Source organism: Kitasatospora sp. NPDC001527 (assembly GCF_040298605.1).
In the GTDB taxonomy this organism is placed as follows: Bacteria; Actinomycetota; Actinomycetes; order Streptomycetales; family Streptomycetaceae; genus Kitasatospora.
In genome coordinates this window covers 1-41,773 of the sequence record NZ_JBEPAM010000062.1, presented here as the reverse complement: position 1 = coordinate 41,773, position 41,773 = coordinate 1, and the positions used below count along the sequence as shown (strand labels likewise).

At 74.3% G+C, this 41,773-nt stretch carries 35 protein-coding genes; 23 read left to right on the top strand and 12 right to left on the bottom strand.

Annotated features, from left to right (window positions below):
* Positions 1–358 precede the first annotated feature (358 nt).
* Positions 359–1,675: an alpha/beta fold hydrolase gene (locus ABT238_RS34695; RefSeq protein ID WP_350804249.1), complete on the bottom strand. Its 1,317-nt coding sequence runs from the start codon at positions 1,673–1,675 to the stop codon at positions 359–361.
* A 545-nt stretch (positions 1,676–2,220) separates the two neighbouring features.
* Here ABT238_RS34695 and ABT238_RS34690 point away from each other — a divergent pair.
* From ABT238_RS34690 to ABT238_RS34660, 7 genes are all read left to right on the top strand, one after another.
* Positions 2,221–4,341, top strand: coding sequence for an amylo-alpha-1,6-glucosidase (locus ABT238_RS34690; protein ID WP_350804251.1), 2,121 nt, complete (start codon positions 2,221–2,223; stop codon positions 4,339–4,341).
* 138 nt (positions 4,342–4,479) lie between these two features.
* A complete protein-coding gene (locus ABT238_RS34685; RefSeq protein ID WP_350804242.1) occupies positions 4,480–5,238 on the top strand; it encodes an NUDIX hydrolase in 759 nt (252 codons plus the stop codon).
* A gap of 252 nt (positions 5,239–5,490) precedes the next feature.
* Entirely contained in the window at positions 5,491–7,050 is a 1,560-nt protein-coding gene (locus tag ABT238_RS34680; RefSeq protein ID WP_350804239.1) for an ATP-binding cassette domain-containing protein, read from the top strand.
* Positions 7,047–7,958 (top strand): hypothetical protein, encoded by a 912-nt coding sequence (locus tag ABT238_RS34675; protein ID WP_350804236.1) that lies wholly within the window; start codon positions 7,047–7,049, stop codon positions 7,956–7,958. Before ABT238_RS34680 ends, ABT238_RS34675 begins: the two co-directional genes overlap by 4 nt.
* 109 nt (positions 7,959–8,067) lie before the next feature.
* Positions 8,068–8,997, top strand: a complete 930-nt coding sequence (locus ABT238_RS34670; RefSeq protein WP_350804233.1) for a FadR/GntR family transcriptional regulator — start codon at positions 8,068–8,070, stop codon at positions 8,995–8,997.
* Between the two features lie 576 nt (positions 8,998–9,573).
* Positions 9,574–11,226, top strand: a complete 1,653-nt coding sequence (locus ABT238_RS34665; RefSeq protein WP_350565313.1) for an RNA polymerase sigma factor — start codon at positions 9,574–9,576, stop codon at positions 11,224–11,226.
* Between the two features lie 220 nt (positions 11,227–11,446).
* Positions 11,447–12,373 (top strand): S1 family peptidase, encoded by a 927-nt coding sequence (locus tag ABT238_RS34660; RefSeq protein ID WP_350565311.1) that lies wholly within the window; start codon positions 11,447–11,449, stop codon positions 12,371–12,373.
* Between the two features lie 191 nt (positions 12,374–12,564).
* Here ABT238_RS34660 and ABT238_RS34655 read toward each other — a convergent pair whose 3' ends face one another.
* On the bottom strand, positions 12,565–12,795 hold the full coding sequence (locus tag ABT238_RS34655) for a DUF7455 domain-containing protein (RefSeq protein ID WP_350565309.1): 231 nt from the start codon (positions 12,793–12,795) through the stop codon (positions 12,565–12,567).
* 538 nt (positions 12,796–13,333) lie between these two features.
* Between ABT238_RS34655 and ABT238_RS34650 the strand changes: the two genes are divergently transcribed.
* From ABT238_RS34650 to ABT238_RS34625, 6 genes are all read left to right on the top strand, one after another.
* Complete coding sequence (locus ABT238_RS34650; protein WP_350565308.1) at positions 13,334–15,445, top strand: DNA gyrase/topoisomerase IV subunit B; 2,112 nt, start codon at positions 13,334–13,336, stop codon at positions 15,443–15,445.
* A gap of 154 nt (positions 15,446–15,599) precedes the next feature.
* Positions 15,600–16,085: a DUF1453 domain-containing protein gene (locus ABT238_RS34645; RefSeq protein WP_350565306.1), complete on the top strand. Its 486-nt coding sequence runs from the start codon at positions 15,600–15,602 to the stop codon at positions 16,083–16,085.
* 26 nt (positions 16,086–16,111) lie between these two features.
* Entirely contained in the window at positions 16,112–17,272 is a 1,161-nt protein-coding gene (locus ABT238_RS34640; protein ID WP_350565304.1) for a histidine kinase, read from the top strand.
* Positions 17,269–17,934 carry a response regulator gene (locus ABT238_RS34635; protein WP_350804213.1) on the top strand — a complete coding sequence of 222 codons (666 nt, stop codon included), beginning with the start codon at positions 17,269–17,271 and terminating at the stop codon, positions 17,932–17,934. The genes ABT238_RS34640 and ABT238_RS34635 overlap by 4 nt, the downstream gene beginning before the upstream one ends.
* A gap of 124 nt (positions 17,935–18,058) precedes the next feature.
* Positions 18,059–18,727: a DUF485 domain-containing protein gene (locus ABT238_RS34630; RefSeq protein WP_350804210.1), complete on the top strand. Its 669-nt coding sequence runs from the start codon at positions 18,059–18,061 to the stop codon at positions 18,725–18,727.
* A complete protein-coding gene (locus ABT238_RS34625) occupies positions 18,724–20,496 on the top strand; it encodes a solute symporter family protein (protein ID WP_350804205.1) in 1,773 nt (590 codons plus the stop codon). The genes ABT238_RS34630 and ABT238_RS34625 overlap by 4 nt, the downstream gene beginning before the upstream one ends.
* A gap of 91 nt (positions 20,497–20,587) precedes the next feature.
* Here ABT238_RS34625 and ABT238_RS34620 read toward each other — a convergent pair whose 3' ends face one another.
* From ABT238_RS34620 to ABT238_RS34595, 6 genes are all read right to left on the bottom strand, one after another.
* Positions 20,588–21,496 (bottom strand): ferredoxin family protein, encoded by a 909-nt coding sequence (locus tag ABT238_RS34620; protein ID WP_350804201.1) that lies wholly within the window; start codon positions 21,494–21,496, stop codon positions 20,588–20,590.
* A 23-nt stretch (positions 21,497–21,519) separates the two neighbouring features.
* Positions 21,520–22,200, bottom strand: a complete 681-nt coding sequence (locus ABT238_RS34615) for a hypothetical protein (protein ID WP_350804195.1) — start codon at positions 22,198–22,200, stop codon at positions 21,520–21,522.
* Positions 22,197–23,162, bottom strand: a complete 966-nt coding sequence (locus tag ABT238_RS34610; protein WP_350565293.1) for a hypothetical protein — start codon at positions 23,160–23,162, stop codon at positions 22,197–22,199. Before ABT238_RS34610 ends, ABT238_RS34615 begins: the two co-directional genes overlap by 4 nt.
* A gap of 10 nt (positions 23,163–23,172) precedes the next feature.
* On the bottom strand, positions 23,173–24,453 hold the full coding sequence (locus tag ABT238_RS34605) for a hypothetical protein (RefSeq protein WP_350565291.1): 1,281 nt from the start codon (positions 24,451–24,453) through the stop codon (positions 23,173–23,175).
* A 30-nt stretch (positions 24,454–24,483) separates the two neighbouring features.
* Positions 24,484–24,777 (bottom strand): DUF6317 family protein, encoded by a 294-nt coding sequence (locus tag ABT238_RS34600; RefSeq protein WP_350565289.1) that lies wholly within the window; start codon positions 24,775–24,777, stop codon positions 24,484–24,486.
* A gap of 185 nt (positions 24,778–24,962) precedes the next feature.
* Entirely contained in the window at positions 24,963–27,413 is a 2,451-nt protein-coding gene (locus ABT238_RS34595) for a DNA gyrase/topoisomerase IV subunit A (RefSeq protein WP_350565288.1), read from the bottom strand.
* 259 nt (positions 27,414–27,672) lie between these two features.
* Between ABT238_RS34595 and ABT238_RS34590 the strand changes: the two genes are divergently transcribed.
* From ABT238_RS34590 to ABT238_RS34580, 3 genes are all read left to right on the top strand, one after another.
* A complete protein-coding gene (locus ABT238_RS34590; protein ID WP_350565286.1) occupies positions 27,673–29,028 on the top strand; it encodes a M16 family metallopeptidase in 1,356 nt (451 codons plus the stop codon).
* A 20-nt stretch (positions 29,029–29,048) separates the two neighbouring features.
* Entirely contained in the window at positions 29,049–30,416 is a 1,368-nt protein-coding gene (locus ABT238_RS34585; protein ID WP_502884253.1) for a M16 family metallopeptidase, read from the top strand.
* A gap of 347 nt (positions 30,417–30,763) precedes the next feature.
* Entirely contained in the window at positions 30,764–31,957 is a 1,194-nt protein-coding gene (locus ABT238_RS34580; protein ID WP_350565282.1) for an RtcB family protein, read from the top strand.
* 115 nt (positions 31,958–32,072) lie between these two features.
* Here the strand turns inward: ABT238_RS34580 and ABT238_RS34575 are convergent, their stop codons facing one another.
* The gene (locus tag ABT238_RS34575) at positions 32,073–32,588 is read right to left on the bottom strand and encodes a MarR family winged helix-turn-helix transcriptional regulator (protein WP_350565280.1); all 516 of its coding nucleotides are present in this window, start codon (positions 32,586–32,588) and stop codon (positions 32,073–32,075) included.
* A 138-nt stretch (positions 32,589–32,726) separates the two neighbouring features.
* Between ABT238_RS34575 and ABT238_RS34570 the strand changes: the two genes are divergently transcribed.
* Entirely contained in the window at positions 32,727–33,440 is a 714-nt protein-coding gene (locus ABT238_RS34570) for a DUF4386 domain-containing protein (protein WP_350804173.1), read from the top strand.
* 317 nt (positions 33,441–33,757) lie between these two features.
* Here the strand turns inward: ABT238_RS34570 and ABT238_RS34565 are convergent, their stop codons facing one another.
* A complete protein-coding gene (locus ABT238_RS34565; protein ID WP_350565276.1) occupies positions 33,758–34,387 on the bottom strand; it encodes a TetR/AcrR family transcriptional regulator in 630 nt (209 codons plus the stop codon).
* A gap of 183 nt (positions 34,388–34,570) precedes the next feature.
* Here ABT238_RS34565 and ABT238_RS34560 point away from each other — a divergent pair, with 183 nt between their 5' ends.
* Positions 34,571–35,578: a medium chain dehydrogenase/reductase family protein gene (locus ABT238_RS34560; RefSeq protein WP_350804163.1), complete on the top strand. Its 1,008-nt coding sequence runs from the start codon at positions 34,571–34,573 to the stop codon at positions 35,576–35,578.
* A 205-nt stretch (positions 35,579–35,783) separates the two neighbouring features.
* Positions 35,784–36,053: a hypothetical protein gene (locus ABT238_RS34555; protein WP_350572463.1), complete on the top strand. Its 270-nt coding sequence runs from the start codon at positions 35,784–35,786 to the stop codon at positions 36,051–36,053.
* A 21-nt stretch (positions 36,054–36,074) separates the two neighbouring features.
* Here the strand turns inward: ABT238_RS34555 and ABT238_RS34550 are convergent, their stop codons facing one another.
* Together ABT238_RS34550 and ABT238_RS34545 are read right to left on the bottom strand one after the other, a co-directional pair.
* A complete protein-coding gene (locus ABT238_RS34550; protein ID WP_350572464.1) occupies positions 36,075–36,731 on the bottom strand; it encodes a response regulator in 657 nt (218 codons plus the stop codon).
* A gap of 125 nt (positions 36,732–36,856) precedes the next feature.
* Entirely contained in the window at positions 36,857–37,759 is a 903-nt protein-coding gene (locus ABT238_RS34545) for a sensor histidine kinase (RefSeq protein WP_350804154.1), read from the bottom strand.
* Between the two features lie 361 nt (positions 37,760–38,120).
* Here ABT238_RS34545 and ABT238_RS34540 point away from each other — a divergent pair, with 361 nt between their 5' ends.
* The 4 genes from ABT238_RS34540 (at position 38,121) to ABT238_RS34525 (ending at position 41,519) form a co-directional block, all read left to right on the top strand.
* Positions 38,121–39,107, top strand: a complete 987-nt coding sequence (locus ABT238_RS34540) for a thiamine pyrophosphate-dependent dehydrogenase E1 component subunit alpha (protein WP_350572466.1) — start codon at positions 38,121–38,123, stop codon at positions 39,105–39,107.
* A gap of 23 nt (positions 39,108–39,130) precedes the next feature.
* Positions 39,131–40,108 (top strand): alpha-ketoacid dehydrogenase subunit beta, encoded by a 978-nt coding sequence (locus ABT238_RS34535; RefSeq protein WP_350804146.1) that lies wholly within the window; start codon positions 39,131–39,133, stop codon positions 40,106–40,108.
* 80 nt (positions 40,109–40,188) lie between these two features.
* Positions 40,189–40,695, top strand: a complete 507-nt coding sequence (locus ABT238_RS34530; RefSeq protein ID WP_350572468.1) for a quercetin 2,3-dioxygenase — start codon at positions 40,189–40,191, stop codon at positions 40,693–40,695.
* A gap of 188 nt (positions 40,696–40,883) precedes the next feature.
* Positions 40,884–41,519, top strand: coding sequence for a TetR/AcrR family transcriptional regulator (locus ABT238_RS34525; protein ID WP_350572469.1), 636 nt, complete (start codon positions 40,884–40,886; stop codon positions 41,517–41,519).
* Positions 41,520–41,773 lie beyond the last annotated feature (254 nt).

The following is a 41,773-nucleotide window of genomic DNA, read 5'->3' as shown; positions in this document are numbered from 1 at the left end:
CTACGTCCGGCCGGACGCCCGCGCCGAACCGCTGGCCGCCGCGCAGGCCCTGGTGCCCCCGGGAGCGGCGCGGGCGCCGTGGCCCGCGCCGCGCGGGTGCGCTGCGGGACGGCCGGGGCCCGCTGCGGCACCGCTCCCGGGGAACGGTGCCGGCCGCCGGGGTGGCGGCGCGCCCCGCGTACGGCAGGCACCGCCCGCCCGGTGCCCGGGCCGGCGCCCTCCCCGGCGGCCGGCCGCCGGCGGGGCCGGTTCCGCGGCGCGCGCGGCGCGGCGGCGGGGCACCATGGGCGCTGACCTCCTGGCGGTCGCGGCGGGCCGGGCGGGCCCGGCCCGCCCGGCGGCCGGTGCCGGTGGCGGGCTACGCCTCGCCGCGCGCCATCGCGATCAGGCGGTCGAGCACCTTGCCGCCGCTGACCCGCAGTCCGTCGTGCTCCCACTCGTTGGTGATCCAGGTCCGCAGCCCCCGCACGGCCCGCGCGGTCTCCAGCGAGTGGGCGGTGTCGACGTACATGTCGTCGTGGTACACCGCCGCGACCACCGGCACCTCGTTGGCGGCCAGCCGGGCCGGGTCGTAGAGGTCGGGCCAGTCCGTGCGCGCGGCCAGCAGCTCCGCGGTCTCCTTCAGCGGGCGCAGCGCCGGATCGGTGTCGAACATCCAGGGGTAGATCATCTCCCCGGTGAACAGCACCGGTGCGCCGGACTCCAGCGCGGCGCGGGCGTCGAACCGCGGGAACTGCGCGCGGACGCGCTCGGCGGACCAGCCGGTGCCGGCCGGGTCCACCGAGCGCTGGCCGTAGATCGACTCGTGCAGGACGGCGTAGAGCGGGCCCTGGGCGAAGGAGAGCTGCGCCTGGGCGCCGGCGAGGAAGGTGTCGGAGAGCTCGGGTCCGGCCGGGCCCTCCACCCAGGCCTCCTCCAGCAGGTAGTGGAGCGTCCCGGAGCCGCTGCCGCCGCCGAGCAGCATCCCGAGCGCCTGGAACGCCTCCACGGTGAGCCGCCCGCCGTCGGGCAGGACGGCGGGGGCGTCGGCGAGGTGCGCGGCGATCCGCCGCACCGCCTCGACGTCCTGCGGGAAGCGCGCGAAGTGGTCCTCGTTCTTGCGGACGACGCGCGGGTAGGCGGCCCGGTAGACGTCGTCGGCGGAGGAGCGCAGGCCGGCCAGGCCACCGGTGACGAAGGCCTGCTCCAGTCCCTCGGGAGCGATCGAGAGGTAGGTGAGGGTGCAGAAGCCGCCGAAGCTCTGGCCGAGCACGCTCCACCGGCGGTCGTCGCCGATCAGCCGGCGGCGGATCAGTTCGGCGTCGCGCACGATCGAGTCGGCCCGGAAGTGCGCCAGGTAGTCCGCCTGTTCCTTGGCGCCGCCCCGCCGCGCCAGCGTCTGCCGGGTGGCGGGCGTGGACCGCCCGGTGCCGCGCTGGTCGAGCAGCAGCACCCGGTAGTCGTCGAGCGCGCGCTCCAGCCAGCCGTCGCGGCCGAGCGGCCGGCCGGCCTTGCCGCCCGGGCCGCCCTGGAGGAAGAGCAGCCACGGCAGCCCGGTGTCCCCGGAACGGCCCGAGGCGACCACCTCGCGGGCGTAGACCTCGATCTGCTCGCCCTCGGGGGCGGCGTGGTCGAGCGGCGCCCGGAAGACGTGGTCGGTGAAGGCAATCCCGGGCAGCCGGCTGGCGGTGGACATACAACTCCTCGGTTTCTGCTGGTCACAGCGGTCGCGTCGGCCCCGGCCGGGGTTGCCGGTGGCGGGGCCGCGACCCCCGCACCGTATCCTGGCCGCGGCCCGGGGCCGCCCCCGCGGCCACCGCCCACGACCGCCCACCCGGCGGCCCGGGAGGCGGGCACGACGGACCGGCGGCGACCGCGGCGACGGTGCGGCGCCCGGGCGGGAAGCGGACCCCGCTCGATCCGGCGGGCGTGACCTGTCACCGGTCTCCGGCGTTGACCCCGGGGGCCCTGTGTCCGGGTGCCGCCCGGCGGGGACGGGGCGCCGGCGCCCGGCCCGGGCGGGCCGCGGCGACGCCAGGGAACGAACGGCGCGGGGCCGGTACCGACTCGGTGCCGGGCACCGCTTGGCACGGCCCGGCACCGGGTACGGCCAGACACGGCACAGCGGCCGGCGGGGCGTCCGCCGACCCGCACCAGCACGCACGCGATCGAGCATGCTCGCGGCCCATCGGCCCTGACCGGCCACCGGACCGCCGAGGGGAGGAGAATCCGGTGACCGCGATGAGGCCACCACAGGCCACACCCGCCGAGAGTGTGGTCGGTGCGCCGAGACCGGCCGGCCGGCCGGACCAGGCCCAGCCGGCCGGCCCCGGCGGCGCGGCCCGGCCCGCGCCGCCGCGCCCGCAGCCGGCCGCCACGCACCACGCGGTGCTCTGTGTGAACGCGCCCGCGATGGCCGCCTCGGGCCCCGACGGCCAGCTGCGCGGACACGGCCTGCACGGCTTCTACCGCTCCGGCGTCCGGGTGGTGGCCCGGATGGAGCTGCGCCTCGGCGGGGTCGAGCCGCTTCCGCTCCAGGGCACCCTGACCTCGGCGGCCCAGGCCCGCTTCCTGGGCGCCGTGCGCCTGCCCGGCGACCTCGACCCGGATCCGGCGCTCACCGTCGAGCGGCTGCGCCACGCCGACGGCGTGGAGACCGTCACGGTGCGCAACGCCGGCAGTCGCCCGGCCCGCCTGCCGCTGGAGATAGCGCTCGCCACCGACCTCGGCCCGGTCGGCGAGATCGCCGCCGGACAGCGGCCCCCGGACCTGCCCGGCCAGGTGCAGTCCGCCGGGCTGCGCTGGGCCGGGCCCGCGCACAGCGCCACGGTCAGCGCCCAGCCCTCGCCGCACGCGGTGCTGGCCGGCGCGGGCGTGCTGCGCTGGGACCTGGACCTCCAGCCGGGTGCGCGCTGGTCGGTCGAACTGCGGGCCGGGCTGGAGAGCACGGTGGCCGGCCCGCGTCCGCCGGGCGGCCGCGGGACCGGCGTCCCGCTCCCGTGGGCCGAGCCCGAGGTGCGCTGCGACGACCCGCGCGCCGCGCTGGTGGTGTCCCGCTCCCTGGACTCCCTCGGCGGGCTGCTGTTCGCCGACCCCGACCGGCCCACCGACCTCTACCTGGCCTCCGGCGCGCCCTGGCGGTTCGGCCTCGCCCCGGCCGACGCGCTATGGGCGGCCCGGCTGACCCTGCCGCTCGGCACCCGGCTCGCCGCCGGGACCCTGCGCGCCCTGGCCCGCCGTCAGCAGCCGGCCGCCGCACCCGGCCAGGGCCCCCGCCGCCCCGAGGGACTGCTCCCCGGCACGCTGCGGCACGGCGGTCCCGAGCTGCCGCCGACCTGTACGGCCACCGAGGCGACCCTGCTGTTCGTCACCGTGCTGGCCGAGGCCTGGCGCTGGGGCCTGCCCCGGGCGGAGGCGGCCGAGCTGCTCCCCGCCGCCGAGCGGGCGCTCGGCGCGCTGCGCGAGGGCCTGGTGGACGGTTTCGTCACCGACCTGAGCCGCCCCGTCGAGGAGCGCTCGGCCCACCCGGTGCCCGCCCGGGCCGAGGTGCAGGCCCAGGCGCACCGGGCCGCCCTGCACGGCGCCGAACTCCTGGAGGCCTTCGAGCGGCCCGGGGCAAAGGAGTGGCGCGACTGGGCGGCCGCCCTGCGCGGCCGGTTCCGCGAGCGGTTCTGGGTGGACGACCTCTCCGGTGGCCGTCCCGCCGCCGGGCTCGCCCCGGGCGGCCAGCCGCTGCCCGCCGTGGCCGCCTCCCTGGTCCACCTCCTCGACCCGGGCCTGTCCGCCGGGGGCGGTCGGCACGAGAGCCTGCTGGACCGCGAGCAGACCAGGCTGCTCGCCCAGCGGCTGGCCGCGCCCGAGCTGGACAGCGGCTGGGGGCTGCGCACGCTCAGCGCCAAGTCGCCCCGGTTCAACCCGCTGGGCCACCGCAGCGGGGCGGTGCGCGTCCACGAGACCGCGCTCGCCGTCGCCGGGCTCGCGGAGGCCGGCTACGAGAACGAGGCCGGGGCCCTGCTGGAGGGGCTGCTCGGCGCCGCCGCCCACTTCGAGGGCCGGCTGCCCGAGATGTACGCCGGGGAGCAGTGGACGCCCGGCTGCCCGCCGGTGCCCCACCCGGGGGCCTGCCGACCGGCGGCGGTCTCGGCCGCCGGGGCCGCGCACGCGGTGTTCGCGCTCGCCGGGGTGCGCCCGGACGTCCCCGGCGGGCGGGTGCTGGTCCGCCCGGCCAGCACGGCGCCGCTCGGGGAGCTGGAACTGACGGGGCTGCGGGTGGCCGGCGAACCGTTCTCGGTCCGGGTCAGCCGGATCGGTGTGGCGATGGTCGAGGAGGCGTCCGCCGAGCTCCAGCTGGTGGCCCGCTGACGCCGCCTCCGCTGCCGCCGCCCGGGCGCGGGCCGGGTTCCACCGGCCCGCGCGGGGCGGAGGGCGGCCGGGGCCGCCGCGGCACGGCCCCTCCGCGGGCCTGTGCTTATCGTCAGAGAGACGACTATGATCGTCGCCATGTCGCGTTATGACCCGTCGGCCTTCCCCCCGTTCGCAGTCACGGTCGACCTGGTCGTGCTGACGGTGCGCGAGCACGCGCTCTGTGCCCTGCTGGTCCGCCGGGGCGAGCCGCCCTACCAGGGCTACTGGGCGCTCCCCGGTGGATTCGTGCGCCCCGACGAGGGCCTGGCCGAGGCCGCCTCGCGGGAGCTGGCCGAGGAGACCGGCCTGCGCGCCCACTCCGCCCCCGGCCACGACGCGGCCGGGCCCGGCACCGCCGGCGCCCACCTGGAACAGCTCGCCACCTACGGCCACCCCCAGCGCGACCCCCGGATGCGGGTGGTCAGCGTCGCCTACCTGGTGCTCGCGCCCGACCTGCCGACCCCGCGCGCCGGCGGCGACGCCAGCGGCGCCCGCTGGGCCCCGGTCACCGAACTCCTCGGCCCGAACCAGGTCGACGGCGTCCCGCTCGCCTTCGACCACGGACTGATCCTGGCGGACGGGGTGGAGCGGGCCCGCTCCAAGATCGAGTACTCCTCGCTCGCGACCGCCTTCTGCTCGCCCGAGTTCACCGTCGGCGAGCTGCGCCGGGTCTACGAGGCGGTCTGGGGCGTGGTGCTGGACCCGCGGAACTTCCACCGCAAGGTGACCGGCACCCCGGGCTTCCTGCTGCCCTCGGGCGGAACGACGACCCGTCAGGGCGGGCGCCCGGCCCAGCTGTTCACCGCCGGCGGGGCCAATGTGCTCAACCCGCCGATGCTGCGCCCGGAGTCCTGAACCGCCTCGGCCGAAGTCCTGAACGGTCCCGCCCGGAGTGCTGGAACCGTCCGGGCCGGTGGCGCCCGGATGTCTCGGTCGCAGGATCGGATTGTCCCCTGATCGGGTGAGGTGTGCGGGCGGCGGGCCCGCGCCGCTCCCGCAATGCCCGGAATCGCCGGTGCGGACCCCTAATGTGCTGGCGCGGAACCGTGCGGGTGCGACCCTGCGCCGCGCGGACCAGGTCGGCCGAGGGCATGGGAGCAGCCAGCGATGATCCAGATCACCGGACTGACCAAGGTCTACCGCCGGGGTGTTCCGCCGGCGGTCCTGGATCTGACCTTCGAGGCCCGCCCGGGCACGGTGACGGCGCTGCTCGGCCCCGAGGGGGCGGGCAAGACCACCGCGCTGCGGCTGATGCTGGAGCTCGAACGGGGCCGGGGCGTCACGCTCTTCGCCGGCCGTACCTACCGACGGCTGCGCCGGCCCGAGCGCGAGGTCGGCGTGGTCCTCGCCGGAGCGGGCGGCGCGCCGGGGGCGGCGGAGGCCGTCGGGCACCCCGACCGGAAGGCCCGGGGGCACCTCAGGATGCTGGCCGCGGCCGTCGGCGTGCCGGCCTCCCGGGCCGACGAACTCCTGGAGCAGATCCGGCTCGCGGCCGTCGCCGACCAGCGCCTGCGCACCTTCTCGCCGGGCATGCACCGGCGGCTGGCCCTCGCCGCCGCGCTGCTCGGCGAGCCCGGCACGCTGCTGCTGGACGCGCCCACCGAGGGCCTCTCCCCGCGCAACGTGGAGTGGTTCCACTCCTTCCTGCGCTCCTTCGGCGCCGCCGGGAGCACGGTGCTGGTCACCACCCGCACGCCGCAGGAGGCCGCCCGGCTCGCCGACCGGGTGATCACCCTGGACGAGGGCCGGATGGCGGCCGACCAGCCGGTGGCGGAGTTCCGGCGCACCCGGCTCAGCCCCGAGGTCGCCGTCCGGGGGCCGCAGATGGCCCGGCTCGCCGACCTGCTGGCGGGCTGCGGCGCGCAGGTCCGCAGGGACGGCGGGGCGGGGCTCGCGGTGGCCGGGATCGGACGGACCGAGATCGGCGAGCTCGCCTACCGGCACGGCATCCTGCTGCACGAACTCGCCGACCGGGTGGCCGAGCAGCCCGCTCCCCGGGCCGCCCTGCCGGTCGGCTCCGGCCGCTCGGGGCACCTGCAGGTGCAGGCCGGGCCCGAACCGGCCCGCCCGCCGAAGACCCGGGCGGCGGGCGCCGGCGCGAAGGAGCGGGCGAAGGAGCGGGAGCCGGCGCTGCCGGTGGCCGCGGCGGCCCGGACGGCCGAGCAGGGGAAGACGGAGCCCGGCAGCGCCGCGGCGGCCCCGTCGGCCGCCGCCGAGCGGGAGCGGGACCCCGGGCCCACCCTCGCCCTTCCGGTCGCGGCCACGGCCGGGTTCTCCGCCGCGACCGCGCTGTCCGCGCTCACCGCCCGCAGCGGGATCCGGGCCGTCCCCCGGCGCCCGGCCGCGGGGCGGCGCGGGGCCGGGGACGGCCGGCGGCGCGAGGAGGAGGCCTCACCGACCGTCGCCGTGGACCGGCTCTTCCGGGAGGGGCTGACCGGCCTCGCCCGCTCGGCGGACGGCCACCCGGGCCAGAGCCGCCAGAGCGGCCAGACCAGCCAGACCGGTCGGAGCGGCCGGGCCGCGGACCTGAGAACGGACGACACCGTCCGCCTGGGCCGGGTCGCACCCCCCTCCGCCGCGCACCCGCCCACCGAGCCCGCCGGTCCGGCGGGGCCGGACCGGGGCGGCGTGGTTGTTCCCGTGACCTCCGACCTTGGGAGCGAGTGACCGTGCGAGTTCTGGCCTACGAGCTGCGCCGGGTGCGCGGCCTGCGTTCGACCTGGCTGCTGCTCGGCCTGGTGCTGCTCTGCGACGCCGCGGTCGCCGGCGTGCTGGCGGGGCAGACGGCCGACGGCGACCTCGGCGGCGCCGCGGCGGTGCGGCTGCTGACCGCGGCGGTGCCGCTGGTGCCGCTGCCGTTCGCGGCGCTGGGGGCCGGGGTGCTGGGCGCGCTGTCGTACGGGCACGAGGTGCGGCACCCGGGGCTGGCGGCCTCGCAGGTGGGCTATCCGCGCCGGGTGGGGCTGCTGGCGGCCAAGCTGCTGGTGACCGGCGCGCTCGCGGCGCCGCTGGCCGTCGCGACGCTGCTGGTCGACGCGGTGGCCGTGCACCTGGCGCTGCCGGCCGGGGTGGCGGTCACGGCCTGGTCGGACCCGGCCGCGCTGTCCGGGCGGGTCGCGCAGGCGCTGGACGCGGCCGGTCTCGGCGGCCCCGGCGAACTGCCGGGGGCGCTGGCGCCGCTGGCCCTGGGGGCCGGGCACGGGGCGCCGGCCGCGCTGGCGGCGTTCGTCCTGCTGGTGGTCGTGGCGGGCTGGACCGGGGTGCTGACCGCCGCGCTGACCCGCAGCGCGGTCGCCGGGGTCCTGCTGCTCTGCGCCCTGCCGCCGCTGCTGGAGTCCGGGGTGGCGCTGCTGCTGCGGCAGACCGGGACGGCCTGGCCCGCCCGGGCGGCGGAGCTGCTGCCGTTCCAGTCCGGGATCGAGTGGGCGTACGGATGGGTGTACGGCGGGGACCGCCGGGTTGCGGCCGGCGGTCCGGCGCTGACCGATCCGGTGCTGCTGGCCGCGGTGGCGGCTCCGGCGTTCGCGTTGCTGCTGGTCACCCTGCTGGTGCAGGTCAGGCGCCGGTCGCTGTGAGCCGCCGCCCGGCGGGGGCGGTTCGTCAAGATCGACCAAGGGTGACCGGAATGCGCCCTTCGCCCTGATAAGAAGTCAATTATCCAGTCACGGTCGATCACCCTTTCGTGTGCTTTTCACGAGAATTCTCAAGCTGTGCCCGCCGATCGCCGACAAAGGACCTGTGAACACCCTTGCGCACCCCACCATGACCCCCGCCCGTTCCGCCGACGGGGCCATCCCCGGCCCCGCCGACCTGGACCGCTTCTCCTACGACCGGCCCACCCCGCCGGCGCCCCGCTGGGAGGGTGCCGAGTCGGACCTCGCCCGGGTCGGCCGCAAGACCACCAGCAGCCGTGGCCGCGGCCTGCACGGCCAGCTCGTCCAGCAGCTCGGCCAGATGATCGTCTCCGGCGACCTCGGCGCCGACCGGCCGCTCGTCCCCGAGGAGATCGGCCAGCGGTTCGAGGTCTCCCGCACCGTCGTCCGCGAGTCGCTGCGGGTGCTGGAGGCCAAGGGCCTGGTCAGCGCCCGCCCCAACGTCGGCACCCGGGTCCGCCCGGTCAGCGACTGGAACCTGCTCGACCCGGACATCATCGAGTGGCGCGCCTTCGGTCCGCAGCGCGACGAACAGCGCCGGGAGCTGTTCGAACTCCGCTGGGCGATCGAGCCGCTGGCCTCCCGGCTCGCCGCCGGCCACGGCCGCGAGGACGTCCAGCAGCGGCTGGCCGAGCTGGTCGAGATCATGGGGCACGCCTGCGCCCAGGCGGACCTCGCCACCTACGCCCGGGCCGACGCCGAGCTGCACGGCCTCGTCCTGCAGCTGGCGGGCAACCGGATGCTGGAGCACCTCTCCGGGATCGTCGCCTGCGCGCTCCAGGTGTCCGGCGGTCCGGCCACCTCCTGCGAGCGGCCCTCGGAGTCCTCGGTCGGCCTGCACGCCCGGCTGGTCGACGCGCTCGGCGCCGGCGACGGCACCGCCGCCGAGAGCACGATGCGCTCGCTGCTCACCGTCCACCCCGAGATGGAGCCCTCCGTCCCGGCGCCCCGGGAGCACTGAGCGGACCGTTCGGCGACCGGGTGCCGCCACTGCGCCCCGCGACCCGTCCACGGACCGCCCCCGCCATGATCCGTCCGACCGCGACCGTCCCGCGGCCTTCCGCCGCCCCCTCCGCGACCCTGGCCCTCCGGCTGCCGCCACGGTGCAGCCGGGGGGCCTCCGCGCGTCCGCCCGGCGGACCGGGGCGGGCGGAACCGGAGCCGGATACGGACCGGAGTCCGACCGGAGCCGGACCGGAGCCGGACTCTGATGGCGTGTCCATGATGAGTGGCTTCGGCGCGCGTGGGGGATGATGGAAGTCGGCCCCGGGCCGCGGCCGCCGTCCGGTGTGACCCGCGACACGAAGGCCATGCGTAACACTTGACGAGTAGCAGCGATGTGTCCTGAGCGGAAGCAGCTCCGGAATACCCCAACATGTCAGAATGCTGTGTTGGTCCGCGGCGCTGCTGCCGTCCTGCAAACCCAGTCCTCAAGCCCGAGTCGGTCGGAATCGACACCGCGTGCCCGACGCGCGATCTCCTTCCCCGCCCGCTCGGGCGGCCGGTACGGGTTCGAGTCCACTCATCGTCCGAGAGGTTGTTCGTGTCGGCCAGCACATCCCGTTCGCTTCCCCCCGAGATCGCCGAGTCCGCGGCTCTGCTGGCGCTCATCGAGCGGGGCAAGGCCCAGGGGCAGATCGCCGGTGACGACGTGCGCCAGGCGTTCGAGGCGGACCAGATCCCGGTCACCAAGTGGAAGAACGTCATGCGCAGCCTCAACCAGGTGCTGATTGAGGAGGGGGTGGACCTCATGGTCAGCGCGGCCGAACCGGCCGGCGCCAAGCGCAAGAGCGTTGCTGCCAAGAGCCCCGCCAAGCGCACGGCGACCAAGGCGGTCACCACCCGGACCCCGGCCGCCCCGTCGGCCCCGACCAAGCCGCCCGTGCGCATCGCGCCCGGTGCGACCATCTCCACCCCGGCGGTCGCGGCCGCCGCCGCGCCGGTCAGCACGGTGTCCGCCGAGATCACCGCGGAGGCGACGGCCGCGTCCGGCGCCGAGGTGAAGGCGGCCCCGGCGAAGAAGGCCGCGCCGGCCAAGAAGGCCGCCGCCAAGAAGACCACGGCGCCGGCCAAGAAGACCGCCGCCAAGAAGACCACCGCCGCCAAGACGGGCAAGGGCGACGAGGAGCTGCTCGGCGAGGAGGAGCTGCTGGAGGAGGTGGCCCTGCCGGGCGACAAGCCCGGTACCGAGGGCGACGCCCCGGAGGAGGAGTCGGAGGGCTTCGTCCTCTCCGACGACGACGAGGACGACGCGCCGGCCCAGCAGGTGGCCGTCGCCGGTGCCACCGCCGACCCGGTCAAGGACTACCTGAAGCAGATCGGCAAGGTCCCGCTGCTCAACGCCGAGCAGGAGGTCGAGCTCGCCAAGCGGATCGAGGCCGGCCTGTTCGCCGAGGACAAGCTCTCGGCCGCCGACAAGCTCGCCCCCAAGCTCAAGCGCGAGCTGGAGATCATCGCGGAGGACGGCCGCCGCGCCAAGAACCACCTGCTGGAGGCCAACCTCCGCCTGGTCGTCTCGCTGGCCAAGCGCTACACCGGCCGCGGCATGCTCTTCCTGGACCTCATCCAGGAGGGCAACCTCGGTCTGATCCGTGCGGTCGAGAAGTTCGACTACACCAAGGGCTACAAGTTCTCCACCTACGCGACCTGGTGGATCCGCCAGGCGATCACCCGCGCGATGGCCGACCAGGCCCGCACCATCCGTATCCCGGTGCACATGGTCGAGGTCATCAACAAGCTGGCCCGCGTCCAGCGCCAGATGCTCCAGGACCTGGGCCGCGAGCCCACCCCGGAGGAGCTGGCCAAGGAGCTCGACATGACCCCCGAGAAGGTCATCGAGGTCCAGAAGTACGGCCGCGAGCCCATCTCGCTGCACACCCCGCTGGGCGAGGACGGCGACAGCGAGTTCGGTGACCTCATCGAGGACTCCGAGGCGGTCGTCCCGGCCGACGCGGTCTCCTTCACCCTGCTCCAGGAGCAGCTGCACTCGGTGCTGGACACCCTGTCCGAGCGCGAGGCGGGCGTGGTCTCGATGCGCTTCGGCCTGACCGACGGTCAGCCGAAGACGCTGGACGAGATCGGCAAGGTGTACGGGGTCACCCGTGAGCGCATCCGCCAGATCGAGTCGAAGACCATGTCCAAGCTGCGGCACCCGTCGCGCTCCCAGGTGCTGCGCGACTACCTGGACTGATCCACCGGATCACCGGATCACCGGTACCGCTCCTCGGTACCGACCGGAAGGCCCGGAGCCCCGTGCTCCGGGCCTTCCGGCCGTTCGGGGCCGGTGGGCGTCAGCGTCCGGGTGGCCGTTGTCCCTCGTCCGGGTGGCGGCGCGGCGGTGAGCGGTCGCGGACCGTAGCCGGTCACCTACGCTGTGCCGGTTGCCTGCTGCCGAGCCACCTGGAGACACGGTGTCGCCCACCCCGGACCGTCCGGACCGCGCCGACCTGCCGACCGCCGCGCCCGCCGTCGCCGCATCCGCCGCACCGGGCGCCGCGCGGGTGTCCCGGCGGCGCCGGACCGCCGCGCTGGCGCTGCTGGCCGCGCTGCCCGCGCCGCTGCTCGCCCTCGGCCCGGCGGCCCCGGCCGCCCAGGCCCGGCCGCAGGGCCGGATCGTCGGCGGGGGGACGGTGAGCACCGGCGACCACCCCTGGATGGTCGCGCTCGGCAGCCGCCAGCAGTTCGGCTCCGCCCGCTCGGGCCAGTTCTGCGGGGGAGCGCTGGTCACCCCGACCAAGGTGGTCACCGCGGCGCACTGCTTCTACGACGAGTCCACCGGGCACCAGGTGGACCGGCCGGGCCTGCGGGTGGTGGTCGGCCGGGACGACCTGCGCGGCTCGGCCGGCCGTGAGGTGACGGTGCGCGACGTCTGGGTCCACCCCGACTACTCCTTCGCCACCAACATGAACGACGTGGCGGTGGTCACCCTCACCGAGTCCCAGGGGAGCCGGCCGGTGATCGGCCTGGTCGGCCAGGGTGAGACGGAGCCCTACCGGCCGGGGAACCGGGCGCAGGTGTACGGCTGGGGGGACACCAGCGGCCGTGGCGACTACTCGCCCGAGCTGCGCAGCGTGAACGTGCCGATCATCCCCGACCAGGCCTGCGCCCAGGCCTACCCGGGCGGGCCGGACGGGCGCTTCGACGCCAGGGGCATGGTGTGCGCGGGCGAGCAGCAGGGCGGCAAGGACGCCTGCCAGGGGGACAGCGGCGGTCCGCTGGTGGTCGCCGGCCGGCTCGCCGGGCTGGTCTCCTGGGGGACGGGCTGCGCCGAGGCCGACCACCCGGGCGTCTACACCCGGATCGCCTCGGTCACCGACGCGGTGCGCGCCGTTCTGTAACCGCGCGGGCACCCGGTGTTGACCGTTCGGGCCGCGCCCCCGGGGCTGCGGCCGGAGGGGCGGGCGGAGCCGGCCCGGGAACGACGAAGCCGGGCGACCGGCCCCCGCAGGGGCGGTCACCCGGCTCACCCGGTCACGCGCGGTGCGTGGCCGGACACGCAGCTCGACGCTGGTTGCCGGTGGGCGCTGGATCAGCGCTCGTCGTCGGAGGCCGTGGCGGTCGTGGTACCCAGGCGGCCGCTCTCGTCCTGTATCTCCACGGCGATCTTCTTGAGCTCGGGCTCGAACTTCCGGCCGTGGTGGGCGCAGAAGAGCAGCTCTCCGCCGCTGGCGAGTACGACGCGCAGGTAGGCCTGGGCGCCGCAGCGGTCGCAGCGGTCAGCCGCGGTGAGCGGGCTCGCAGGTGTCAGAACAGTAGTCACGTCGCCTCTTCTCTAGCTCGACGAGCTGTCGTACCAGGGTCAACATCCAACCAGGCCGAAAACGTTCCCGCTCGTGGCTTTTCTTCTCTGAGGATTCTGCTGTGTTGATGAGGACGTGCCCCGGGGGCCGGTGGTTCATGCGTACCGAATCCCAGGATCCGCCCGTCGCTCGAACGCCCGATCGGAACCGGATGCTGGAGTCCGCGTAGCATAATCCTCTGCTGGGTTGGAGCATAAGCCCCGTCCCGGGCCCCGGTAGCCTGCATAACGGCAGTTCCGGAGCCCGCACCCGGTCCCACGGTCCGCCAGGAGCGGTGGTACCGGGAGGAGATGGAGCCCCGGCGTCCCGAATCCGGCACGGCCCTTGTTCGCGCAGCGCGTACAAGCTGCGCGGGACCGGTCCGCCGTGCTGTGCACCCAGCGGAGGGGTGCGCACACGCAGGGGAACGGCTGTCGGTGCGGTGTGCTGCACTGGCGGGCGGTCCGGGCACGCCCGGATGTGACCGATGAGACAGAACTTGACCGAGGAGAGTGCCGCGTGAGTGCCGAAACGACCGTGCCGTCCGCTCTGCTGGCCGGCGACGACGGTTCCAACTACACCGCTCGGCACCTGCTCGTCCTGGAGGGCCTGGAGGCGGTCCGCAAGCGCCCCGGCATGTACATCGGCTCGACCGACAGCCGGGGTCTCATGCACTGCCTCTGGGAGATCATCGACAACTCCGTCGACGAGGCGCTGGGCGGCTACTGCGACCGGATCGAGGTCGTGCTGCACGACGACGCCTCGGTCGAGGTCCGCGACAACGGGCGCGGCATCCCGGTGGACGTCGAGCCGAAGACCGGGCTGTCGGGCGTCGAGGTCGTGATGACCAAGCTGCACGCCGGCGGCAAGTTCGGCGGCGGTTCCTACGCGGCCTCCGGCGGCCTGCACGGCGTCGGCGCCTCCGTGGTCAACGCGCTCTCCGCCCGCCTGGACGTCGAGGTCGACCGCGGCGGCCACACCCACGCGATCAGCTTCCGCCGCGGCACCCCCGGCATCTTCACCGAGACCAGCCCGGACGCCCCCTTCGAGCCGGCCAACGGCCTGACGAAGGCCCGCAAGGTGCCCAAGACCCGCACCGGAACCCGGATCCGCTACTGGGCCGACCGGCAGATCTTCCTCAAGGACGCCCGGCTCTCCCTGGAGAACCTGCACAGCCGGGCCCGGCAGACCGCCTTCCTGGTGCCCGGCCTGACCATCGTCGTGCGCGACGAGCGGCTCACCGAGAGCGACCAGGTCGAGGAGAGCACCTTCCACTACGACGGCGGCATCGCCGAGTTCTGCGAGTTCCTGGCGCCCGACAAGCCGATCTGCGACGTGCTGCGGCTGCACGGTGAGGGCACCTTCAAGGAGACCGTGCCCGTCCTGGACGACCTCGGGCACATGACGCCCACCGAGGTCACCCGGCAGCTCGGGGTGGACATCGCGCTGCGCTGGGGCACCGGCTACGACACCACGCTGCGCTCCTTCGTCAACATCATCGCCACCCCCAAGGGCGGCACCCACGTCACCGGCTTCGAGCGCTCGCTGGCCAAGACGGTCAACGAGGTGCTGCGCGCGAGCAAGCTGCTGCGCGTCGCCGAGGACGACATCACCAAGGACGACGCCACCGAGGGCCTCACCGCCGTGGTCACCGTCCGGCTCGCCGAGCCGCAGTTCGAGGGCCAGACCAAGGAGGTGCTCGGCACCTCGGCGGCCAACCGGATCGTCGCGGCCGTCGTCGCCAAGGAGCTCAAGGCCTTCCTCACCTCCGCCAAGAAGGACGAGAAGCTCCAGGCCCGGTCGGTGCTGGAGAAGGTCGTGGCCGCCGCCCGCACCCGGGTCGCCGCCCGCCAGCACAAGGAGGCCCAGCGCCGGAAGACCGCGCTGGAGACCAGCTCGCTGCCGGCCAAGCTGGCCGACTGCCGCAGCGACGACGTCGACCGCAGCGAACTGTTCATCGTCGAGGGCGACTCCGCGCTCGGCACCGCCAAGCTGGCCCGCAACTCCGAGTTCCAGGCGCTGCTCCCGATCCGCGGCAAGATCCTCAACGTGCAGAAGGCGTCCGTGAGCGACATGCTCAAGAACGCCGAGTGCGCGGCGATCATCCAGGTGATAGGGGCCGGTTCGGGCCGCACCTTCGACATCGACCAGGCCCGCTACGGCCGGGTCATCTTCATGGCCGACGCCGACGTCGACGGCTCGCACATCCGCTGCCTGCTGCTGACGCTGTTTCAGCGCTACATGCGGCCCATGGTCGAGCAGGGCCGGGTCTTCGCGGCGGTGCCGCCGCTGCACCGGATCGAGCTCACCAACCCCAAGCGCGGGCAGGAGAAGTACCACTACACCTACTCGGACGCCGAGCTGCGCTCCACCCTGCTGGAGTTCCAGCGCAAGGGCCTGCGCTGGAAGGACCCGATCCAGCGGTACAAGGGCCTGGGCGAGATGGACGCCGACCAGCTGGCGGAGACCACCATGGACCCGCGCCACCGCACGCTGCGCCGGATCAACCTGGGCGACCTGGAGCAGGCCGAGAAGGTCTTCGACCTGCTGATGGGCAACGACGTGGCGCCGCGCAAGGAGTTCATCGTGGACTCGGCGGCCACCCTGGACCGCTCGCGCATCGACGCCTGAGCCGGCCGGGCGGCACGGGGCCCTCCACCCACGGGTGGAGGGCCCCGTGCCGCAGGTTCCACCGGCGGTCCACCCCGGAGCCGATCAGCCCGGGGCGGTGGATCCGTAGCGTCGAAGAGGTCGGCCCGAACCTCTTCCCGGACGGAGAAGCCCCATGTCTGCCCAGGTCAACGCCGCCCTGGTGGTCGCGGTGACGGTGCTGGTGCTCCAGCGCCAGCTGCGCCCCCGGCGCCTGGACACCGAACGCCGCTTCTGGGTGCTGCCGCTGGTCCTCGGCGCGGTCGCGCTGCGCGACCCGCAGCTGCTCGACCGCCGGGACACCGCCTGGTCCGTGGTCCTGGTCGGCGGCGGGCTGCTGACGGTGCTCGCGGCGGGCTCCGTCTGGGGCTGGACCGTGCGGATCTGGCGGGAGGCGGACGGGACGCTCTGGGTCCGGGGCACCAGGGCGACGCTGGCCGCCTGGGGCGGGCTGGTCGCGATCCGGTTCGGCCTGTTCGGGCTCGGCGCCGCCCTGCACGTGCGCCAGTCGGGCAGCGCGCTGCTGCTCGGCCTGGCGGTCCTGCTGCTGGTCCGCACCCTCGTGGTGAACCGGAGGGCGCGCACGCTGGAACCACCGGTGCGGGCCGCCGTACCGTGCTGACCGCCGGAGCTCACCAGGAGGAACGCTTGGCCGGGTGGTACTGGACCCGCTGGCCGTCCCGCGAGGGGCTGCGGTACGACGCCGAGAGCCGGCCCCGGCGGATCCTCACCGTCCTCGGCCGGCTCGTCGTGCTGGTCAGCGTCTGCTGGGGGACGCTCACCGGCGGCAGGTACGCCGGCTGGGCGGTCCTGGTCGTGGTGGCCGGGCTGGGCGCGGCGGTCGCCCTCGCCGCCGGCTACCTGCACGCCAGCTGGGAGCAGTGGGCGGCTCCCGCGTACGCGCTGGCCGCCGGGGTGTTCGCGGCCGCCTGGCTGGCCAACTGGGGGCAGGCCCTCCTGCTGGCCGACGTGCTCTGGTACGGGCTCGCGGTGACCGCGGTGATCCGGTTGCCGCCCGGGCCCGCGCTGCTCGCGGCCGGTGCCTCGCTCGGCTCGTACGCCGCGGTGAGCACGGCGAGCCGGCTGAGCGTCATGGCGACCGTCGGCGGTCTGCTGCTGCTCGGCTACCTGTTGCGGCTGGACATCGAGGCGCGCGGAACCGCGCGCCGGCTGCTCGACCAGGAGCGGGCCGCCCGGGCCGCCGAGGCGGAGAGCGCCGCGCTCGCCGAACGGGCCAGGATCGCCCGGGAGATCCACGACGTGCTGGCGCACAGCCTCTCCGCCCAGCTGGTCCACCTGGAGGCGGCCCGGCTGATGCTGGACTCCGGCACCGAGCGGGAGCGGATCCGCGAGCGGGTGGTGGCCGCCCGCCGGATGGCGCAGGACGGGCTGGCCGAGACCCGGCAGGCGCTCTCCGCGCTGCGCGGCGAGTTCACCCCGGTCGGCGAGTACCTGGTGGAGCTGACCGGGCGGGAGCGCGCGGCGTTCGGCGTGGTCGGGACGCCGCGTCCGCTGGCCGCCGAGGCGGGGCTCGCCGTCCGGCGCACGGCGCAGGAAGCGCTGACCAACGTGCGTAAACACGCCCCCGGCGCGCGATGCACGGTGGAGCTGCGCTATCGGGCGGACGACGTGGAGCTGGAGGTGCGGGACCGGCGCGCGGGACGGGCCGAGGCGCCCGGCGGTCTGGCGGCCAGCGGTGGCGGGTACGGTCTGCTCGGGATGCGCGAACGCGCGGAACTGCTCGGCGGCACCCTGCTGGCGGGCCCCCACGAGGGAGGATGGCGCGTGCTGCTGCGGGTGCCGGCATGACGGGGCCGGCGGTCACCAGGGTGCTGGTCGCGGACGACCAGACGGTGGTCCGCGAGGGCATCGTGATGCTGCTCGGGCTGCTGCCCGGGATCGAGGTGGTCGGCTCGGCGGCGGACGGCGAGGAGGCCGTGGCACTGGTCGCCCGGCACCGGCCGGACGTGGTGCTGATGGACCTGCGGATGCCGCGCTGCGACGGGGTGGAGGCGACCCGGCGGATCCGCGCCGGGCACCCGGGCACCGAGGTCGTGGTGCTCACCACCTACGCCGACGACGACTCGCTGTTCCCGGCGCTGCGGGCCGGGGCGCGCGGCTACCTCACCAAGGACGCGGGCGCCGAGGAGATCGCCCGGGCGGTCGCGGACGTCCGGTCGGGGGCGGCCGGGCTCTCGCCGCAGGTGCAGCTGAGGCTGCTGGAGCGGCTGGCGGGGGACGCCCCGGCCGGGGCCGCCGAGCTTCCGCCCGGGCTGACCGCGCGGGAGGCGGAGGTGCTGGGGCTGATCGCGCAGGGGCTGTCCAACACCGAGATCGCCCGGCGGCTGTACGTCAGCCCGGCCACCGTGAAGACCCACATCAACAACCTGTTCGCCAAGACCGGCGCGCGGGACCGGGCGCAAGCGGTCGCGTACGCCTTCCGACACGGAATCACCGGGTCCGCGCAGTAGTCGGATGAGTGTCTGTCGGATCATCGATCACCTCATCGAGTGAACGTATCTGCGTTGGGAGTTTGGGGAGTTCGGGCGCCCCCATGATGGGTCGCATCACAGACCCCCCGGCCCAGGAGCAGCCGTGCCACAACAGCAGACGAGAAACCCCGAGCCGGGAGGGCGACTGGACTGGTGGGCGCCGGAACCGGTGCCCGCGCAGGCCTTCGGGACGGCGCCGGACTTCGGGCCGGCGGCGGGGGCCGGGACCGCACCGGCGTCCGGGTACGCGTCGGCCTCCGAGCGCGTGCCGGAGGCCGGGTACGTGCCGGTGTCCGGGTACGTGCCGGTGTCCGAGTACGCGCCGGTGTCCGAGTACCTGCCGGAGGCCGGGTTCGCCCCGGCGTCCGAGTACCTTCCGTCCGGCCACCTGCCGTCCGGTTACCTTCCCTCCGACTACCTGCCGTCGGACTACCAGCCGGAGGCCGCTCCCGCGGTCGACAGCACCGAGGTGTACCGGGCCGTGCAGCGCAGCGCGGCCTTCCAGCGGATCCGCCACAGCTACCGGACCTTCGTCTTCCCGGTCAGCGGCGTCTTCCTCGGCTGGTACCTGCTCTACGTCGCCGCCCAGGCGGCGGCCCCCGAGCTGATGCGCCGACCGGTCGCCGGCCCGGTCAACGTCGCCTGGCTGCTCGGCCTGCTGCAGTTCGCCAGCACCTTCCTGCTGGCCTGGCTGTACGCCCGCAACGCCCGCACCAAGCGCGACCGGGCCGCCCTGTCGCTGCGCTGGGACACCCAGGACCAGCTGCGATGAGGGCCGCCACCCCGCCCCCCGTCGCCCCCACCGGGGACCATCACGGCCTGGCCGTGGTGCTCTTCGCCGTCGTCGTCCTGGTCACCCTGGCGATCACCTTCTGGGCCGGCCGCCGCGGCGGCGCCGCCGAGGACTTCTACGCCGGAGGCCGCGACTTCACTCCGCTGCAGAACGGGTTCGCGCTCTCCGGCGACTACCTCTCCGCCGCCTCCTTCCTCGGCGTCGCCGGGCTGATCGCGCTGTACGGGTACGACGGCGTGCTCTACAGCATCGGCTTCCTGGTCGCCTGGCTGGTGGTGCTGATGCTGGTGGCCGAGCTGGTCCGCAACGCCGGCCGGTACACCCTGGCCGACGTGCTGGCGCTGCGGTTGCGCCGGCGCAAGGTCCGGGCGGCGGCCGGCGGCGCCAGCGTGGTCGTCACGCTCTTCTACCTGGTCGCCCAGATGGTCGGCGCGGGCAGCCTGGTCGCCCTGCTGCTCGGCACCAACAGCGCCCAGGCCCGGACCTGGAGCATCGTGGCGGTGGGCGGTCTGATGATCGTCTACGTGACGATCGGCGGGATGCGGGCCACCACCTGGATCCAGATCGTCAAGGCGTTCCTGCTGGTCGCCGGTTCGGTGGTGCTGACCGTGCTGCTGGCGGTCCGCTTCCACGGGGACGTCGGCGAGCTGATGCGGCAGGCGGCCCAGCACAGCGGCGCCGGGCAGCGCTACCTGGAGCCCGGCCTGAAGTACGGCAAGAGCTTCACCAGCCGACTGGACTTCTTCAGCCTGGGCCTGGCCCTGGTGCTGGGTACCGCCGGTCTGCCGCACATCCTGTCCCGCTTCTACACCGTGCCCACCGCGCGGGCCGCCCGCCGTTCGACGATGTGGGCGATCGGACTGGTCGGCGGCTTCTACCTGATGGCCATCGCGCTGGGCCTCGGGGCCACCGCGCTGATCGGTTCGGCCGAGGTCCGGCAGGCCAACTCGGCGGGCAACACCGCCGTTCCGCTGCTGGCCCTGGTGCTCGGCGGCGGCAACGGCTCCACCGGCGGGGTGGTGCTGTTCGCGCTGATCTCGGCGATCGCCTTCGCCACCATCCTCGCCGTGGTCGCCGGGCTCACCCTGGCCTCCTCGGCGGCGTTCGCCCACGACATCTGGGCGGGCGCCTGGCGGGGCCGGCCGCGCGGCGGCAGGGCCGCGCGCGAGGGCCGCGGCCTGCGCAGGCGGCGGGCCGCGGTGCCGGCCTCCCGGCGGGCGGGCAGCGAGCCGGACGCCCGGGCCGCCGGCGAAGCCGGTCCGGGGCCCGAGCCCGGGGCGGACAGCGCGCCGGCCGTCGCCGAGCGCGACGAGGTGCTGGTGGCGCGGATCGCGGCGGTCGGGATCGGCGCGGTGGCGATCGTGCTCAGCCTCTTCGCCCAGCAGCTGAACGTCGCCTTCCTGGTCGGCCTGGCCTTCGCCGTCGCCGCCTCGGCCAACCTGCCGGTACTGCTCTACAGCCTGTTCTGGCGGCGGTTCACCGCCCGCGGCGCGGTCTGGTCGGTGTACGGCGGGCTCGTTCCGGCGGTGGTGCTGGTGACCTTCTCACCGGTGGTCTCCGGTACCAAGGTCGCGCTGTTCCCCGGGATGGACTTCCACTGGTTCCCGCTGGAGAACCCGGGCATCGTCTCCATCCCGCTGGGCTTCCTGGCCGGCTGGATCGGCACCCTCACCTCGCCCGAGCCGGCCGACCCGGACCGGTACGCCGAGCTGGAGGTCCGCTCGCTGACGGGGGCCGGGGCGGTCTGACCGCCCGCTCCGGGAAACGGACGACGAACGACCCCCGGCGGGCATCCCGCCGGGGGTCGTCGCACGTCACGGCTTCCCGTCACGGCTCCCGTCACGGCTCCCGGAGCGAGGTGACCTCCATCCGGGACGGGGTGCCCGCCGACTTGCCGCAACTCTCCGGACGGGGCGGCTCGCTGACACCCTCGACCACCCGCGCCTCCCAGCACCGGCCGTCCTCGTGCCGGACCTCGACCAGCCAGTGGCCCGCGCCGTCCGCCCGCTGGGTCACGGCGAGCGCGTCGGCCCTGGTCTCGCCGGTGGCCAGCCGCACCGCGTGATCGGCCGCCTGGCCCGGCCGGTCCCAGCCGGAGCAGCCGCGCGACCACTCCGGCACCATGTGGCCGGACGCCGTCGCCGCGAGCACCTCCTTGGCGGACTCCGCGGTCAGCCGGCCGTAGGCGTAGCCGAACGGCAGCACCAGCATGGTGGGGGAGAAGCGGTGGCCGCCCAGGTGGGTCACCTCCCACACCTCGCTGTGCCCGGCGGCGGCCAGTTCGGCCGCGAGCGGGCGGCCCAGCAGGGCGCAGCAGCGGTCCCGGCGGCCGTTGGTGCACACCAGGGCGACCGGGCCGCCGACGTGCGGCTCGCCGAGGCCGCCGTGGTCGCCGGCGCCCAGCGCCGCGAAGTCGAGGGCCAGCAGCTCCGCCGGGTCCGTCACCTCGCAGCGCCGCACCCACCCGCGGCCGGGGGCCGGCACGGTGTGCGCCACGATCACCTCGTGGCGGGCCGTCGGCAGGCAGTCCGCGTGCCGGCCGGGCCGGCGGATCAGCGCCACCCGGACCCCGGTGCCGGCGGCAGCGGCGTCCAGGGCGCGCCCGACCGCCGCGTCCAGATGGCTCTCGCCGAGCGCCTTCGCGCCCCACGGGCCGTTCTGCTCGACCAGCAGCCAGGTGCTCGCGGTCGCGGCGGTGGCGGCCAGCGGCTCCGACAGTTCACGCGACAGCGTCGCACAGGTGCTCACGCCGGTAAGGCTACCCTTGCCCGTCAGCCGAAGGCGGCCCGTACCTTCGCCTCGACCTCGGGGGACGGCACCGGTGCGGCCGCCGGCACGAGGGTCGGCCCGGGGAGGTCGGCGAACTCCAGGTGGACGCTGCGCACGATGCCGGCGAACACCTCCGAGTACAGCTCCCAGTCCTCGGCGCACGGCGTGCTCAGCTCCAGCGAGAGCAGCTGGGACTCGTTCGGGAGCGGCAGGTGCACCTGGATGACCGAGGAGACGAACGTCCCGCCGTCGACCGCCGTCACGACGCCGTCTATCACCGCTGCGGCGCGTCCTGCGGGCAACTCGATCGCCGTGACCGTGGCGGCCGGCCGCGCCCGGGTGAAGGCGGGAAGCAGGGTGTCCACGGCGTTCTGGTACCCGATGCCGCCGAGAGGCGCCAGGGAGGCGACGACGGAGGCCGTACTCGGCCGGCCGCCGACATCCACCAGGCAGAGTCCCGCATAGATCACCCCGGCCTGGGCCATCGACGGGATCATCCGGGCGAGCAGGACGGCCCAGCGGGCACGGACCTCGTCGGGGTCCGAGGCCAGTACCTCGCACGCCAGCTCCCAGAGCCGCTCGGCCACCTGCTCCTCGGTGCCGAGGACGGGGATGTCGTGGAAGGACGTGGGGACGACGAAGCGGATCTGTACGTCGGGGGAGGCGGAGGCCGGCATGGTCATTTCCACTTCTTGGACCTCTCGGTCGTGTCCAGCCAGGACGGCAGCACGGGTACTGGGAGGCCGCACTCGTGCGCGAACTCGAGGATCGCGACATATCCGACGGCCTGTGCGCGGACGCCGCTGAGAGCTCGCCGGCGGAGTGTGACGGCACCCAGCACCGCGGTCGTGAGCGAGAGGGCGAACAGCAGTCCCGCGAGGGCGAGGAGGACGGTGGCGGCGGATGCCGGACGCGCCACGGACGGCTCGGTGTCCAGGCTCAGGCTCACCCAGAGGGCGCCGGCCGCCGCCAGCAGGAGGCAGAACGACGTGCTCAGGCGGAAGACGGCCTGACCCCAGTACCGCTTCTGTTCGGCGAGCAGCGTCCGGATGGCGTTGGCGTCGAAATAGTCGATGCGGTTTCGTGTGCCGAGTTGGGCGGCGAAGGCCCGCACCGTCGGATGCCGGGCATAGGTGTCGACCGGAACCAGGGGCAGGAGGCCTCGGTCGTCCTGGCGCTCGCCCAACACCTCCGCTCGTCCCAGCGACCACTGGGCGGGGATCGGGACTGCCGCCCCGTGGTCGCGGGCCAGTTCCAGCAGGGCCGTGTAAGCGGCGAAGTGCGCCAGCGCCTCACGTTTGGTCCTTCCCTGGCGGAACCCGGCCACCCACACCAGGATGCCGAGGGGTACCGCCAGGCAGGCCGCGATGAGCCCTGCGATCTGGCCGGACTCGGGAGGCGAGGCCATCGAGCTGCCGAGGACGGCGGCGGCGACCACGCCGCCGATGACCAGGAGGCCGCCGACCTCGTCGTGCCAACCTCCGGTGTCCTTCAGCAGGTTGTGCCGGATGATCACGTCCTGTGCGACGGTGTCGTCGACGAGGTTGATTCCGTACGCCTCGACGACCTGCCGGGCGGCCTCGGCCACCTCGGGGATCTCGGCCAGCCGGCGGCCGGGGACCGGGAGCGGTTCGAACGCTTCCATCACGGACTCCTCAGGTCGCCACGGCGTGGAGGAACGGGGAGGCGGAGGGAGGCGCCGCGGGCTGCGCGGACTCCTGCTCCAGGTCCGCGTTCGGGCCCTTGTGGTCGAGCAGACCGAGTTCCATGCCGAAGGCCTTGACCGGGAGGGTGACGTTTCGCGGCTCGGGGACCACCCCGAACTTCTTCAGCCCGGCGGTGATGCCCTTGGTGGAAAGGGGGTTGCTGGTCATCTCGAAGAGGGCGTTGCCTGATCCGGCGGCCCGGGCCCTGAGCCCGGCACCGGCGGACCCCCTGACGGCGCCGGAGAACTCCTTGGCGAAGGCCGGGACCTTCTGGACCAGGCTCAGGTCTTTGGCGACTTTCAGTTCCTTGCCCGCGGTGGCGAAGCCCTTGACGGCGCCGATACCAGGAATGACGCCGAGCGAATCGATGCCGATGTCCAGCCACGAGACGTCCTTGCCGCGGGACTTTCCGACGCCGTGGCCGATGAGCGCGCCCGCGCTGGTGAGCATCGCGGCCCCTCCCAGCACTATTCCGCCGACCTGGCCGATCACGGGGATCCAGGAGACCGTCAGCGCGGCGATCGCCAGGCCGGCCGAGATCTTGGAGAGCAGGTCGGCGTGGTCCACCAGGAAGTCGATGGACTTCTGCCAGGCGTGCTGCACGCCGTCCAGCAGGCGTTTGAACACGTTGGGGTCCGGCGGGTGGTTCCGCGAGGCCTCCTGAACGGCGCGGGCGGCGGTCTCGGCCTTGCGGCGGTGGTCGTCGAGCTGCTTGCGGGCGCGGGCGATCACCTCGTCGAGCTGCCGATGGCCGCGGAGGCTGGCTTCGCGGGCGGCCTCGAACCGGGCCTGGGTGCGCTCCAGGACATCGGCGGCCGGGGCCTGGGAACCCGGCTGGACGAGGGCGTCCAGGGAGCGGCCGAGGTCGGCGGCCTGTTTGTCCTGCCACTCCAGGCGGCGGCGCAGCTCGGCGGCCTCGGTCTCCATGCCCTGGCCGGCCGTGACCATGCCGGAGAGCTGGGTGTGCCAGGTCTTCAGGGCCAGGGAGCACGCGGCCATCGACCGGTGGCCCTTGTCCAGGTACTTCGGCAGCTCGCCCAGTTTCTCCGCGAACGCGCGGGCGGCCTCGCCCTCCCAGGCGCCGCCGGTGGTGCCGATGCCGACGAGGGCGCCGCGGAGTTCCTCCAGTTCACGGGCCACCGCGTCGACGTCGGTGTACATCTGGGCGATCGCGCCGAGATCGCCGGGGGCCGGGCAGAAGCCGAGGCCCGGCCAGTTCTGGTCGCTCATGGTGGTTGTCTTCCCCCGTCGGTGGCGCGGTCAGGTGGCGCCGAATCCCTTGGCGACGCCCTGCTCGTGGCCGCCGTAGCTCCTGAGCGTGAGGTCGAGGCCTTCGCGCAGCCCGGAGGCCAGTTTGGCCATCCGGCCGATGCCGCCGTGCCACTCGTCCTCGAACTGCTTGCAGGCCGAGTCGAGTCGCGCGGTTCCGGTCTGCCGGCCCTTGCCCAGGTTCTCCAGACGCTTGGCGACGGCGCTCATGCGGGTGCCGCACTCGCCGAGTTGGGTGGCGACCGCCTGCATGCGGGCCAGGTCGATTCTGAAGTCGTCGGGCAACGGTCCGTCTCCCCCGGGGCCGGTGATGGGTGGGCGCTCTCGGTGCGAACCTAGCTCAGTGGGGGTGAACAATCATGCGATGCAGGGAAGTTGGTGGGGGCGTTCCGCTTGGGGAACGCCGCAGGGCGCCGGACCGGGGATGCGGTTCGGCGCCCTGCGGGGGGTGCGTCGGGGGGTGTGCCGGGTCAGGCGGGGCCGGCGACCGTGGCGATGGGGGTGGTGACGGGGGTGCCGGAGCCGTCGCGGCGGGGGTCGCGGTCGGGGAGGTCGACCGGGGCGCCCTTGGCGGTGGCGGCGTGGGCGGGGGCCGGGCCGGCCCAGGCGAAGGCGAGCGCGTCCTCGCCGCGCAGGAAGCGCTGGCAGCGGACGCCGCCGGTGGCGCGGCCCTTGCGCGGGTACTGCTCGAAGGGGGTGACCTTCCAGGAGGACTGGGCCTCGCCGGTCAGGGTGCCGGAGGCGCCGGCCACCGAGACGACCACCGCGTCGGCGGCCGGGTCGACGGCGGTGAAGGAGAGCACCCGGGCGCCGTCCGCGAGCTTGATGCCGGCCATGCCTCCGGCCGGGCGGCCCTGCGGGCGGACCTGGCCGGCGGGGTAGCGCAGCAGCTGGGCGTCGGAGGTGATGAAGACGAGGTCCTCCTCGCCGGTGCGCAGCTCGACCGCGCCGATCACCTCGTCGCCGTCCTTGAGCGCGATCACCTCGAACTCGTCCTTGTTGGCGGGCCATTCGGGCACCACCCGCTTGACCACGCCCTGCCCGGTGCCCAGCGCCAGGCCGGGGGAGGACTCGTCCAGGGTGGTCAGCGCGAGGACCCGCTCGCCGGTCTCCAGGCGGAGGAACTCGGTGGCGGCGGCGCCGCCGGCCAGCGTCGGCGAGGGGGTGGGCGGCAGCGCCGGCAGGTCGATGACCGGCAGCCGCAGGACCCGGCCGGCCGAGGTGACCACGCCGACGTCGGCGCGCGCGGTGGTCGGCACCGCGGAGACGATCACGTCGTGCTTGGCGCGCTTCTCGGAGAGCTCGAACGGCTCGCCGTCGGCGGTGCGGGCGAGCAGGCCGGTGGAGGAGAGCAGCACCCGGCACGGGTCGTCGGCGACCTCCAGCGGGACGGCCAGCGAGGCGGCCGGAGCGGCGCCGGCCTCCAGCAGCACGGTGCGCCGCTCGGTGCCGAACTGCTTCGCGACGGCGCCGAGTTCGCCGGAGACCACGCTGCGCAGCTTGCCGTCCGACTCCAGGATCTCGGTCAGGTCGGCGATCTCGGAGGTCAGCTTGGCCTGCTCCTGCTCCAGCTCGACCCGGTCGAAGCGGGTGAGCCGGCGCAGCGGGGTGTCGAGGATGTACGCGGTCTGCGTCTCGGTCAGCGAGAAGCGCTCCATCAGGCGCTCCTTGGCCTGGGCGGCGTTGTCGCTCGACCGGATGATCGCGATGACCTCGTCGATGTCGACCAGCGCGACCAGCAGGCCCTCGACCAGGTGCAGCCGCTCCTGGCGCTTGCGGCGGCGGAAGTCGCTGCGCCGGCGGACCACCTCGAAGCGGTGGTCGACGTAGACCTCCAGCAGCTCCTTGAGGCCGAGGGTGAGCGGCTGGCCGTCGACCAGCGCCACGTTGTTGATGCCGAAGGTCTCCTCCATCGGCGTCAGCTTGTAGAGCTGCTCCAGCAGGGCCTCGGGCACGAAGCCGTTCTTGACCTCGATGACCAGGCGCAGGCCGTGCTCGCGGTCGGTGAGGTCCTTGACGTCCGCGATGCCCTGGAGCTTCTTCGCGTTGACGAGGTCCTTGATCTTGGAGATGACCTTCTCCGGGCCGACGTTGTACGGCAGCTCGGTGACCACGATGCCCTTGCGGCGGGCGGTGACCGCCTCGATGGTCGTGGTGGCGCGGATCTTGAAGGTGCCGCGGCCGGACTCGTAGGCGTCCCGGATGCCGGAGAGGCCGACGATCCGCCCGCCGGTGGGCAGGTCCGGGCCGGGGACGAACCGCATCAGGGTGTCGAGGTCGGCGTTCGGGTGCTTGATCAGGTGGCGGGCGGCGGCGACGACCTCGGAGAGGTTGTGCGGCGGCATGTTGGTGGCCATGCCGACCGCGATGCCGGTGGCGCCGTTGACCAGCAGGTTGGGGAAGGCGGCCGGGAGCGCGAGCGGCTCCTGCTCGCTGCCGTCGTAGTTGGGGCCGAAGTCGACGGTCTCCTCGTGGATCGACTCGACCATGGCCATCGAGGCGGCGGTGAGCCGGGACTCGGTGTAGCGCATCGCGGCCGGCGGGTCGTCGTTGCCGAGCGAGCCGAAGTTGCCGTGGCCGTCGATCAGCGGCAGCCGCATCGAGAACGGCTGGGCCATCCGGACGACCGAGTCGTAGATGGAGGCGTCGCCGTGCGGGTGCAGCCGGCCCATCACCTCGCCGACCAGGCGGGCGCACTTGACGTGGCCGCGGTCCGGGCGCAGGCCCATCTCGTTGGCCTGGTACAGGATGCGGCGGTGCACCGGCTTGAGGCCGTCCCGGGCGTCCGGGAGGGCCCGGGAGTAGATGACCGAGTAGGCGTACTCGAGGAACGAGCCCTGCATCTCGTCCACGACGTCGACGTCGAGGATGCGCTCCTCGAAGTCTCCGGGGGGCGGGGTCTGCGAACTGCGGCGGGCCATCGCGGCGGGGCTCCCTTACGTCTCGCTTGCGTCTCGTCCACGTCTCGTCGGCGCGGTCTGGCCGGGCTGTCGGCGGTTCTGTCAACAGGGCTCGGCGCCCCCATTGTGGACCCTCCCGCCGACAGTCCCGGCCAGCGCCCCTCTTCCGCCCCTGGCGAACGCCCCGTCCGCGCGGACACATCCACGGTGTTCGCGCGTTGCACCACAATGGGGGACGCCACACGAACCCCGACATCGACGACGGGAAGGACCCGAGCGCATGGCCAACCCGGCCCCCGCCTCCCAGCGAGGCATCGCCATCACCGAGCACCGCCTGGCCAACGGCCTGCGCGTCGTCCTCTCCGAGGACCACCTGACCCCGGTGGCCGCGGTCTGCCTCTGGTACGACGTGGGCTCCCGGCACGAGGTGAAGGGCCGCACCGGGCTGGCCCACCTGTTCGAGCACCTGATGTTCCAGGGGTCCGCCAACGTGTCCAACAACGGGCACTTCGAGCTCGTCCAGGGCGCCGGCGGTTCGCTCAACGGCACCACCAGCTTCGAGCGCACCAACTACTTCGAGACCATGCCGGCCCACCAGTTGGAGCTCGCGCTCTGGCTGGAGGCGGACCGGATGGGCTCGCTGCTGGCCGCCCTCGACGACGCGTCGATGGAGAACCAGCGCGACGTGGTGAAGAACGAGCGCCGCCAGCGGTACGACAACGTGCCCTACGGCACCGCGTTCGAGAAGCTGACCGCGCTGTCCTTCCCGGACGGCCACCCGTACCACCACACCCCGATCGGCTCGATGGCCGACCTGGACGCGGCCACGCTGGAGGACGCCCGGGCGTTCTTCCGCACCTACTACGCGCCGAACAACGCGGTGCTGTCGGTGGTCGGCGACATCGACCCGGAGCAGACCATCGCCTGGGTGGAGAAGTACTTCGGCAGCATCCCGGCGCACGACGGCAAGCAGCCGCCGCGCGACGGCGGCCTGCCGCAGACCATCGGCCGGGAGCTGCGCGAGCTGATCCGCGAGGACGTGCCGTCCCGCGCGCTGATGGCCTCCTACCGGCTGCCGCACGACGGCACCCGCGAGGCGGACGCCGCCGACCTGGCGCTGACCATCCTCGGCAGCGGCGAGTCCAGCCGGCTGTACAACCGGCTGGTCCGCCGGGACCGCACCGCCGTCGCGGCCGGCTTCGGCCTGCTGCGGCTGTCCGGCGCGCCGAGCCTGGGCTGGCTGGACGTCAAGACCTCGGGTGACGCCACCGTCGAGCAGATCGAGACGGCCGTCGACGAGGAGCTGGCCCGGTTCGCGGCCGAGGGCCCGACCCCGGCCGAGCTGGAGCGCGCCCAGGCGCAGATCGAGCGCGAGTGGCTGGACCGGCTGACCACGGTGGCCGGCCGTGCCGACGAGCTCTGCCGCTACGCCGTGCTGTTCGGCGACCCGAAACTGCTGAACGACGCCCTGCCCAAGGTCCTCGACGTCACCGCCGAGGAGGTGCGGGAGGTCGCCGCGGCGCGGCTGCACCCGCAGAACCGGGCGGTGCTGGTGTACGAGCCGACCCCGGCCGAGGACACCGCCGACGACACCGCTGCCACCGCCGAGACCGACGAGGAGGGCGCCGCCGTATGAGCACCGAGTACGTCCCCGCCATGACCTTCCACCCCCAGCCCCAGCCCGGCACCCCCACCCCGTGGGCGTTCCCGGCGCCGGAGCGCGCCGCGCTCGGCAACGGCATCACGGTGCTGCACTGCCACCGCCCCGGCCAGCAACTGGTGGCCGTCGACGTGCTGCTCGACGCGCCGCTCGCGGCCGAGCCGCAGGGCGTGGACGGCGTCGCCTCGATCCTGGCCCGGGCGTTCAGCGAGGGCACCGACACGCTGAGCGCCGAGGAGTTCGCGGCCGAGCTGGAGCGGGCCGGCGCGACCCTGGACGCGCACGCGGACCACCCGTGCATCCGGGTGTCGCTGGAGGTCCCGGCCTCCCGGCTGGCCCGCGGCCTGGACCTGCTGGCCGCCGCGCTGGGCAGCCCGGCGCTGCCGCAGGACGAGATCGAGCGGCTGGTCGCCAACCGGCTGGACGAGATCGTGCACGAGCAGGCCAACCCGGCCCGGCGGGCCGCCAAGGCGCTGTACGCCGAGCTGTTCGACGGCGCCGACCGGCTGTCGCGCCCGCGCGCCGGCACCGCCGAGACGGTCAAGACGATCGACCGGGCGGCCGTCCGGGCCTTCTACGAGGCGCACGTGCGCCCCGCCACCACCACCGTGGTCGTGGTCGGCGACCTCACCGGCACCGACCTGCCGGCCCTGCTGGAGTCGACCCTGGGCGCCTGGAAGGGCTCCCCGGCCGAGCCGGTCACCCACGCGCCGGTGACCGCCGACGACACCGGCCGGGTGATCATCGTGGACCGGCCCGGCTCGGTGCAGACCCAGCTGCTGATCGGCCGGATCGGCCCGGACCGGCACGACCCGAGCTGGGCCGCGCAGATCCTCGGCACCTACTGCCTGGGTGGCACCCTCACCTCCCGGCTGGACCGGGTGCTGCGCGAGGAGAAGGGCTACACCTACGGCGTGCGGGCCTTCGCCCAGCCGCTGCGCTCGGCCGCCGACGGCAGCGGGCGCTCCCTGCTGGCGATCAGCGGCTCGGTGGACACCGCCTCCACCGCTCCGGCGCTGGCCGACACCTGGACCATCCTGCGCACGCTGGCCGCCGAGGGGCTCACCGACGCGGAGCGCGCCGAGGCGGTGCAGTTCCTGGTCGGCGTGGCGCCGCTGAAGTACGAGACCGCGGGTTCGGTGGCCGGCACCCTGGCCGACCAGGTCGAGCAGCACCTGGCCGACGACTTCCAGGCCGAGGTCTACCGGCAGCTGGCCGAGCTGCCGACCGCCGCCGCCACCGAGGCCGTGGTGAAGGCCTTCCCGCCGGACCGGCTGGTCACGGTGCTGGTCGGCGACGCCTCGGCGTTCGCGGACCAGGTGCGGGAGCTGGGCATCGGTGAGGTCACCGTGATCAGCGCCTGACCGTTCCGGCGCCCGAAGGGGCCCGGCGGAGCGTTCCGACGCCCCGCCGGGCCCCTTCGCGTCGCGGTGGTAATCCCCTTGCGGCACCGGTGCGCCGCGTGGGTAGATAGCCCCCGGCACCGGTGCACACACACGGAGAGGAGGCGGTCACCATGCGGGTCGAGCCCAGCCAGCGGCGCTCCCCGAGACTGTCCTCCCGATGCCCCTCGGTCGCCTGAGCGCGGCCCACCCCTGACATTCCCGCACCACCGACATCCCCGCACCGCGCCGGGTCCCTTCGCGCGGCATCCCCCGGGGCGGCTCCCCGCCTAGGCTTGAAACCGTCCGACCTTGGAGGTCGTTGAACCATGTCGTACACCGAGGTACCCGGCGTCCGGGTTCCGATCCGGATGTGGACCGACCCGGCCACCGTCGAGGGCCAGGCGATGCAGCAGCTGCGCAACATCAGCTCGCTGCCCTGGCTGCACGGGCTCGCCGTGATGCCCGACGTCCACCTGGGCAAGGGCGCGACGGTGGGTTCGGTGATCGCCATGCGCGGCGCCGTCTGCCCGGCGGCGGTCGGCGTGGACATCGGCTGCGGGATGAGCGCGGTGCGGACCTCGCTCACCGCGAAGGACCTGCCGGACGACCTGTCCCGGCTGCGCTCGCGGATCGAGCGGGCCATCCCGGTCGGCCGCGGACTGCACAGCGACCCGGTCGACCCGGGCCGGATGCACGGCGTCCCGACCGGCGGCTGGGACGACTTCTGGCAGCGGTTCGACGCGGTCGCGCCCGAGGTGAAGTGGCGCCGCGAGCGGGCGGCCCAGCAGATGGCGACGCTCGGCGGCGGCAACCACTTCATCGAGGTGTGCGTCGACGACACCGGCGCGGTCTGGCTGATGCTGCACTCCGGCTCGCGCAACATCGGCAAGGAGCTGGCGGAGCACCACATGGGCGTGGCCCAGTCGCTGCCGCACAACCAGGGGCTGATCGACCGTGACCTCGCGGTGTTCGTCGCGGACACCCCGCAGATGGCCGCCTACCGGCAGGACCTCTTCTGGGCGCAGGAGTACGCCAAGCGCAACCGGGCGCTGATGATGGCGCTGTTCCAGGACGTGGTCCGGCGCGAGTTCCCGCGGGCGAAGGTCGCCTTCGACGAGGTGATCAGCTGCCACCACAACTACGTGTCGGAGGAGAGCTACGACGGCGTCGACCTGCTGGTGACCCGCAAGGGCGCGATCCGGGCCGGGGCCGGCGACTACGGGATCATCCCGGGGTCGATGGGCACCGGGTCGTACATCGTCCGCGGGCTGGGCAACGAGGCGTCGTTCAACTCGGCCTCGCACGGCGCCGGCCGGAAGATGAGCCGCAACGCCGCCAAGAAGCGGTTCACCACGCAGGACCTGGTCGAGCAGACCAAGGGCGTGGAGTGCCGCAAGGACTCCGGCGTGGTGGACGAGATCCCCGGCGCGTACAAGCCGATCGAGAAGGTGATCGAGCAGCAGCGGGACCTGGTCGAGGTCGTGGCGCACCTGAAGCAGGTGGTCTGCGTCAAGGGCTGAGCCCGCACCGCCGCCGCCCGTGCCGAGCCCCCGGCCGTCCGGCCGGGGGCTTCGGCGTGCCCGGGAACGGGCCGCCGGCGTCTTCGCGGGCGTGCGTGCGGCGTGCCCGCGGCCGCTACGCCCCGTCGCGCTTCGGGTTGAGCCGCCGGTAGCCGGGGTGCACCCCGGCGGTGAGCTGCTGGGCCTCGGCGACCCGGCGCAGCAGCTCGCCCAGGACGATACGTTCCTGCGGGTCCAGGCCCGTGCAGATGGCGTCCTCGTGGGCGAGCGCCGCCTCGGCCAGCCCGCGCATCGCCTCCTCGCCCTTGGGCGCGAGGTAGAGGTCCTGGAACCGGCGGTCCTTGGGGTTGCGCCGGCGCTCGACCAGACCGCGCGCCTCGATGGCGTCGACGAAGGCCACGAAGCGGCTGGGGGACATGCCCAGCCGGCGGGCGAGCTCCTGCTGGTGCTGGCCGGGGGCCAGGCTGACCGCCCTGAGCAGACCGGCCTGGGCCGGGGTGAGGTCCAGCTCGGCGACCCGCCGGGCGAAGGCCTGGGTCGCGTGTTCGCCCAACTGGGAGAGGAGGAAAGCGACCTGGGATCCCAGTGGGCCCGTGTGCGGGGTCGGGGCGGGGTCGGGAGTTCCGGGCATGGGAAACACGATACCAGTGGACAATGATGTCCCCGGGTGAACTATTCTGGATCTGGAACTACCGGCGCCGGTGCCGTTGAGCCGTCCGGCGTCCTGCCCCCCGGCCCTAACGACCCGTTCTCGACTGGAGCGCCCCTCATGACCACGACATCAGCGGTGCCGGCCGCCTCCGCCCGGCGTCAGCAGTCAGGACCCCCTTTGCTGCTGCCCGCCGTGGCGTTCGCGGCACTGATGGTGGTGTCCATCGTGCTGGCCCGGCAGACCCCCCTGCCCACCGATTCGGCGGCCGACACGCTCGCCTACTACAAGGACCACGCGACCGCCGCGAAGGTCGCCGGGACGCTGCAGTTCGGCGCCTCGCTCCCGCTCGCGGTCTGGGCCGCGATCGTCTACCAGCGGCTGCGCCGGCTCGGCGTGGTCGCCCCGGGCCCCGGCATCGCGCTGGTCTCGGGTGTGCTCGCCTCCGCGGCGGTGGCGCTGTGCGGGCTCACCGTCTGGGCCGCCTCCCGCTCCGGGGAGCTTGGCGACGCGCCGCTGGCCCGTTCGCTGGCGGACCTGACCTTCGCCTCCGGCGGCCCCGGGCACGTCGTCCCGTTCGCGGTGATGCTGGCCGGTGTGGCGGTGCCGATGCTGCTGCTCGGCTTCGGTCCCAAGGGCTTCGCCTGGGCCGGTCTGGTGCTCGCCGGGATCGGTGTGCTCGGCACTCTGGCGCTGCTCTCCACCAGCCTCGGGTTCTTCCTGCCGATCGCCCGCTTCGGCGGTCTGATCTGGCTGGTCGCGGCCAGCGTGATCCTGCCGAAGCAGCGTCCGCGCCGCACCTCCTCCTACGACACGGAGGCGGACGCGGCCTGAGTCCGACCGTGGTGACTGCTCCGGTGCGGTGACGGCCCGGGACCCCGTTGGTGGTGCTCCGGGGTGAGGCCGTCCCGGCCGGGGGAGGGCGACGGGGCGCGGCGCCGGGAGGCGCGGCGGACCGGTCGCGACCGAGCGGGCCGATGGGCTCGTGAGGAAAAGGGAAGGCGGCGCGGCGGTGTCCTGGGGAGGAAGGCCGCCGCGCCGCCGGCCGTCGTGCGGCGACCGGAGGGGGGTCGCCGGACGACGGCTCGTGCGTCGGGACGCGGGTGTGCGGGACGGGTGACGGGACCCGGAGCGCGAGGGGCGGGCGGCCGTCAGGCGGCCGGGAGCCGGCGGTCCAGAACGGCGAGAATCAGCTCCTCGATCCGGCTGGCCACCGCCCCGCTGTCGTCGTCGGCGCCGGCCAGCAGATCGAAGGTCTCGAAGCTGGTCAGCATGAAGAGCAGGTCCAGCAACTCGTCGAGCTCGGCCTCGCCGACCTCGGCGTCGCGGTCGGCGAGCAGCCGGCCGAGCACCACCTGGAGGCCGCCGCGCCGCCGGTCGCCCCGGCTCTGCAGCGCGGTGTCGAGCTCCGGGTCGAGGATGCCGAGGCCGCGCAGCCGCCGCAGGGCGATCCGGCCGGAGGCGTAGAAGCCGGTGAGCACCTCCAGGATGGCGGTGAGCGCCTCCCGTCCGCTGGGCGCCATGAAGGCCGCGGGCATCCTGGCCATTCCGCCGCGCTGGGCCAGGTCGTCGAAGAGCGCCTCCAGCAGGCCGGTCTTCGAGTCGAACTGGTAGTAGACGGTCATCCGCGCCACTCCGGCGGTCTTGGCGACGGCGTCCATGCTGAACGAGGCCGGGCCCTTCTCCCCGGTCAGCAGCTCGCAGGCCGCCTCCAGAATGCGGGTGCGGGTCTGTTCGGCGGCTACCTGGCGTTGGCCGGCTCGGTACTGGCGTGGGCTCATGGGCTGTTGACGTCTCCTGAGGCGGGTGCTATGACATTCATTGTACACTCAGTCTATATAAAAATTCGGGGGCAGGGAACGGGTCCGGTGCGGACCGTCTCCCGCGCCCGCCCCCGTGGAGGACCGGCGCCACTCCCACCACGACATCTCTCCACTGCGGAGGCAACGATGAGGTATCGCCATGTGAGTGTGCCGAGGCTCGGCGGGGCCGAGGTCCTGCGGCTGGCCAGCGACGAGCTTCCGGCCCCGACCGTCGGTCAGGTCCGGGTCCGGGTGCTCGCCGCCGGAGTCTCCTACGGTGACATTCTGCTCCGTGCCGGCGTCATCCCCGGCGGGCCCAAGCGTCCCTTCACGCCGGGATACGACCTGGTGGGGGTGGTCGACCAGGTCGGACCGGGCACCCGGGCCCTCGAACCGGGGCAGCGGGTGGTCGCGCTGCTGCGCAGCGGCGGTTACGCGGAGTACGCGCTCGTCGCCGCCAACCGGCTGGTCCCGCTGCCCGACGGGGTCGATCCCGTGGAGGCCTCGGCGCTCGCCCTCAACTACTTCATCGCCCAGCAGATGCTGCACCGGGTGGCCGAGGTGCGGCGCGGCGGCACGGTGCTGGTGCACGGGGCCTCGGGCGGCGTCGGCACCGCCTTCCTGGAGCTGGCCGCGCTCGCCGGGGTCACCGTCTACGGCACCTGCTCCGCCGCCCGGGCCGAGCAGGTGCGGGCACTCGGCGGGCACCCGATCGACCGGGACGCCGAGGACTTCCGGCGGGTGGTGCGCGCCCTGCCGGGCGGCGCGGTGGACGCGGTCTTCGACCCGATCGGCGGCCCGCACTTCCTGCGCTCGTACCAGGCGGTGCGGCGCGGCGGCGTGATGGTCGGCTTCGGCCAGAACGCCGCCCTGCGCGGCAACCAGCGGGACCTGCTGACCGGCGCCCAGGGGTTCCTCGGCGGCATCGTGCTGCCCAAGCTGGTCCCGGACGGGAAGCGGACCCTGTTCTACAACGCCTGGAGCCTGGAGAAGTCCCACCCGGCCGCGTACCAGCAGGACCTCGCGACCGTGCTGGAGCTGCTGCAGAAGGGGCAGGTCAAGCCGCTGGTGGGCCGGACCATGCCGCTGGACGAGGCGGCGGACGCGCACCGCGCGATGGAGAGCGCGGCGGTCACCGGGAAGATCGTGCTCGTCCCGGCCGCTGCCTAGCGGGCCGCGGCCGGCGCGCGCCACGGGCACGGGGCGCGCGTCGGCCGGCGTGCCTCGGTCCCCGGGCCGGGGACCGGTGACCGGGACGGGGCAGGAAAGGTTCCCAGTGTGTTGGGGATTCCCGACCCATGACGGTGGGACGGCCGGTCCGCAGGATGGCCGTAGCACCGCTTCCCCCGCTGCCGTCCCCGCCGGAGGCCCTCCGATGCGAACCGTCCTGCGCCGTGCCCACCGTCGTTACCTGCTGCGCCGGTGGGCGCGGCTGACCGGCCGCTACCTGGCGGACGGGCTGATCTGGCTGGGGCTGGCGATGGGGGCGCTCACCTCGCCCTCCGCCCTGCCGGGGGCGCGGAAGCCGGAGGACGTGCTGCCCCCGCCGGGGGTGCCGGAGTGGCATCCGGAACGGGCCGGGGCGCACCCGGCGCCGCTGACCAGGAGCGAGGAGGAGCTCTGGGCGCACCTGCTGGAGCGCTGACGGCCCCGCGGGCCGGCCGGCTCAGCTGCCGAGGCCGGCGCGCCGGGCCCGGACGGCCGCCTCGGCGCGGTCCGCGACCTGGAGCTTGCTGAAGATCCGGGAGAGGTAGTTGCGCACCGTCTTCATCGAGAGCCCGAACTCGTTGGCGATGTGCGCGTTGTTGCGGCCGTCCGCGAGCATGGTGAGCACCGCCATCTCCCGGGGGGTGAGGTCGGGGAACGGCTCGCGCTCGGGGGCCGGCCGGCGGACCTGCGCCAGCAGGTGGGCGGCGGCCTCCGGGCCGAACAGCGCGCCGCCCTGGCTGACCGCGGTGATCGCCCGGCGCACGTCGTCCAGGCCGGCGCCCTTGACCAGGTAGCCCCGGGCGCCGGCCCGCACCGCCGCGACGATGGACTCGTCGTTGTCGTCGGCGGTCAGCATCACCACCGCCACCCGGGGGTGGCGGGCCAGCAGGGTCCGGGTCGCCTCGATGCCGTCGGTGCCGGGCATGCCGATGTCCATCAGGACGACGTCGGGTGCCAGCCGCTCGACGGCGGAGAGCACGTCCGCCCCGCTGGACGCCTCGCCGACCACCGTCAGCGTGTCGATCCGGTCCAGGAGTTGGCGTAAACCAGCCCGAAACAGCTCATGGTCGTCGACAACCAGGATACGGAGGTTTCGGGGCACGGCCGGGTCCATGGGGGCTCCTTGGGGAGGACGAGGAAGCGCGGGTGAGCGCGTGGGAAGCCGGGAGCGGACACGGGTCGGTCGAGCACGGACTCCGCGACGCCCCCCGGGGAGGAAGGGGAAGGACCGGGAACGCGTCAGCCGAGCCGGTCGCTGCCGTCGACCAGCGCGGAGTGCGGCAGCCGGATCCGGACCGCGGTTCCGTGCGGGGTCCGGGCCACCGAGAAAACACCGCCGAGTTCCTTGGTGCGGACGCACATCGACGGAAGTCCGATTCCGCGGACCGCGTCCGCGGAAATTCCGATCCCGTCGTCCTCGATCGACAGGTCGAGACCGTTCCTGCCGACCGACGCGGAGATCCGGCAGACCGAGGCCCGGGCGTGCCGGGCGACATTGGCGACGGCCTCGCCGGAGATTTTCTTCAATTCGGTCTGGACGTCGGCCGGGAAATCGTCCAGGACGGTCGGCAACTCCGTGACGAACCGCAGCCGGCCGGCCCCGGCCTCCTCGAAGGCGCGGACCTGGCGGTCCAGGAACTGGCGCAGAGTGCCGGCGGACTCGCCGGTCCGGGGCTCGGAGCGGTCGAGGTCGCGGATCACCCGGCGGACGTCGGCGATGGCGGTGCTGACGTCCTCCCGGGCCTGGGCCAGCAGGGCGGGCGCCTGTTCGGCGTCGCTGTTCAGGTCGAGGCCGGCCAGTTCCATCCGCATGTGCAGGGCGGCCAGCCGGGGAGCCAGCGAGTCGTGCAGCTCCCGCCGCAGGCGGCGGCGTTCGTCCAGCCGGGCGGCGGCGTCCGGACAGCCGGGCTCCGCATCGGTGGCCAGGAAGGCGTCGGCGGGAGCCGGCGGCCTCGGTGCGGCCGGCGGCAGGCCGGCCGCACCGAGGCCGGTGACCAGGCCGAGCAGGGTGTTCACCAGCCGGCCGATCCGGTCGGAGGTGTTCCGTTCACCGCGCGTAGTGAGCGCCGCCGCGCCGTTCATGGCCAGGTTGGTCGGTCTTCGATCGGCCCTGCCGGAGGATTTTATTATCTGGTCCAGCATGGTTCCTGAGATCCCCCCGTCGCTCGCGTCTTACCCACTGTGCACGGGCGTTCCTGGCGCGGGGAAATGGAATTCCTCGGGCATGTCCGAAAATCGGCACGGCGGACCCCGCTCTATCGGTCCGTCGTACGTTTCAATGCCGTGATCCCAATCCACCCGGGACAAGACCTTAGGCGCGGCCTTGCGCGGGGCGCAAGGGTGGGAGAGCCGGGTGGGGGAGTGGGCCCTGACGGATTCGGACACTTGGTTGCACCCATGTGAGTGAGCACTTACCCTCATGGAGTCGGGCCACGAGCACGACCGGCGAACGAGGCGCGCGGCGCCCCGCCGGCGTCCCCCGGAGAGCCGAGGAGGCGACCCCATGGGCACATCCCGCACCACCGATCTGACGCTCAATCAGATCGCAGAGATCTACCGGACGATGAGTGTGATCCGGGCTTTCGAGGACCGCCTGCACGGCCTGGCGAAGAGCCTCCCCGGCGCGGTCCACCTCTACAGCGGGCAGGAGGCCGTCGCCGCGGGAGTGTGCGCGGCCCTCGCCCCCGACGACTTCCTCGCCAGCACCCACCGCGGCCACGGCCACGCGATCGCCAAGGGCTGCGACGTGGAAGCGATGATGAAGGAACTGCACGGCCGGCCGGACGGGCTCTGCGGCGGCAAGGGCGGCTCGATGCACATCGCGGACTTCGACCGCGGCATGCTCGGCGCCAACGGCCTGGCCGGCGGCGGCGTCCCGCTCGCCTGCGGGGCCGCGCTGACCGCCCGCCAGCAGGGCACCGGCCAGGTCGCGGTGGCCTTCACCGGCGACGGCGGCGCCAACCAGGGCGCCGTGCTGGAGAGCCTGGTGCTGGCCCGGATGCTCGACCTGCCGGTGATCTTCGCCATCGAGAACAACGGCTACGCCCAGGCCACCCCGGCCGACCGGCACTTCTCCGGCACCGACATGGCCCAGCGCGCGGCCGGCTTCGGCATCCCCGGCGCGGTGGTCGACGGCTACGACGTGCTCGCCGTGCACGCCGCCACCACCGAGGCCGTGCGCCGCGCCCGGGACGGCCAGGGCCCGACCGTGCTGGAGTTCCGGGCCGAGCGCTTCCACGGCCACATGGAGCTGTGGGACGACCAGTCCTACCGCCCGGACGCCGACCCGGAGCGGTTGCGCACCGAGTCCGACCCGCTGCTGCTGCTCCGCTCCCGGATCGCCGACGGCACCGTGGCCGGACCCGCCGCCTTCGAGCTGGACCGGATCGACCGGGACGCCACCGCGCTGGTCGAGGCCGCCGTCGCGGCCGCCTCCGAGCCGTTCACGGCCGACCCGCGCACCCTGCTCGACCACGTCTACACCCGCTGACCCGCCCCGGAGGAGGGATCCACGTGCGCACCATCACGTACCAGCAGGCGATCGGCGAGGCGCTGGCCCAGCAGATGCGCTTCGACCGCTCGGTGGTCCTCATGGGCGAGGACAGCACCAACGCCTGGGGCCCGACCAAGGGCCTGCACCGCGAATTCCCGGACCGCGTCCTCGACATGCCGATCACCGAGGCCGCCTTCGTCGGCGCCGCGGTCGGCGCCGCCGCGACCGGCCTGCGCCCGGTGGTCGACCTGCTCTTCGTCGACTTCGCCACCGTCTGCTTCGACCAGATCGCCAACCAGGCCGCCAAGCTGCGCTACATGGCCGGCGGCCGGGTCTCGGTGCCGCTGGTGCTGCGGGCGATGTGGGGCACCGGCCTGCGCCGCGGTGCCCAGCACTCGCAGGCGCTGCACCCGCTCTTCGTCCACCTGCCCGGCCTCAAGGTGGTCGCGCCGTCCAGCCCGTACGACGCCAAGGGGCTGATGGCGCAGGCCCTGGTGGACGACGACCCGGTGCTGTTCCTGGAGCACAAGATGCTCTACTTCGTGCCCGGCGGCGTCCCCGAGGAGCCGTACGCGATCCCGTTCGGCTCGGCCAAGGTGGTCCGGCCCGGGACGGACTGCACGGTGGTGGCGATCGGCCGGATGGTCTCGGTCGCGCTCGCCGCCGCCGAGCAGCTCGCCGCCGAGGGGGTGCAGGTCGAGGTGATCGACCCGCGGACGCTGTCCCCGCTGGACACCTCGACCATCTACGGCAGCGTGGAGCGCACCGGCCGGCTGGTCGTGGTGGACGAGGCCCACCCGCGCTGCAGCCTGGCCACCGACATCGCCGCGCAGGTCGCGCAGGACCGTTTCGCCGCGCTGCGCGGGCCGGTCAGGATGGTCACCGGGCCGCACGCTCCGGTGCCCTTCAGTCCCGAGCTGGAGGACGCCTTCGCGCCGGGGCCGGACCAGGTGGTGGCCGCCGTGCACGCCACCGGGCTGCTCCGCGGCGCGGCCTGAGCCCGCACCGACGACCGATCAGTTTCCGTACCGCTGTGCCGCGGGCCCGGCTGCGGGCCCGCCGACCGAGGAGGAACCGAGTGACGTCCCAACCGTTCGTGAAGCAGCCCGACGAGGGGCGCGCCATCTGGCACGTCGGCGCGCTGCTCAAGTTCAAGGCGACCGGCGCCGAGACCAACGGGCAGTTCTGGCTCGCCGAGCAGCTGTCCCCGGCGGGCTACGCCTCGCCGGTCCACCTGCACACCCGCGAGGACGAGTTCTTCATCGTCCAGGAGGGGGAGATGGTGCTGCGGATCGGCGACGACGAGCACAAGGTCGGCCCGGGCGCGACGGTCTTCGCGCCGCGCGGCATCGCCCACCAGTACCGGGTGGAGACCGAGGGGACCCGGTTCCTGGTGCTCGGCACCCCGGCCGGCTTCGAGGAGTGGTTCTTCCGGACCGGTGAGCCGGCCACCAGCCTGGAGCTGCCGCCGCCGCTCCAGGGCCCGCCGGACTTCGCCCGCCTGCTCGGCGCGCTGGAGCCGCTCGGCGTGCAGCTGGTCGGGCCGCCGCCCGGGCTGGGCGGTCCCGCCGGGCCGCCGCGCTGACCGGTGCCGCCGCTTCCTTCGCCGGCCCCGTCGCCCTCCGCGGGCGGTGGGGCCGGCGCGCTGGTCGAAACCCCCGGCGTGCTGGTCGAATCCGGTGAGCGGGTACTCACCTGCACGCTATCCTTCGGGTACCCCTCCGCAGCCGCGGTCCGGTCCGGGACCGGCCGCCCCGTCCCCTCGGAGCCTTCATGAGTATGCGCGAGCAGATCGTCGACGCCGCCGAGCGGGTGATCCGGGACCTCGGCCTGGCCCGCTGCACGACCAAGGAGATCGCCGAGGTGGCGGGTTGCTCCGAGGGCACCATCTACCGGCACTTCCGCAGCAAGGAGGACGTCTTCCTGGCGGTCCTCGCCGAGCGGCTGCCCGGCCTGCTGCCGGTGCTGCGGGCGCTGCCGGAGGACGTCACCAGCGAGGGCGAGGTACGGGCGGCCCTGCAGCAGGTGGCCGAGGAGGCGCTCGCGTTCTACCGCGAGTCGATGCCGATGCTGCTGTCGGTGTTCGCCGAGCCCAAGCTGCTCGACCGCCACCGGGAGTGGATGCGGGCCAACAACGCGGGGCCGCACCGGGCCGCCGAGCTGCTGGCCGACTACCTGCGGCGGGCCCAGCGGGCCGATCTGGTCAGCCGGGACGCCGACCCGGTGGCGGCGGCCCAGCTCCTGCTCGGCGCCTGCTACCTGGCCGCGTACGGGGGCGTGTTCGCCGCCCCGTCCGGCGGGTCGGAGGAGCTGCGCGAGGCCGAGGCCTTCGTCCGGCAGCTCTGGCGGACGCTGGCCCCGGCCGACCGGCCGGCGGCGCCCGCGCGGACCCGCGCCAAGGCCCGCTGAGCGGTCCCGCCCCGAGCCGAAGGGGCGCCGGGGCGCAGCGCCCCGGAGGCGAGCGGGCGAATCACGGCCCGTCGCCCGGTGAGCAGTACCGGGCGGCGGGCTTTCGCCCGTCGGCGGGCACGCGGGAGGGGGGGGGGGGGCCCCCGCCCCGCCCCCCCCCCCCCCCCGGGGGGGGCCGGGGGGCCCCCCCCCCGGGGCCCCCCCCCGCCCCCCGCCCGGGGGCCGGCCCCCCGCCGCGCCACGCCGACACGGCG

What these genes read in the sequence shown, in the direction of transcription:
- ABT238_RS34690 (WP_350804251.1), top strand. Translation starts at nt 2,221, where the DNA reads ATGAGGCCACCACAGGCCACACCCGCCGAGAGTGTGGTCGGTGCGCCG.
- ABT238_RS34680 (WP_350804239.1), top strand. Translation starts at nt 5,491, where the DNA reads ATGATCCAGATCACCGGACTGACCAAGGTCTACCGCCGGGGTGTTCCG.
- ABT238_RS34645 (WP_350565306.1), top strand. Translation starts at nt 15,600, where the DNA reads ATGTCTGCCCAGGTCAACGCCGCCCTGGTGGTCGCGGTGACGGTGCTG.
- ABT238_RS34550 (WP_350572464.1), bottom strand. Translation starts at nt 36,731, where the DNA reads ATGGACCCGGCCGTGCCCCGAAACCTCCGTATCCTGGTTGTCGACGAC.
- ABT238_RS34565 (WP_350565276.1), bottom strand. Translation starts at nt 34,387, where the DNA reads ATGAGCCCACGCCAGTACCGAGCCGGCCAACGCCAGGTAGCCGCCGAA.
- ABT238_RS34575 (WP_350565280.1), bottom strand. Translation starts at nt 32,588, where the DNA reads ATGCCCGGAACTCCCGACCCCGCCCCGACCCCGCACACGGGCCCACTG.
- ABT238_RS34545 (WP_350804154.1), bottom strand. Translation starts at nt 37,759, where the DNA reads ATGCTGGACCAGATAATAAAATCCTCCGGCAGGGCCGATCGAAGACCG.
- ABT238_RS34625 (WP_350804205.1), top strand. Translation starts at nt 18,724, where the DNA reads ATGAGGGCCGCCACCCCGCCCCCCGTCGCCCCCACCGGGGACCATCAC.
- ABT238_RS34615 (WP_350804195.1), bottom strand. Translation starts at nt 22,200, where the DNA reads ATGACCATGCCGGCCTCCGCCTCCCCCGACGTACAGATCCGCTTCGTC.
- ABT238_RS34695 (WP_350804249.1), bottom strand. Translation starts at nt 1,675, where the DNA reads ATGTCCACCGCCAGCCGGCTGCCCGGGATTGCCTTCACCGACCACGTC.
- ABT238_RS34590 (WP_350565286.1), top strand. Translation starts at nt 27,673, where the DNA reads ATGGCCAACCCGGCCCCCGCCTCCCAGCGAGGCATCGCCATCACCGAG.
- ABT238_RS34580 (WP_350565282.1), top strand. Translation starts at nt 30,764, where the DNA reads ATGTCGTACACCGAGGTACCCGGCGTCCGGGTTCCGATCCGGATGTGG.
- ABT238_RS34585 (WP_502884253.1), top strand. Translation starts at nt 29,049, where the DNA reads ATGACCTTCCACCCCCAGCCCCAGCCCGGCACCCCCACCCCGTGGGCG.
- ABT238_RS34540 (WP_350572466.1), top strand. Translation starts at nt 38,121, where the DNA reads ATGGGCACATCCCGCACCACCGATCTGACGCTCAATCAGATCGCAGAG.
- ABT238_RS34595 (WP_350565288.1), bottom strand. Translation starts at nt 27,413, where the DNA reads ATGGCCCGCCGCAGTTCGCAGACCCCGCCCCCCGGAGACTTCGAGGAG.
- ABT238_RS34605 (WP_350565291.1), bottom strand. Translation starts at nt 24,453, where the DNA reads ATGAGCGACCAGAACTGGCCGGGCCTCGGCTTCTGCCCGGCCCCCGGC.
- ABT238_RS34555 (WP_350572463.1), top strand. Translation starts at nt 35,784, where the DNA reads ATGCGAACCGTCCTGCGCCGTGCCCACCGTCGTTACCTGCTGCGCCGG.
- ABT238_RS34525 (WP_350572469.1), top strand. Translation starts at nt 40,884, where the DNA reads ATGAGTATGCGCGAGCAGATCGTCGACGCCGCCGAGCGGGTGATCCGG.
- ABT238_RS34610 (WP_350565293.1), bottom strand. Translation starts at nt 23,162, where the DNA reads ATGGAAGCGTTCGAACCGCTCCCGGTCCCCGGCCGCCGGCTGGCCGAG.
- ABT238_RS34570 (WP_350804173.1), top strand. Translation starts at nt 32,727, where the DNA reads ATGACCACGACATCAGCGGTGCCGGCCGCCTCCGCCCGGCGTCAGCAG.
- ABT238_RS34685 (WP_350804242.1), top strand. Translation starts at nt 4,480, where the DNA reads ATGTCGCGTTATGACCCGTCGGCCTTCCCCCCGTTCGCAGTCACGGTC.
- ABT238_RS34635 (WP_350804213.1), top strand. Translation starts at nt 17,269, where the DNA reads ATGACGGGGCCGGCGGTCACCAGGGTGCTGGTCGCGGACGACCAGACG.